This window comes from Bradyrhizobium sp. 1200_D9_N1_1, assembly GCF_052075915.1.
In the GTDB taxonomy this organism is placed as follows: domain Bacteria; phylum Pseudomonadota; class Alphaproteobacteria; order Rhizobiales; family Xanthobacteraceae; genus Bradyrhizobium; species Bradyrhizobium diazoefficiens.
In genome coordinates this window covers 5,801,587-5,856,775 of the sequence record NZ_CP197226.1, presented here as the reverse complement: position 1 = coordinate 5,856,775, position 55,189 = coordinate 5,801,587, and the positions used below count along the sequence as shown (strand labels likewise).

General features: G+C 64.5%; 58 protein-coding genes (2 of these 58 running past the window's edge). 32 read left to right on the top strand and 26 right to left on the bottom strand.

Annotated features, from left to right (window positions below; translation table 11 throughout):
* The 3 genes from AB5K84_RS28460 to AB5K84_RS28450 all read left to right on the top strand — a co-directional run.
* Positions 1–213, top strand: the 3' end of a protein-coding gene (locus tag AB5K84_RS28460) for a hypothetical protein (RefSeq protein WP_236842232.1). 543 nt of this gene lie to the left of the window's left edge; the window shows 213 of its 756 coding nt (coding positions 544–756); the start codon falls outside the window, past its left edge; it ends in the stop codon at positions 211–213.
* Between the two features lie 299 nt (positions 214–512).
* Positions 513–1,601, top strand: coding sequence for a TRAP transporter substrate-binding protein (locus AB5K84_RS28455; protein WP_028170831.1), 1,089 nt, complete (start codon positions 513–515; stop codon positions 1,599–1,601).
* 207 nt (positions 1,602–1,808) lie between these two features.
* On the top strand, positions 1,809–1,955 hold the full coding sequence (locus AB5K84_RS28450) for a hypothetical protein (RefSeq protein ID WP_157839399.1): 147 nt from the start codon (positions 1,809–1,811) through the stop codon (positions 1,953–1,955).
* Positions 1,956–1,991: 36 nt separating this feature from the next.
* Here the strand turns inward: AB5K84_RS28450 and AB5K84_RS28445 are convergent, their stop codons facing one another.
* Entirely contained in the window at positions 1,992–2,228 is a 237-nt protein-coding gene (locus AB5K84_RS28445; protein WP_038966237.1) for a hypothetical protein, read from the bottom strand.
* 380 nt (positions 2,229–2,608) lie between these two features.
* On the opposite strand from AB5K84_RS28445, the gene AB5K84_RS28440 reads away from it, so the two are divergent.
* Both AB5K84_RS28440 and AB5K84_RS28435 read left to right on the top strand, forming a co-directional pair.
* Positions 2,609–3,283 carry a response regulator transcription factor gene (locus AB5K84_RS28440; protein WP_011086528.1) on the top strand — a complete coding sequence of 225 codons (675 nt, stop codon included), beginning with the start codon at positions 2,609–2,611 and terminating at the stop codon, positions 3,281–3,283.
* A gap of 1 nt (position 3,284) precedes the next feature.
* Entirely contained in the window at positions 3,285–4,721 is a 1,437-nt protein-coding gene (locus tag AB5K84_RS28435) for a sensor histidine kinase (RefSeq protein ID WP_011086529.1), read from the top strand.
* Between the two features lie 39 nt (positions 4,722–4,760).
* Here the strand turns inward: AB5K84_RS28435 and AB5K84_RS28430 are convergent, their stop codons facing one another.
* From AB5K84_RS28430 to AB5K84_RS28405, 6 genes are all read right to left on the bottom strand, one after another.
* A complete protein-coding gene (locus AB5K84_RS28430; protein WP_038966226.1) occupies positions 4,761–6,047 on the bottom strand; it encodes a M20/M25/M40 family metallo-hydrolase in 1,287 nt (428 codons plus the stop codon).
* Between the two features lie 121 nt (positions 6,048–6,168).
* Complete coding sequence (locus tag AB5K84_RS28425; RefSeq protein ID WP_011086531.1) at positions 6,169–7,770, bottom strand: TRAP transporter large permease; 1,602 nt, start codon at positions 7,768–7,770, stop codon at positions 6,169–6,171.
* Positions 7,767–8,306: a TRAP transporter small permease subunit gene (locus tag AB5K84_RS28420; RefSeq protein WP_011086532.1), complete on the bottom strand. Its 540-nt coding sequence runs from the start codon at positions 8,304–8,306 to the stop codon at positions 7,767–7,769. The genes AB5K84_RS28425 and AB5K84_RS28420 overlap by 4 nt, the downstream gene beginning before the upstream one ends.
* Positions 8,307–8,599: 293 nt before the next feature.
* The gene (gene moaA, locus AB5K84_RS28415) at positions 8,600–9,634 is read right to left on the bottom strand and encodes a GTP 3',8-cyclase MoaA (RefSeq protein ID WP_011086533.1); all 1,035 of its coding nucleotides are present in this window, start codon (positions 9,632–9,634) and stop codon (positions 8,600–8,602) included.
* Between the two features lie 120 nt (positions 9,635–9,754).
* Positions 9,755–10,240 carry a hypothetical protein gene (locus tag AB5K84_RS28410; protein ID WP_038966227.1) on the bottom strand — a complete coding sequence of 162 codons (486 nt, stop codon included), beginning with the start codon at positions 10,238–10,240 and terminating at the stop codon, positions 9,755–9,757.
* A gap of 137 nt (positions 10,241–10,377) precedes the next feature.
* Positions 10,378–11,070: an HAD family hydrolase gene (locus AB5K84_RS28405; protein ID WP_011086535.1), complete on the bottom strand. Its 693-nt coding sequence runs from the start codon at positions 11,068–11,070 to the stop codon at positions 10,378–10,380.
* 151 nt (positions 11,071–11,221) lie between these two features.
* Between AB5K84_RS28405 and rpiA the strand changes: the two genes are divergently transcribed.
* Genes rpiA through gor form a run of 3 tightly spaced genes read left to right on the top strand, consistent with a single transcriptional unit; the run spans position 11,222 to position 13,936 of the window.
* Positions 11,222–11,947, top strand: a complete 726-nt coding sequence (rpiA, locus tag AB5K84_RS28400) for a ribose-5-phosphate isomerase RpiA (protein ID WP_011086536.1) — start codon at positions 11,222–11,224, stop codon at positions 11,945–11,947.
* 2 nt (positions 11,948–11,949) lie between these two features.
* A complete protein-coding gene (locus tag AB5K84_RS28395; RefSeq protein WP_011086537.1) occupies positions 11,950–12,501 on the top strand; it encodes a DUF2059 domain-containing protein in 552 nt (183 codons plus the stop codon).
* A gap of 46 nt (positions 12,502–12,547) precedes the next feature.
* Complete coding sequence (gor, locus tag AB5K84_RS28390; RefSeq protein WP_011086538.1) at positions 12,548–13,936, top strand: glutathione-disulfide reductase; 1,389 nt, start codon at positions 12,548–12,550, stop codon at positions 13,934–13,936.
* 59 nt (positions 13,937–13,995) lie between these two features.
* Here gor and AB5K84_RS28385 read toward each other — a convergent pair whose 3' ends face one another.
* Complete coding sequence (locus tag AB5K84_RS28385) at positions 13,996–15,291, bottom strand: DUF892 family protein (RefSeq protein ID WP_011086539.1); 1,296 nt, start codon at positions 15,289–15,291, stop codon at positions 13,996–13,998.
* 109 nt (positions 15,292–15,400) lie between these two features.
* The gene (locus AB5K84_RS28380; RefSeq protein ID WP_011086540.1) at positions 15,401–16,408 is read right to left on the bottom strand and encodes an alpha/beta fold hydrolase; all 1,008 of its coding nucleotides are present in this window, start codon (positions 16,406–16,408) and stop codon (positions 15,401–15,403) included.
* 402 nt (positions 16,409–16,810) lie between these two features.
* Here AB5K84_RS28380 and AB5K84_RS28375 point away from each other — a divergent pair, with 402 nt between their 5' ends.
* From AB5K84_RS28375 to AB5K84_RS28360, 4 genes are all read left to right on the top strand, one after another.
* A complete protein-coding gene (locus AB5K84_RS28375; protein ID WP_049832367.1) occupies positions 16,811–17,260 on the top strand; it encodes a hypothetical protein in 450 nt (149 codons plus the stop codon).
* A gap of 159 nt (positions 17,261–17,419) precedes the next feature.
* The gene (locus AB5K84_RS28370; RefSeq protein ID WP_053815111.1) at positions 17,420–17,572 is read left to right on the top strand and encodes a hypothetical protein; all 153 of its coding nucleotides are present in this window, start codon (positions 17,420–17,422) and stop codon (positions 17,570–17,572) included.
* 87 nt (positions 17,573–17,659) lie between these two features.
* Entirely contained in the window at positions 17,660–17,995 is a 336-nt protein-coding gene (locus tag AB5K84_RS28365) for a hypothetical protein (protein ID WP_011086542.1), read from the top strand.
* A gap of 20 nt (positions 17,996–18,015) precedes the next feature.
* Positions 18,016–18,636 carry a general stress protein gene (locus AB5K84_RS28360; RefSeq protein WP_011086543.1) on the top strand — a complete coding sequence of 207 codons (621 nt, stop codon included), beginning with the start codon at positions 18,016–18,018 and terminating at the stop codon, positions 18,634–18,636.
* 43 nt (positions 18,637–18,679) lie between these two features.
* Here AB5K84_RS28360 and AB5K84_RS28355 read toward each other — a convergent pair whose 3' ends face one another.
* Positions 18,680–19,819, bottom strand: a complete 1,140-nt coding sequence (locus AB5K84_RS28355; protein ID WP_011086544.1) for a hypothetical protein — start codon at positions 19,817–19,819, stop codon at positions 18,680–18,682.
* 402 nt (positions 19,820–20,221) lie between these two features.
* On the opposite strand from AB5K84_RS28355, the gene AB5K84_RS28350 reads away from it, so the two are divergent.
* Positions 20,222–20,425, top strand: coding sequence for a hypothetical protein (locus AB5K84_RS28350; protein ID WP_038966238.1), 204 nt, complete (start codon positions 20,222–20,224; stop codon positions 20,423–20,425).
* Here the strand turns inward: AB5K84_RS28350 and AB5K84_RS28345 are convergent.
* From AB5K84_RS28345 to AB5K84_RS28330, 4 genes are all read right to left on the bottom strand, one after another.
* Positions 20,410–20,595 (bottom strand): hypothetical protein, encoded by a 186-nt coding sequence (locus AB5K84_RS28345; protein ID WP_038966239.1) that lies wholly within the window; start codon positions 20,593–20,595, stop codon positions 20,410–20,412. The two genes, AB5K84_RS28350 and AB5K84_RS28345, sit on opposite strands and share 16 nt — an antisense overlap.
* The gene (locus AB5K84_RS28340; RefSeq protein WP_038966248.1) at positions 20,592–21,899 is read right to left on the bottom strand and encodes a carboxylate-amine ligase; all 1,308 of its coding nucleotides are present in this window, start codon (positions 21,897–21,899) and stop codon (positions 20,592–20,594) included. Before AB5K84_RS28340 ends, AB5K84_RS28345 begins: the two co-directional genes overlap by 4 nt.
* A 20-nt stretch (positions 21,900–21,919) precedes the next feature.
* Positions 21,920–22,747 (bottom strand): class II glutamine amidotransferase, encoded by an 828-nt coding sequence (locus AB5K84_RS28335; RefSeq protein WP_028170843.1) that lies wholly within the window; start codon positions 22,745–22,747, stop codon positions 21,920–21,922.
* 236 nt (positions 22,748–22,983) lie between these two features.
* Positions 22,984–24,744, bottom strand: coding sequence for an MOSC and FAD-binding oxidoreductase domain-containing protein (locus AB5K84_RS28330; protein WP_038966240.1), 1,761 nt, complete (start codon positions 24,742–24,744; stop codon positions 22,984–22,986).
* Between the two features lie 184 nt (positions 24,745–24,928).
* On the opposite strand from AB5K84_RS28330, the gene AB5K84_RS28325 reads away from it, so the two are divergent.
* The 5 genes from AB5K84_RS28325 (at position 24,929) to AB5K84_RS28305 (ending at position 27,765) form a co-directional block, all read left to right on the top strand.
* A complete protein-coding gene (locus AB5K84_RS28325; protein WP_011086548.1) occupies positions 24,929–25,309 on the top strand; it encodes a nuclear transport factor 2 family protein in 381 nt (126 codons plus the stop codon).
* A gap of 364 nt (positions 25,310–25,673) precedes the next feature.
* The gene (locus AB5K84_RS28320; RefSeq protein WP_038966241.1) at positions 25,674–26,135 is read left to right on the top strand and encodes a TerB family tellurite resistance protein; all 462 of its coding nucleotides are present in this window, start codon (positions 25,674–25,676) and stop codon (positions 26,133–26,135) included.
* Between the two features lie 2 nt (positions 26,136–26,137).
* Positions 26,138–26,500, top strand: a complete 363-nt coding sequence (locus AB5K84_RS28315) for a hypothetical protein (RefSeq protein WP_038966242.1) — start codon at positions 26,138–26,140, stop codon at positions 26,498–26,500.
* Complete coding sequence (locus tag AB5K84_RS28310; protein ID WP_011086551.1) at positions 26,497–27,135, top strand: TerC family protein; 639 nt, start codon at positions 26,497–26,499, stop codon at positions 27,133–27,135. Before AB5K84_RS28315 ends, AB5K84_RS28310 begins: the two co-directional genes overlap by 4 nt.
* 48 nt (positions 27,136–27,183) lie before the next feature.
* Positions 27,184–27,765, top strand: coding sequence for a TIGR00645 family protein (locus tag AB5K84_RS28305; RefSeq protein ID WP_011086552.1), 582 nt, complete (start codon positions 27,184–27,186; stop codon positions 27,763–27,765).
* A 99-nt stretch (positions 27,766–27,864) separates the two neighbouring features.
* Here AB5K84_RS28305 and AB5K84_RS28300 read toward each other — a convergent pair whose 3' ends face one another.
* Together AB5K84_RS28300 and AB5K84_RS28295 are read right to left on the bottom strand one after the other, a co-directional pair.
* Positions 27,865–28,833 carry an AraC family transcriptional regulator gene (locus AB5K84_RS28300; protein WP_038966243.1) on the bottom strand — a complete coding sequence of 323 codons (969 nt, stop codon included), beginning with the start codon at positions 28,831–28,833 and terminating at the stop codon, positions 27,865–27,867.
* A gap of 172 nt (positions 28,834–29,005) precedes the next feature.
* Entirely contained in the window at positions 29,006–29,944 is a 939-nt protein-coding gene (locus tag AB5K84_RS28295) for a LysR substrate-binding domain-containing protein (protein ID WP_011086554.1), read from the bottom strand.
* Positions 29,945–30,106: 162 nt separating this feature from the next.
* On the opposite strand from AB5K84_RS28295, the gene AB5K84_RS28290 reads away from it, so the two are divergent.
* Positions 30,107–30,685, top strand: a complete 579-nt coding sequence (locus AB5K84_RS28290; RefSeq protein WP_038966244.1) for a hypothetical protein — start codon at positions 30,107–30,109, stop codon at positions 30,683–30,685.
* A gap of 51 nt (positions 30,686–30,736) precedes the next feature.
* Here AB5K84_RS28290 and AB5K84_RS28285 read toward each other — a convergent pair whose 3' ends face one another.
* Positions 30,737–31,819 (bottom strand): substrate-binding domain-containing protein, encoded by a 1,083-nt coding sequence (locus AB5K84_RS28285; RefSeq protein ID WP_011086556.1) that lies wholly within the window; start codon positions 31,817–31,819, stop codon positions 30,737–30,739.
* Between the two features lie 114 nt (positions 31,820–31,933).
* On the opposite strand from AB5K84_RS28285, the gene AB5K84_RS28280 reads away from it, so the two are divergent.
* On the top strand, positions 31,934–33,418 hold the full coding sequence (locus AB5K84_RS28280; RefSeq protein WP_038966249.1) for an aldehyde dehydrogenase family protein: 1,485 nt from the start codon (positions 31,934–31,936) through the stop codon (positions 33,416–33,418).
* 201 nt (positions 33,419–33,619) lie between these two features.
* Positions 33,620–33,883, top strand: coding sequence for a hypothetical protein (locus AB5K84_RS28275; protein ID WP_038966250.1), 264 nt, complete (start codon positions 33,620–33,622; stop codon positions 33,881–33,883).
* Positions 33,884–33,887: 4 nt separating this feature from the next.
* On the opposite strand, the gene AB5K84_RS28270 is transcribed toward AB5K84_RS28275, so the two are convergent.
* Positions 33,888–34,784 (bottom strand): alpha/beta hydrolase family protein, encoded by an 897-nt coding sequence (locus AB5K84_RS28270; protein WP_011086558.1) that lies wholly within the window; start codon positions 34,782–34,784, stop codon positions 33,888–33,890.
* Positions 34,785–34,965: 181 nt separating this feature from the next.
* Between AB5K84_RS28270 and AB5K84_RS28265 the strand changes: the two genes are divergently transcribed.
* The 3 genes from AB5K84_RS28265 (at position 34,966) to AB5K84_RS28255 (ending at position 38,575) form a co-directional block, all read left to right on the top strand.
* Positions 34,966–36,354, top strand: a complete 1,389-nt coding sequence (locus AB5K84_RS28265; RefSeq protein WP_011086559.1) for a class II 3-deoxy-7-phosphoheptulonate synthase — start codon at positions 34,966–34,968, stop codon at positions 36,352–36,354.
* Positions 36,355–36,358: 4 nt separating this feature from the next.
* Positions 36,359–36,712: a diacylglycerol kinase gene (locus tag AB5K84_RS28260; RefSeq protein WP_027544511.1), complete on the top strand. Its 354-nt coding sequence runs from the start codon at positions 36,359–36,361 to the stop codon at positions 36,710–36,712.
* Positions 36,713–36,817: 105 nt separating this feature from the next.
* Positions 36,818–38,575, top strand: coding sequence for an NAD+ synthase (locus AB5K84_RS28255; RefSeq protein ID WP_011086561.1), 1,758 nt, complete (start codon positions 36,818–36,820; stop codon positions 38,573–38,575).
* 121 nt (positions 38,576–38,696) lie between these two features.
* On the opposite strand, the gene AB5K84_RS28250 is transcribed toward AB5K84_RS28255, so the two are convergent.
* The 5 genes from AB5K84_RS28250 to AB5K84_RS28230 form a co-directional block, all read right to left on the bottom strand.
* A complete protein-coding gene (locus AB5K84_RS28250) occupies positions 38,697–39,089 on the bottom strand; it encodes a cytochrome C oxidase subunit IV family protein (protein ID WP_038966245.1) in 393 nt (130 codons plus the stop codon).
* A 9-nt stretch (positions 39,090–39,098) separates the two neighbouring features.
* Positions 39,099–39,821 (bottom strand): heme-copper oxidase subunit III family protein, encoded by a 723-nt coding sequence (locus AB5K84_RS28245; protein ID WP_011086563.1) that lies wholly within the window; start codon positions 39,819–39,821, stop codon positions 39,099–39,101.
* 15 nt (positions 39,822–39,836) lie between these two features.
* Complete coding sequence (locus AB5K84_RS28240) at positions 39,837–40,544, bottom strand: cytochrome c oxidase subunit 3 (protein WP_011086564.1); 708 nt, start codon at positions 40,542–40,544, stop codon at positions 39,837–39,839.
* Positions 40,541–42,316, bottom strand: coding sequence for a cbb3-type cytochrome c oxidase subunit I (locus AB5K84_RS28235; protein WP_011086565.1), 1,776 nt, complete (start codon positions 42,314–42,316; stop codon positions 40,541–40,543). The genes AB5K84_RS28240 and AB5K84_RS28235 overlap by 4 nt, the downstream gene beginning before the upstream one ends.
* Positions 42,317–42,383: 67 nt before the next feature.
* Complete coding sequence (locus AB5K84_RS28230) at positions 42,384–43,217, bottom strand: cytochrome c oxidase subunit II (RefSeq protein ID WP_011086566.1); 834 nt, start codon at positions 43,215–43,217, stop codon at positions 42,384–42,386.
* Between the two features lie 554 nt (positions 43,218–43,771).
* On the opposite strand from AB5K84_RS28230, the gene AB5K84_RS28225 reads away from it, so the two are divergent.
* Positions 43,772–44,680, top strand: coding sequence for a DUF2189 domain-containing protein (locus AB5K84_RS28225; protein ID WP_028170858.1), 909 nt, complete (start codon positions 43,772–43,774; stop codon positions 44,678–44,680).
* 42 nt (positions 44,681–44,722) lie between these two features.
* On the opposite strand, the gene AB5K84_RS28220 is transcribed toward AB5K84_RS28225, so the two are convergent.
* Positions 44,723–45,922 (bottom strand): DUF2865 domain-containing protein, encoded by a 1,200-nt coding sequence (locus AB5K84_RS28220; RefSeq protein WP_011086569.1) that lies wholly within the window; start codon positions 45,920–45,922, stop codon positions 44,723–44,725.
* 143 nt (positions 45,923–46,065) lie between these two features.
* Positions 46,066–46,371 carry a hypothetical protein gene (locus AB5K84_RS28215; protein ID WP_028170860.1) on the bottom strand — a complete coding sequence of 102 codons (306 nt, stop codon included), beginning with the start codon at positions 46,369–46,371 and terminating at the stop codon, positions 46,066–46,068.
* A gap of 290 nt (positions 46,372–46,661) precedes the next feature.
* Here AB5K84_RS28215 and cysS point away from each other — a divergent pair, with 290 nt between their 5' ends.
* The 4 genes from cysS to AB5K84_RS28195 all read left to right on the top strand — a co-directional run bounded on the left by cysS (position 46,662) and on the right by AB5K84_RS28195 (position 50,951).
* Complete coding sequence (cysS, locus tag AB5K84_RS28210) at positions 46,662–48,044, top strand: cysteine--tRNA ligase (RefSeq protein ID WP_011086571.1); 1,383 nt, start codon at positions 46,662–46,664, stop codon at positions 48,042–48,044.
* 115 nt (positions 48,045–48,159) lie between these two features.
* Positions 48,160–48,651 (top strand): GNAT family N-acetyltransferase, encoded by a 492-nt coding sequence (locus tag AB5K84_RS28205; protein ID WP_038966251.1) that lies wholly within the window; start codon positions 48,160–48,162, stop codon positions 48,649–48,651.
* A 178-nt stretch (positions 48,652–48,829) separates the two neighbouring features.
* Positions 48,830–50,443 carry a citramalate synthase gene (gene cimA / locus AB5K84_RS28200; protein ID WP_011086573.1) on the top strand — a complete coding sequence of 538 codons (1,614 nt, stop codon included), beginning with the start codon at positions 48,830–48,832 and terminating at the stop codon, positions 50,441–50,443.
* 130 nt (positions 50,444–50,573) lie between these two features.
* The gene (locus AB5K84_RS28195; RefSeq protein ID WP_011086574.1) at positions 50,574–50,951 is read left to right on the top strand and encodes a VOC family protein; all 378 of its coding nucleotides are present in this window, start codon (positions 50,574–50,576) and stop codon (positions 50,949–50,951) included.
* A 181-nt stretch (positions 50,952–51,132) separates the two neighbouring features.
* On the opposite strand, the gene AB5K84_RS28190 is transcribed toward AB5K84_RS28195, so the two are convergent.
* Positions 51,133–51,738, bottom strand: coding sequence for a TIGR00730 family Rossman fold protein (locus AB5K84_RS28190; protein WP_028170865.1), 606 nt, complete (start codon positions 51,736–51,738; stop codon positions 51,133–51,135).
* 200 nt (positions 51,739–51,938) lie between these two features.
* On the opposite strand from AB5K84_RS28190, the gene AB5K84_RS28185 reads away from it, so the two are divergent.
* The 3 genes from AB5K84_RS28185 to AB5K84_RS28175 all read left to right on the top strand — a co-directional run.
* Positions 51,939–53,894, top strand: coding sequence for an ABCB family ABC transporter ATP-binding protein/permease (locus AB5K84_RS28185; RefSeq protein WP_011086576.1), 1,956 nt, complete (start codon positions 51,939–51,941; stop codon positions 53,892–53,894).
* Between the two features lie 77 nt (positions 53,895–53,971).
* Entirely contained in the window at positions 53,972–54,676 is a 705-nt protein-coding gene (locus AB5K84_RS28180) for a phosphatidylserine decarboxylase (RefSeq protein ID WP_257784524.1), read from the top strand.
* A gap of 87 nt (positions 54,677–54,763) precedes the next feature.
* Positions 54,764–55,189 carry the 5' end (the start) of a CDP-alcohol phosphatidyltransferase family protein gene (locus AB5K84_RS28175; RefSeq protein WP_011086578.1) on the top strand. Its footprint extends 456 nt past the window's final position, so the window shows 426 of its 882 coding nt (coding positions 1–426); its start codon is at positions 54,764–54,766; the stop codon falls past the right edge of the window.

Below are 55,189 nucleotides of genomic sequence, written 5' to 3'. Positions count from 1 at the left end.
CCCGAGTCGTTCCCGCCGAACACAACAATGTTCAACCAGCCGGACCTCGGCTATCCCGGGCTTGCCGAAGATAAATGGCGCGCGCTGGAAAATCGCGTCTTCGATCTTCTGGACTCCGGGCAGCCGCTGACGATCTCGGCCGAGGGCAAGAGTTACGTGCTGCCGCCGGTCGCGCTGCCGCGCTGGCGGCCGCGCTTCCAGAAAATCTGCTGACGCGCCCGCGACGTGCTTCAAGCTCCGAAACCGGAGCCTCGAATCACGCGCGACGAACTCTGCGATTGTGAATGGACTGCCCCGCCCCCGACATTTCCCTGATCCGCTCGCGCACCCGCGGCTGATGATCCAAGCGCTACGCCTTAAGTCGCACGCCGCAAGACTCGCGCCTCCGGAGGAGGCCAGGCTTTTTCTCTGCCGCAGTGCGATGACGATGGAATTCCGTTGGGCCTTGCGTCATGCTGGCCCCAAGCCTCGGCAAGAAGGCTTCACAATCATATCCATCAGGGCAGGAAATCATGAAGAGAAGAGACTTCATCAAGGTCACAGGACTTGGTGCGGCCGGCGCCGCCACGCTCGCCGCTCCCGCGATCGCGCAGTCGATGCCGGAAATCAAATGGCGCATGCCGACGAGCTGGCCGAAATCGCTCGACACGCTCTTTGGCGGCGCCGAGATGATGTGCAAGATGGTTGCGGAAGCCACCGACAACAAATTCCAGATCCAGATCTTCGCGGCCGGCGAGATCGTGCCGGGCCTCCAGGTACTCGACGCCGTGCAGAACGCCACCTGCGAGATTGGCCACACCGCCTCGTACTATTATTTCGGCAAGGACCCGACCTTCACCTTCGGCTCGGCGGTGCCGTTCGGGCCCAACATGCGCATCAACCAAGCCTGGTACATGCAGGGCGGGGGACGGGAGGTCCTCAACGAGTTCTACAAGAGCTACAACGTCGTCTCGCTGCTTGCGGGCAACACCGGCTGCCAGATGGGCGGCTGGTTCAGGAAAGAGGTCAACACGCCCGAGGATCTCAAGGGCATGAAATTCCGCATCGGCGGCTTTGCCGGCCGCGTGCTCCAGAAGCTCGGCGTGGTGCCGCAGCAGCTCGCCGGCGGCGACATCTATCCGGCGCTGGAGAAGGGCACCATCGACGCCGCCGAATGGGTCGGTCCCTATGACGACGAGAAGCTGGGCTTCTACAAGATCGCGCCGCACTACTACTATCCCGGCTGGTGGGAGGGCGGGCCGATGCTGCTGGCCTTCGTCAATCTCGACAAGTGGAATGCGCTGCCGAAGTACTATCAAAGCGTGCTAGAGCAGGCCGGCCATTACGCCAACAATTACATGATGGCACGCTACGACACAGCCAATCCGCTCGCATTGAAGAAGCTGCTCGCCAACGGCGCCAAGCTGCACGCCTTCTCGCCGCCGATCATGGAGGCCTGCTACAAGGCCGCCAAGGAGCTGCACGCCGAAGTCGGTGCGACCAACGCCAACTTCAAGAAGGTCCACGACTCTCTCGCCAAGTTCACCGGCGATGGCTACGCCTGGTTCCAGGTCGCGGAAGTCGGCTACGACATCTTCATGGCGCGGCGGTCGCAGAGCTGATCGCGACTTCTGTCGCATGCAGCGCCCCGGAGCGAAGGCTGCGGGGCGTTGCGGTCGCAGCTCTGGAGGTGACAGACTCAAAACATGAAAGACGGCCCATGCTCAATAGACGAGGGGACATGGCAAGAGGCTCCGTGGATGCTGCCAACAGCCTGATGCGTCGGGACAAATCAGCTGAAGCAGGCGATGGTCGCGGAGCCGGGGTCCGTGCCGCGTTTTGAGAGCCAGGTCAGGATCAGCCACGGGCAGTCGCACCGATGGATGGCGCTGCCGTTCTTTGAAACGGCAGTTCCGCTGCTTGTCGTGATGGGATTCGCAGCTGGTCTGACGCTGGTGATCGAGCGCGCGTTCTGAAGTCGCTACGCGCATGTTCGAAGCGTCGAGGTCGGTCTAATCCCCGATGTCATACTGCTTGCTGAGGTGATCGCCGATCTGGACCAGCATGGCGACACATTCGGGGTAGCCGGGTCGATCGGACGTGGCCTGATCCGCGTCGGCGCGAAACTCCCAGGAGGTGCCATCGCGAACGATGGAAATCGCCATTCCATCGGGGCAGTCGGCGTGGACCTTCAACTCGGCCCTCGCCATTGCGATCAGTTCGCCTTCAGTCTTGACCGGCCTGCTCATGAAGCTTGTCCCTCCGTCCTGGAACAGAAATTTGCCCATATCCGGCAAATTAGCAAACAAGTCCTGGATAGTAACTGATCCATATCATCGGGATCAGGCGCTCACCGGCGGTGGGCTCGGGTTTGGAATCCGATCCTACCCGGTGTGTGGTGGATGACCGTCGGAGGCCTGTAAGCGGCAATGCCGTCTCGTTGCGCTCCACCGGCCGGCATCGCGGCTTTATCAGGACACATCTGATCGGCTTACGTGAGCCTGACAGGAAGGCCCGCCGCGTGTTTTTTCGCTGGCCGAGGCGTCCGGAATGGTGGAAGAGAGCGATGATGCGGCCCTGGCCGTAACCTTGGCCGTGAGATGACACCGGAACATCCGGCGGGACTGAGATGCGCCTTCTGATCGTCGAAGACAATGCCGAGCTGTCGCGGCTGGTGGCCGCCGGGCTGTCGGCGGCCGGCTACGAGAGCGACATCGTGAGCAGCGCGGCCGAGGCGCGCGAGGCGGTCGGCAGCGTCAGCTATGCCGCGATGATCCTCGACCTCGGCCTTCCCGACGGCGACGGCCTGTCGGTGCTGCGCGAGCTGCGCCGGCAGATGGAGCCGCTGCCGGTGCTGGTGCTGACCGCGCGCGGCGGCTTGCAGGATCGCGTCAACGGCCTGCGCAGCGGCGCCGACGACTATCTCGCAAAGCCGTTCGCGATGGAGGAACTGGTGGCGCGGCTGGAGGCGATCCTGCGCCGGCCGGGCCAGCTGCTCGGCCGCTCGCTGCGATTGGCCAACCTCGTCTACGACACCGAGAGCCGCCAGATCTTCATCGACGACCAGCCGCGGATCATCTCCGCGCGCGAGGCCTCGGTGCTCGAGATCCTGCTGCGCCGGCAGGGGCGGGTGGTGCCGAAGAAGAACGTCGAGGATCACATCTTCGGCCTCGAAGGCGAGGTCGCCTCCAACGCCGTCGAGGTCTACGTCTCGCGGCTGCGCAAGCAGCTCACCGAACACGGCGCCAAGGTCGTGATCCACACCATCCGCGGCGTCGGCTATCTCATGGCCGAGGAGAAATAGCGTGTCCGCCGCCCGGTCATTCACCAGGCCGACGTTCAAATCGCTGATCTCGCGCATCGTGTTCCTCCACATCGTGGCGGTCGCGGTGGTCGCGATCTTCCTGCCGCTGGTGCTGTTCTGGCTGCTCAACTCGGAGGTCGACCAGCTGCATCGCGATGCCATGCGCGCCCAGGCCGAGGTGCTCGCCGAGCGCATCGTCCCGCAGGCGGACGGCACGTTGACCTTCAATCTGCCCGACAGTCTGAAGGGCCTCTATTCGGAAGCCTATGGCCGCTACCAGTACGACATTCGCGATTCCGAGGGACGCGTGCTGTTCTCGTCGCGGCGAAAGACCGGCGATACCGCCCCGCCGCGCTTGTCCGAGACGATTTCCGGTGCCGGCGTGAGCCGCGTGATCGAGGGCAGGACGGTGCGCATCCGCGTCGCCGAGGATCTTTCGCACCGCGACGTCATCATCGACGACATCATCTCGAACTTCTTCCGGCGGGTCGGGTGGATCACCATCCCGATCCTGCTGATCCTGCTCGCGACCGACATCATCATCTTCCGCCGTGCGGTCGCGCCGCTGTGGAAGGCCTCGGAGGAGGCCAGCAATATCGGCCCGGCGCGCACCGACATCCGCTTGCCGACGGAGCAGATCCCGCGCGAGATCATGCCGCTCGTCACCGCCGTGAACCAGGCGCTCGATCGCCTCGAGGACGGCTTTCGCGTGCAACGCCAGTTCACCGCGGATGCCGCGCATCAATTGCGCACGCCGCTTGCGATCCTGCGCACGCGGATCGAGACGCTCGGCGACCGCGAGGCAAGGCAGGCGCTGCATGCCGACATCGAGGGCATGAGCCGCATCGTCGCCCAGCTGCTGGAGATCGCCGAGCTCGACACGCTGGTGCTCGATCCCGGCGAGACCGCCGACCTGCGCGCCGTCTGCACCGAGGTGGTCGGCGCGATCGCGCCGTTCGCGCTCGCCCAGCACAAGGACATCGCACTCAGGGGCACCGACGCGCCGGTGATGGTCCACGGCAATTCCGAGATGCTTCAGCGCGCGATCTTCAACCTCGCCGAAAACGCCATCAAGTTCACCGCAAAGGATACGTCCGTCGATGTCGAGGTCGGTGACGACGGTGTAGTGCGCGTGCGCGATTGCGGTCCCGGCATCGCGGACGCCGAGCGCGAGCTGATCTTCCAGCGCTTCTGGCGAGCCGACCGCCAGCGCAGCGACGGCGCCGGTCTGGGGCTCTCGATCGTGCGCGGCGTGGCGGAGGACCATGACGCGACGGTGGCGGTGGAGAACCTTCCCGGTGGCGGCGCGGAGTTCACGCTGCGGTTTCGGCTGGCGGAGAGGGCAGGCGGCCCCTCTCCCCTCATATCCGCCGAAGCCTTGGCGAAGGCGGATGTGGGAGAGGGTGGCATAGGCGGCCTTCGGCCGCCGTCCTCATAACGCCGATGCTTTGCATCGGCGTCCACTTTAGGGCGGCCGCTATTTCAGCTTACCCGTGGACAGGTCCATGATCATGCGCGTGGCCAGATAAAGCCGCGGCACGATGCTGTTGATCTGCACATATTCGGCATCGTTGGAGTGCGCGCCGAAGCCCGACAGGCCCATGCCTTCCACCACGGCTCCGCTGGTCTTGAGCGCGGCAAACGCGGCGTCGGTGCCGCCGCCGGTCGCCTTCTCGTCGACCTTGAGGGACAGTCCGATCTCCCCATAGATCGTCTTGCCGTAGGCCGCGACGCGGCGCGAGGCGTCGTTGGCTTCCAACGGCGGACGACGCACCTCGAATTTCAGCTCGACCCTGGAGTCGGGCAGCAGGCGATTCTTGATCTTCTCCTGCAGCGCCTTCTGCAACTCGTCGAAATCGGCGACCTTGAGCGCACGCGCATCGGCCTGGGCCGTGGCGTCGGCTGGGATGACGTTGCGGTTGGTGCCGGCCTTGGAGACCGTCCAGTTCAGCTTCAGGCCCTGCTCTGGCTTGGACAGGTCCTTCATCTGCAGCACCTGGTGCGAGAGCTCGTACAGCGCGTTGACGCCGCCCTCGGGCCGCGCGCCCGCGTGCGAGGACTTGCCCTGCACCGTGAGATAGGCCGAGCCGATGCCACTGGTGGCGAGGCGCAGCGTGCCGTCGGTGCCGCCGCCTTCGAACGAGAACACCACGTCCTGATCCGCGGCGAATTTGGCGATGGTGCTGCGCCAGCCGGGCGAGGAGATCTCCTCGTCCCCATTGGTGAGCACCGTGAGCGTGCCGTAATCCTTGAAGTTGAGTTTCTGGAGCATCGCCACGGTATGGAGAATGAGCGCGACGCCCTGCTTGTCGTCGGCAATGCCGAGGCCGTAGGCCTTGTCACCGTCGACGCGGAACGGTTGGTCCTTCAGCATGCCCTTCAGGTACACCGTGTCCATGTGGGCGATCAGCATGATCTTCTTGCTGCCGGTGCCCTTGAACACGGCGTGCACGGCCGGGCCGATTGTCTCGGGCGTGTCGTCGAGGCGATAGATGTCGGTGGGGTGCAAAATCTCCACTGTGCCGCCGAGCTGCTTGAGCTGGCCGGCAACGCGCTCGGCAATCTTTTCCAGGCCGTCGACGTCCTTGCTGCCCGATTCGATGCCGACGAGATCGCGCAGCGTGTCGAGCAGCGGCTGCTGCTCCTTTTGCGCCAATGCATGGACATCGGTCATCGGTTCCGCATGCGCAAACGTTGCGGCACATGCCAGCCAGAGCGATGCGATCAAGGGAGTGAACGACGGAGCAGGGTGCGATCGGGACATGCGCGGCGGTCCATCAGTTGGAGGATGGCCCGGTATGCCCGTGTTTGCGGCGCGTGTCACGTGCGCGGACGCGCGCGTCATGAACCGCCGAGGCGGAACATGACGGCGATGGTCATGGCCGCTACTTCTGCGGCGGTCCGAGATCCAGCGGCGGCAGCTCGATCTGCGGCACCTCGATCTTGACCTTGTCGAGATCGACGTTGAGAGGCTTGTCGAGCAGGCCCGTCACGGTGATCGGGAAGATGATCACGAGCATCACCATGATCAGCTGGAGGCCGATCCAGGGCATCGCGCCCCAGTAGATGTCGGAGCTCTTCACTTCCTTCGGCGCCACGCCGCGCAGGTAGAACAGCGCAAAGCCGAACGGCGGATGCAGGAACGAGGTCTGCATGTTCACGCAGAGCATCACGCCGAACCAGATCAGCGCCGCGTCCGGTCCCACCACGGGGGCGAGGATCTTCTGCGCGATCGGCGCGATCATCGGCAGGATGATGAAGGCGATCTCGAAGAAGTCGAGGAAGAAGGCCAGGAAGAAGATGAAGAGGTTGATGAAGATCAGGAAGCCCCAGACGCCGCCGGGCAGCGAGGTCAGGAGGTGCTCGAGCCAGACGCCGCCGGAGACGCCGAGGAACACCACGGAGAAGCAGGTCGAGCCGATCAGGATGAAGGTGACCATGCAGGTGAGGCGCATGGTGGACTGGTAGCCCTGCGTGATCAGGTCGCGCAGGTCGGGGATGCGCGCGGCCCGGATGCAGATCCACGCCACCGCCAGATAGGTAAGGGCGAAGGCGAGCTTGAAGATCAGGTTCTCGCTCATCATCATCGCGACGATGGTGCCGACGCCGGCGGCGATCACGCCTGTTATCAGGATCTTGCGGTCGGTCGAGGTGAAGTCCTTGTGGTGGATCGCGGCGAGCACGATGGCGCCGACGGCACCCATCGCGCCGGCTTCGGTCGGCGTGGCAAGGCCCATCATCATGGTGCCGAGCACGACGAAGATCAGCACGGCCGAGGGGATGATCCCCATCAGGCACTTCTTCCACAGCGGCCAGCCGGTCAGCGTGCGCGCCTCCTTCGGCACCGGCGGCACGTGGCCCGGCTTGATCAGGCCGAGGATGAACGTGTAGCCGGCGAACAGCATGATCTGGAACACCGAGGGGCCCCAGGCGCCGAGATACATGTCACCGACCGACTTGCCGAGCTGGTCGGCGAGCACGATCAGCACCAGCGATGGCGGCACCAGCTGCGTGATCGTGCCGGAGGCGGCGAGCACGCCGGTGATGTAGCGCATGTTGTAGCCGTAGCGGATCATCACCGGCATCGAGATCAGCGCCATGGCGATCACCTGCGCGGCCACCGTGCCGGTGATGGCGCCGAGGATGAAGCCGACGATGATGACCGAATAGCCGAGGCCGCCGCGGATCGGGCCGAACAGCTGGCCCATCGAATCCAGCATGTCCTCGGCCAGCCCGCATCTCTCCAATATGGCGCCCATGAAGGTGAAGAACGGGATCGCGAGCAGCAGCTCGTTGGAGAGCACGCTGCCGAACACGCGCCCGGGAATCGCCTGAAGGAAGTTGAGATCGAAGAAGCCGAGATGGATGGCGAGGAAGCCGAAGGAAAGGCCGACGGCCGCCAGCGTGAAGGCGACGGGGAAGCCGATCAGCATCGCCAGAACCAGGCCGCCGAACATCAACGGCGGCATCATCTCCAGCGTAATCATTGGGTCGGCCTCTCGTACTTGGCGTCGATCGTCACATAGCCCTGGAGAGCCGCGATACGCTTGATGACCTCGGAAACACCCTGGAGCGCCAGCATCACGAAGCCGGCGGGGATCACGAACTTGATCGGCCAGCGGATCAGGCCGCCGGCATTGGCAGACGTCTCGCCGACGCTATAGGCCTGCATGAAGAACGGCCAGGACAGATAGGCGAGCAGGAGACAGGAGGGGATCAGGAAGAACAGCGTGCCGATCATGTCGAGCCAGAGCTGGCCCCGCTCGGACAGGGTCAGGTAGAAGATCTCGACCCGCACATGCTCATTGCGCTTGAAGGTGTAGGCCGAGCCGAACATCACGAGGATGGCGAACATGTACCATTGCAGCTCGAGCCAGCCGTTCGACGAGTCGTTGAAGGCGTAGCGGATCATGGCGTTGGCCGCGCTGACCAGGCACGCCAGGAGCACGAGCAGGTTACAGACGTACCCAATCTTTTCGTTGAGGGCGTCGATGGCGTTGCTCAGCGCCAGCAATGGACGCATCTTACTTTCTCTCCGTCGCGGCCTTACACTTCACGGAAGGCTTCAGCACGCATCGCTCGGCTCGCGTGCAAGATGCACACGACCGCACGGATTGTATCCCGGAGCGATTGCGGCGTCAGTCCTCCCCTCGCGCCTTGCTGTCTTGACCGCGACCGCCAACGGGCGGGCCGGCTTATTGTTGCCGGGCAAGCAAAGGCGGTCGCACCAAATCAGTGGCGTCACGTGCCGTCAATTGGAAAATGGACAAATTGACGCGCCGTCAAAAGCTTAGGTTAGCGGAGCGGGGCCGATCCTCAGCCGCCGGTGACGCTCATGTGCCTGGAGACGCTGGGGCGGTTGTGGCGGCGGTCGATGATGAAATCGTGGCCCTTGGGCTTCAGCCCGATGGCGCGGTCGATCGCATCCGCAAGCAGCATGTCGTCGTCCGATGCACGCAGAGGTTTGCGCAAATCGGAGGCATCCTCGTGGCCGAGGCAGGTGTGCAGCGTACCGGTGCAGGTGATGCGCACCCGGTTGCAGGATTCGCAGAAATTATGGGTCATCGGCGTGATGAAGCCGAGCTTGCCGCCGGTTTCGGCGACGCTGACATAGCGCGCCGGCCCGCCGGTGCTCTCGGCCAGGTCCATCAGCGTGAATTGCTGGGCGAGGCGCGCGCGCACCAGCGACAGCGGCAGATACTGGTCGATCCGGCCTGCGCCGATCTCGCCCATCGGCATGACCTCGATCAGCGTCAGGCCCATGTTCTTGCCGTGGGCCCAGCGCATCAGTGAAGGCAGCTCGTCCTCGTTGAGGTTCTTCAGCGCCACCGCGTTGATCTTCACGGCGAGCCCCGCGGCACGCGCAGCCTCGATGCCTTCCAGTACCTTGTCGATCTCGCCCCAGCGGGTGATCTCGCGAAACTTCTTGGGATCGAGCGTGTCGAGCGAGACGTTGATGCGGCGGACGCCGCAATCGGCGAGCTCCCTGGCATACTTTGCCAGTTGCGTGCCGTTGGTGGTCAGCGTCAGCTCGCTCAGGGCGCCGCTCGACAGATGGCGCGACAGCGAGCGCACCAGCGTCATCACGTTGCGGCGGACCAGCGGCTCGCCGCCGGTGAGTCGCAGCTTCTTCACGCCCTTGGCGATGAAGGCCGAGCAGAGCCGGTCGAGCTCCTCCAGCGTCAACAGGTCCGCCTTGGGCAGGAACGTCATGTCTTCCGACATGCAGTAGAAACAGCGCAGGTCGCAGCGATCCGTGACGGAAACGCGCAAATAGCTGATGGTCCGCCCGAACGGATCGGTCATGGCGCTGGACAGCGCTGCGCGGGGGTTCGCGGAAGATCCGTTCATACCAAATGCCTTGTCACTTACGGCGACGGGCGCACCTTTGCTTCAACGGTGCTCTGAATGCAATCTAAGCATCGGACGCGGCTAGGACAATCGGGTGGTATACGTAACTCAGCCCTTGGATCAGCGCTTGCCCGCGTTCGGATCGGGAAATGGCGAGCCGGCGGCGGCCGGTTCGGCGGCCGCGGGCGCGGCTGCGACCGGTTTCGGCTTCTTCGGCCGGTGCGCTTTCCTCACCGGCTTGGGCGGCACCGCCGGCTGGAGTTCCGCAAACACCGGATTCGGATCGGTGGTGACCGAGGCGGGCGTGGTGAGATCGCCGGGGTTCTTGATGATGTTCACCGGGACGCTCGCCGGCTGGTACTTGGGCAGCGCGAAGGCGACCGTGAACGGCGCGTCCGGGGCGGGAACCGAGACCGAGCAGGGGGTCTTGCAGCCCGGACCGAGCGAGGTCGAGGCATCAGCCCCCGGGGGATTGGATTCGAGCCGGACCTGAACGGTCGGGGGCGCCGATTTGAACATGTCCCAGGACATCGAGGAGCAGCCACCAAGACTTGTTGCCCCCAGGAGGCTCGCTCCCGCTAGCGCAATCGCGATCACACGACGCATCAACCACCCACTTCTACTGCGACGAACCGCCACATCCCGGGCGGACCTTAGGGACGTCGCTGAGGGCAGGCAACCGGCGCGCCGCGCATAGTTAATAGTTGGTTAACGCGGGGGTATCTTCGCTTTTTGCTGAGATTTCAGGACCTTGCCGAACCCAGCGGCGTCATCAGGCTGGTGGCTGCGGCCGGCAGGTCACGCATGTGATGGATCAGCCGGTCCGGCTTCAGCTCGGCGATCGGCACGTCCGTGTAGCCGAAGCTGACCCCGATCACGGGCACCCCGGCGCGCCGGGCTACCCCGACATCGGTTCCGGCGTCGCCGACCATGATGCTGGCTTTGACCTCGCCGCCGGCGCGGGCCACCGTTTCCCGGAAAATGGCCGGATCGGGCTTCTGGACGCCAAAGGTGTCGGCGCCGCAGATCGCCGCGAAGCGGCGGCTGAGGTCGAGCTGGTCCAGCAGGCGCTTGGACAGCCATTCCAGCTTGTTGGTGCAGACCGCCAGGCGATGGCCCTGCGCCGCAAAATGGTCGAGCGCGGTCTCGAGCCCTTCGAAAGGCCGGGATTCGACCGCGATATGCTCGGCGTAATAGGCGATGAAATCCGCCGTCATCCGGTCCATGTCCGAAGGCGTGACGATGCGGCCCTCGGCCTCCAGGCCCCGCTCGATCAGCTTGCGGGCGCCGGCGCCGATCATGTTGCGGGCTGACTGCATCGGCACGGGCGGCAGGCCTTCGCGGTCGAGCACGTAGTTCAACGCGGTGATCAGGTCGGGCGCCGTATCCACGAGCGTGCCGTCGAGATCGAAGACGATGGTGTGAGGGGAGGTCATGGTCCAAGCGCTATCGGTCCGGCCGTGCCGGCGCAAGGGGCGATGCCATAAGATCAGCTTATAGGCCTGTTCCCGCGCGGAAAACGAGGCTACATAGGCCGCCGCAAGCAACCTATCGGCGGCACACTCTCAATTCAGGGGCGGGCGCATCGTGAACATGGACCAGTTGAAGCGGCAGGCTGCGGCGCGCGCCCTCGAGGAGGTGCGTGACGGCATGCAACTCGGGCTCGGCACCGGCTCGACCGCCAAGCATTTCGTCGAGCTGCTCGGCGAGCGCGTCGCGGCCGGACTCAAGGTGATCGGCGTGCCGACCTCCGAGGCGACGCGCCTCGATGCGACGCGCTGCGGCGTGCCGCTGACCACGCTCGACGAGATCGATCATCTCGACATCACCGTTGACGGCGCCGACGAGATCGATCCCGAGCTCAACCTGATCAAGGGCGGTGGCGGCGCGCTGCTGCGCGAGAAGATCGTGGCGGCCGCATCGGATCGCATGATCGTGATTGCCGACGACACCAAATGGGTGCCGACGCTCGGCCGCTTTCCGCTGCCGATCGAGGTCATCCCGTTCGGGCTCGGGGCGACGCGCCGGGCGATCGAGACGGCATTTGCGCAGTGCGGCGTTTCCGGGCAAATGGCGGTCCGCAAGGCCAAGGGTGGGGACAAGGATGGCCACGTTTTCGTCACCGATGGCGGCCACTGGATCCTCGATGCCCAGCTCGGACGGATCGTGGATCCGCCCAGCCTCGCCAAGGCGTTGAGCGCCATCCCCGGCGTGGTCGAGCATGGGTTGTTCATCGGCTTGGCCAGCTCGGCTGTTCTGGCGGGTGGCGAGGGAATTCGCGTGATTGAACGGCGAAAGCCGAAAGGAGACTAGGAATGAAGAGCGTTTTGAAATTCTTGCCGGCCGCGACCCTCGCTGCGGGACTGGCCCTCTCGGCTGCCCCGGCCATGGCGCAGCAGCCGGCGCCGGCCCAGCCCAAGGCCGCCGCGGCGCCGGCTCAGCCGAAAGCCTCGCCGGCGGCGGTTGCGGCGGCCAAGGAAATTCTGCAAATCAAGAACGCGACGGCGATGTATCAAGGCGCCGTGCCCGGCCTGGTCGAGAAGACCAAGATCGCGCTGATCCAGCAGAACCTGAACTATCAGAAGGATCTCAACGAGGTGGCAGGGGTCGTCGCCCAGCAGCTCAACGGCCGCCAGAACGAGATCGGCGAAGGCATGGCGCAGATCTATGCCAGCGAGTTCACCGAGCAGGAGCTGAAGGACCTCGTCACCTTCTACAAGTCGCCGCTGGGCAAGAAGCTGATCGACGCCGAGCCGCGCGCCATCGGCCTCAGCATGGCCTTCATGAACTCCTGGGCCCAGAACTTCTCCGAGACCGTGATGGGCGCCTTCCGCGCCGAGATGCGCAAGCGTGGCAAGGAAATCTGACAGTACCTATCTCATAGGGAGTTCCTGAAAGAGGTCGGAGTGGACAATGGCTGAATTCGACGTCGACCTCTTTGTCATCGGTGGTGGTTCGGGCGGCGTGCGTGCCGCCCGCATCGCGGCTGGCCACGGCGCCCGCGTCATGATCGCGGAAGAGTACCGCATGGGCGGCACCTGCGTGATCCGCGGCTGCGTGCCGAAGAAGCTGTTCGTGATCGGCTCGCATGTCCGTCACGAGATCGAGGACGCCGCCGGATTCGGCTGGACCATCCCGTCCATGAGCTTCGACTGGGCGACGCTGATCGCCAACAAGGACAAGGAGATCGCGCGGCTGGAGGCGGCCTACACGACGAATGTCGAGAAGTCGGGCGCGCAGATCGTCAAGAGCCGTGCGGTGATCGAGGACAAGCACACCGTCCGCCTGCTCGAGAACGACAGGAAGATTACAGCAAGATACATTTTGATCGCCACCGGCGGCGCGCCCAACCATGGCGCCTCGATCCCCGGCATCGAGCACGTGATCTCCTCCAACGAGGCGTTTCACCTCAAGACGCTGCCGAAGCGGATCGTGATCCAGGGCGGCGGCTACATCGCGCTGGAATTCGCCGGCATCTTCGCGGGCTACGGCTCCGACGTCACCGTGATCTATCGCGGCGACAACATTTTGCGCGGCTTTGACGAAGACGTTCGCACTCACGTTCGCAGCGAGATGGAGAAGCAGGGCATCACCATTCTCACCGGTTGCACGGTGGCGAAGGTCGATCGCCATGGCGAGGAATTCACCACCCATCTGTCGAACGGCTCGAGCGTGGCTTCCGACCAGGTGATGTTCGCGATCGGCCGTCATCCTTCCGTCGCCAATCTCGGCCTGGAGAAGGCCTGCGTCGCCATCAATCCGAAGAACGGCGGCATCGCGGTCGACCATTTCTCGAAGAGCTCGGTCGACAGCATCTATGCGATCGGCGACGTCACCCATCGCCACAACCTGACGCCGGTCGCGATCCGCGAGGGTCATGCGTTCGCCGACACCGTGTTCGGCAAGCGCGAGGTGAGGGTGGATCATGCCTATATCCCGACTGCAGTGTTCTCGCAGCCGGAGGTTGGCACCGTCGGTCTGACCGAGACCGAAGCGCGCGCGCAGTTCAGTCACGTCGACATCTACAAGACGACCTTCCGCCCCATCAAGGCGACGATGTCAGGCCGCGATACCCGCGTGCTCATGAAGCTCGTCGTCGATGGCACGTCCGACCGCGTGCTCGGCTGCCACATCGTCGGTGACGCCGCCGCCGAGATCACCCAGGCGGTCGCGATCGCGGTGAAGATGAAGGCGACCAAGGCCGATTTCGACGCGACCATCGCGCTGCATCCGACCGCGGCCGAAGAGCTCGTCACCATGCGCACCCCGACCGCGCGCCACGTGCGTCAGGCGGCCGAATAGCGGCGTTGGGCGGCCCTGGGCGGGGGCCGCCTTGACGTTGTCGATGCTGCGACGCCGGTCTAGCCTGCGGTGCTCGCATCGTCGGCGAAGCTCTGCTCGATGGCGGCGGGCATTTTCGCAACCGACATCAACGAACGCGCGACCTGGTTGAGCAACTGATCCGCGTTTTCCTCCTCGGCGAGATTCTTCGATAGAAGCGCGACGACGGCGCTGTGACGCAACTGCTGCGCCAGGTTGCGGGCAGTCGTGTAGCCGGCAATTTCGTAATGCTCGACACGCTGTGCGGCGCCGATCAGGGCGAGATCCGCGGCGGCATCGTCCTTCCTGGCGCCCTCCTTGATCACTTCGTCGCCTTCCTCGACAAGTCCCTGCATACCCTTGCAGGCCTTGGCGCGCGGCTTCTTGCCGAGCAGCTCGAAGCACTCGTCGAGACGTTCGATCTGCGCTTCGGTTTCGGCCAAATGAACGGTGAACAGCTCGCCGAGCTGATCGTAGCGTGCAGCCTCGATCATCTGGGGCAGCGCCTTGGTCAGTTGCTTCTCAGCATGGAGAAGGTCCCGCAGCTGGTCGATCAGCAGGTCGTCAAGGCCGATGACCGGCTCAGACGGCGAACTCTCGGCTATGATCGAAGGCGCCGTGCCGGGCTCGCCGCTCTGGAGCGCCGGGGATTCCATGAACTCCCAGTCTTCGCCCTCATTCCAGGGACCGCGCGTGTCGATTTCACCGTTGTCGCCGGATCCCGTCGAATCGTTGAAGAACTGGTCCACGAGGCCGGGCGTCGGCGCGATGCGGCCGATGCTGAACGCGGGCTTGTTCATGCTTTCCAGCGCGCGCGAGAACGCCTTCATGTGGGTGATCTCCCGCGTCATCAGGAACTGCAAGGCGTCCTTGGTGCCCGCGTCGTCGCAGAAATTGATCAGCCGTTCGTAGACTATCTTGGCGCGGGCCTCCGCAGCGATGTTGCTGCGCAGGTCGACGTCGAGTTCGCCGGTGATTTTGAGGTAGTCGGCGGTCCAGGCGTTGCCCTGCGAGTTGAACAGGCCGACGCCACCGCCTCCGGCGATCGCGATCAGGGGATCGGCTTCCGCCGCTTCGCGATCGAATTTCAGCGGCTTCAAGTGCAGGCGCGCAAGCGATCCGACGACTTCGAGGTGGCTCAATTCCTCGGTTCCGATATCCATCAGGAGATCCTTGCGGTCCGGATCTTCGCAATTGAGACCTTGAATGGAGTATTGCATGGCGGCGGCGAGCTCGCCGTTAGCGCCGCCGAACTGTTCCAGCAGCATGTTGCCGAACCGGGAATCGGGCTCGTCGACGCGAACTGTGAACATGAGCTTCTTGACGTGGTGGTACATGGAAAGACCTTTGCTTCGCAGGAGAAGTCGGGGCCAACCGGGCGCAACAGTGGACGTTCCTAATTCGGAATCGTACCGCGACCAGAGCCCCTCGATGCGATGTGAGTGCTCAGTGCAACGTTCCGGCCGCGGCTTCCTCGACCGCGGCCATCAGATCGGCCGTGTTCGACTGCTGGATCATGTGACCCGCGTCGGGGACGCGATGCATCTTGCTGTGCTTGATCTCGTCATGCAGACGGCCCGACTGCTCGTCGATGTCGATGAGGCGATCGTCTTCGCCGGCCAGGATGGTGACCGGCATGGCCAGTTCGCCGTAGGTCTTCGCCGACAGCATTGCCGCAGGGATCATCAGCGCCGCCTCGGCGGCGCCGGCACGAAGCTGCGAGGGACGCACGGCCAGTGATTTAGGGAAGCCGTCGAATTTTTGCGGGACGGATTTCGGTCCGAACAGCTGTCGCAGCATCGCCGGCCACATCAGGCGGCTGAGGATTGGCGAAATCGTGTGACTGAGGATATCGCCGAATCCCGGTATCGCCGGCCCGGCTATCGCCATCATGGCATCGGTGCGGGCGGTCGGGAAATAATAGCCCGATGCCAGTATCAAGGCCTCGACCGTCGAGGGATGTCTGCTCGCCAGGGCGATCGCAACCGACGCTCCCCAGGAATGTCCGAGCACGATCGCCTTTTCGACGCCGATATGCGCAAGCGCGTCCTTGAAGAGATCGGCTTGCGCCGCAGGCGTCCACACCACATTGCGGGGCCGCAGGCTGTGGCCGAAGCCGGGACGGTCGAACACGATGACGCGATAGTCCTTCGCGGCGAGGTCGATCAAGCCGCTCGACTCGAAATCCTGGATCATGCTGCCGTTGCCATGGAGCAGGACCAAAGGGCGTCCGGATCCGCGCTCGACATAGTGCAGGCGAACGCCGTCGATGTCGATGAACCGTCCTTGTGGCGGGTTGTCGCGTTGTGCCTTGTCGGCAAGCCGCCGATTGACGACCGCGGCGGCCGCCATCAGGCCGGCTGCTGCGATGAGCGCGGAGGCGAACGGATATTCCGCAAGAGCATGAAGGGTCGTCGCCGCCAAAGACGGCGAACGCTTTTTCAGTATGCGCATGTGACACTTTCGCTGACCGCGGCCAGCTGTTGGAGAATAGGAAGGGACGCTTCCGGATTAACGTCCTGGTCTCATCGCGATCTTGATGATGCGCTCCTGGGATCCGGAACCGTATCGACCTGGACGTTGCCTATGCCGTGCCAACGGAGGGCACCATGGCCAGATTCCATGCGGCATGCGCATTCACGGGTCATGTCGTGGAGATGCAACAGGAGGCGTGGAGATATGTTCCTAACCCCAATCGATGCGGCAAGCAGGCCGCCGCCAAGAGCGGTTTCTCAGGATCGCGCTCTGGTGAATGTCGTGTGAGACACCATATCCAGCATATCGCTGGCACAGACACGACAGGCGCCAGTGACCGAGAGACGCTGCCGCGCTCCCGCCACAAACCGGAGGCGCGCGATGAACGTCTTGCTTTATCCTCTGCATCTTTGCCGTAAGCTCGAACGTCGCTGGAGCACGAAGGTGATTCAGGACAGCGGCCAATTGCCGCCGTCGCAAGGGACGAACGGCTGTACCGCTTGCGGGCGGCTCGTGGTGACTCCCGTGCACTCGACCTATTTGCCCACCGGGAAGCTCGTCAATCAGTGGCGGTGCCCGGTGTGCCGGAACGCCTGGCAGACCTCTGCGGATCCCGCGAGCAGCACGGATCTCCAATCGAACCGGTCCGAGCATCTTCGGGAGAACGCCGGACACTGCCTGGCCCTGGAAGGCACCGCTCCCGACGACATGGCGCGCAATCAGTTCAGGCGCATGGGCGATGCTTGGCTCGCTCTCGCGGACACGCCGGATTGGCTCGACGGCGAGACGCCACCGGTCTCGCGACCTCCGCCGCAAAGCGCGCAGGCCTGATCTCGTCCACTCTCCCGACGCACGGCAACGACTTTCATGACTGAGAAGCGCGACCGCGCCGCTTGAATCCGGTGACGCGGGATTTCGGCAAAGGCAAAGCGCGTCATGCCAGCGCAGCAAACGGTCAAGCCGATCCCTTCAAATGCAGGACCAAATGACATGGACAAGGACAAGAGCGGACGCATCGTCGAGACTGCGCTCGAAGCGCGCCAGGGCGAGCTCGGTCCGAGCGTGCTGATGCTGCTGGGCGTGAGTATGGGACTTGCCATTCTCATCATGGCGGTCACGGGGATGATGTTCTTCAGCGCTTGATCTCGAAGCCGACGTCCCCGGGCGAAGAGCTTAGGAACCAAAGCACCCATGGGGGTTTGGCTCACTCCTTAGACACTGGAGACAATCATGAGACGCCCATCACTCTACATTTGCATTTCTTTATTCACAGCGGCCGCGGCATTGGCGGCGACGTCGGCTTCGGCGCAGACTCCGCCGGCGCAGTCCGGACCTAACAACGGCGCGGTCAACACTGCCGGCCAAAACAACTCCGACGCTCCTGTCGCGGGGCGCAACAGCTTCACCGAAGGACAGGCCAAATCGAAGATCGAGGATGCCGGCTACGCCAACGTCACCGAATTGAAGAAGGACGACAAGGGCGTGTGGCGCGGACAGGCCAGCAAGGGTGGATCAGCCACCGCGGTCAGCGTCGATTTTCAAGGTAACGTCAATTCGGCCAAGTAAGCAAGCAAGAAGGACTCAAGATGACCGTTACAATTTCTCGTCTTTACGACAACTATAACACCGCGCAGCAGGCGGTTCAGCGTCTCGAAGCTGCCGGCGTGCCGCACTCGGACATCAGCATCGTCGCCAACAATTCGGACAGCTGGTTTAACACCGACAAGAAGGTAGATCGCGACCGGGATGGTGTCGATGATCGTGCCGAGGGAGCCGGTACGGGTGCCGGCATCGGTGCGGGCGTCGGTGGTACCGCTGGCCTTCTTGCCGGCCTTGGCTTGCTGGCAATTCCCGGCCTCGGACCTGTGGTCGCAGCTGGCTGGCTGGCCGCGACCGCGGTTGGTGCCGCCGCCGGAGCAGCTACCGGCGGGATCGTCGGGGCGCTCACGGAGGCCGGCATTTCGCGTGAGGATGCGGACACCTACGCCGAGGGCGTCCGTCGCGGAGGCACGCTCGTGTCGGCGCGGGTGGCGGACGCGGATCGGTCCCGCTTTGACTCAATCCTGAACGAGTCTTCCGTCAATTTACGTGACCGCAGTGCCAGCTGGCAAAAGGCCGGATGGAAATCGTTCGATCCTGCCAGCAAGCCTTACGGCGCCGAAGAGGTTCGCAAGGAGCGAAAGCTCTACGGGGGATCATTGCGCTAAATGAGATCTCGACGGCCCGCTCCGGCGGGCCGTTTTTTTGGCACTACGCGTACAGATACCCGACCGGCTTGCCTTCGGTGCGCAGGGGACGGATGTCCTTGTGCGTGATGATCTGACCGGCCAGGCCGTCGATCTCGTCGCGCTGCGTCGCCGTCCAGCTGCGAAGGTCGTTCATGCCCTTGAGCAGGCCGAGCCGGAGGACCTGGGTGTTCTCACCGACGCCAATGAGGTTGATCGAGCTCTTGCCGGCCGTCACCACGTCGCCGGCAGAGAGCTCAAAGGTCTCGCCGGACTTGTTCTTGAATTCGGCCGTGCCGCGGATGACGCGATAGATCACGACCTCGCCCTTGGCAAACGAGGTGCCGTCCGCTGTTGCCGACGTGCTCTTCGGCAGCAGCGACTGACCGGGCGGGTCGGTTGCGATGATGTGGCCGGTGACGAGATGCCCACTCGGCACCTCGATGCCGATATCACGCACATGGACCGGCATGGCCGATTTGACCGAGCCATCGGTGAGCGGCTTGAACAGCGCATCCAGCGCCAACGGGTCCTGAAGCCAGAAGCCTGCATCGGCGGGACGATCATGCAGAGGATGGCTCCAGGCCACACGCGGCGTCTCGGCCTCGTTGATCTGGCTCGGACCGACGATGGTCGGGTTCGGAAAGGTGGTGGGATCGGTGATGAAGGCTTCGAGGAATTTGCCCGAATAGCCCATCGAGATCGGATCGGGCACCACCGTCTGCGGCGTCTTCAAGTTCTCTTCGGTCGACAGGCCCGACCAGGTGTAGAAGAGCTGGCGGTGCACGATCGCGCTTTGCAGCATCACAGCGCCCGGGCCGACACTGTAGAAGCGTCCGTCGTAGTCGAAGGTGAATGCGCCCGAGGTGACCAGCACGAGCTGAAAGCCGCCCGGCGGAAGATGAAGATGGAAATCGGTGGGGCCGGTGTCCGGGCGGTAGATCGGCAGATTGGTCGCGACCTCGTGCAGGAGGAAGGTTTCGTTGTTGGCGTGAAAGCCCTCGTTGGCGCGATTGTAGAGGGCTTGCGGCCGGTAGGTCGCCTCAAACTTCGCATTCCTGTCGCGGTCGATCGCGACGAAGTCCTGATCGTTCAGACGAAGGGGCGTGCCATTCGGACGGGTGAGGCCGGTGAATTTGAGATCGCCCGCAGCATGCACGTTCATGGCATTCTCCGATCTGATCCGCTCGTCCCGGCTGCCCTGGTGGCGAGGGCGGGGACTTGGGGCCTGATGCGGCTTTGCGAATTTTGGGCCAGTTCGGTTGCAGGGCAGCAAATGGCCACCGCGGGTCGGGATGGCGAGACCGGACAGCAGAAAATCCAGTGGTTCCGCCGAAGGTTAGACCGCGCGTTGAGCGGGATTGCCCGACCGTCCTGCCGAACCTCGCGATCTCGCGAACGTGACGCAAACTGTCTAATTTGTCGGCAAGCCCTGACGGGCAGCGTGCAGGGCATGGCTGCTCCCGGGCGCAACCGCGGAACGCATTCGGCTCGGCGGGATTAGGCGTCCTAGGTTGCCTTTCGACCGAGGCAGCAGGTCTCGTCCGGCTCTAACCCGGGAGTTTCCATGCAAGACGGCTACGCAAGGCCGCAGGAGGCCGCCCGCTACATTGCGGAGATCTGTACCGAGCTGCGCGAGATCGCGCACACGGCCGGACTTTCATTCCTGGCTCACCTGCTCAGCATGGTGATCCTGCAAGCCGGAAGGCATTGCAGCACCGAGGGACAGGAATTCCGTAAGACGTCCGAAGCCGCTCATTCGAACGACTGAAGCGCGGCGCGCTCGGGCTTGCCGGAGGGGCTGTCCGCCCACTTCGCCATGTCCATCGTTCGGGCATCGACACCTTCGCACCAGAAGCAGCTCGATTCCGTCGCGCCCTTCTCGGACAGGATGGGCACCAGGCCGTGGCCGCAGCCGGCGCAACAGGTGATGTCGGTCATGCTTTTCTCCAAGACACTGCACGAGACACGGCAAATTCCGGAATGCCGTTATCGTTCCCAAAGCTTGCGCGGGCGCTATGTCGGCGCAGACGCGGTGCGTCCGACCGGAGCGCTCGTCCTGATATCGTCGATGCAGCGATCCAGCGTGACACGGCTGCGATGTCGTTGCCGTTTTCACGGTAGGCGCGAAGCTGGAATTCCGCCGAGCTGCCACGTTCCACGATGGTACGGCAATGCTCGACCTCGGCCGCGCAATTCAGCGCATCCGCGTCCTCGACGATGTCGTCGATCAGGCGGGAGAGCAGCTCCGAGATGGTGATTGGCCCGTCCTTCGAGGCAAAGATGCAATCGGTGCCGTAGCGCTGGGCGCGCCATTTGTTCTCGACGGCGATCGCGCGCTCGACGACCGTGACGGTTTTCGACAGATGAGGCCGCCGATACAGATGTCGCGTCAGGCAGCGATAGAGCGAGGCGATGGCAACGGCGTCGTCGACGAAGGTGCAGGTGTCGGGCGCGCGAAGCTCGAGGGTCGGATGCTTCATGGAAGGGCGCATCGCCCACCAGATGTGACTCTCGTCAGGGATCACGCCGGAGCGCTGCAATGCGCCGACATACTCGTCGTAATCATGCCTGCTCTCGAACAGTTCGGGCAGGCCGGTGCGCGGCAGCTCGGAATAGGCCGCCAGGCGGTAGCCCTTCAGGCCCGTCTTGTGCGAGTTCCAGAACGGGGAGGACGCCGACAGCGCGATAAACAGCGGCAGGTGCGGCAGCATCGCCCGCATCACCGCCATGCGCTTCTCGGGATCGGGCAGCTGGACGTGCACATGCATGCCGCACATCATGTTGCGGTGGCCGATGCTGCGCAGATCCTCGATCATCTCCTCGTAGCGCGGCTTCGGGCTCGGTTGCGACATGCGCCAGACGGCGGTCGGATGGGTGCCGCAGGCCATGATCACGAAGCCGTACTGGGCGGCAACGTTCGCGACTTCGCGGCGGAGAAAGCGCAGCTCTTCACGCGCGTCGTTGACGTCGACGTGAACGTTGGTGGCGACCTCGAGCTGGGATTGCAGCATCTCTCGCATGGCCTGGCCGCCGGTCGACCAGTTCGCCGACTCGAACAGCTCGTTGGGCGTCTGGATCGCGACGTCCAGGCTGCGCCGATCGGCGAGGAAGTATTCCTCCTCGATGCCGAATGAATATTCAGCCGCCTTGCCACGGCCGCCGGCCGAGCGAATGACGAGGTGCTGCTTGTCGTCGGAGGAATCGAGACGCAGCAATTTCAAGACGTCCGAAGCAAATGTCATCGTGCCACCCGGCGAAGGCATTACCTGCGGGAAATAATCCTCCTGACGGGGGCGGGTTCCGCGTCAGCCCCACTGGAAATTGCAAGGTCGAACGGAACAATTTTCGCGCTTTCGGACGCGCGCGCGATCAGGGCGTGATTCGGCGGCACTTCCGTCCAGTCCGATTCCTTGTCGAACGGCTCGGACACGACGACGACCTGGCCGCCGGCCTCGCGGAAATAGAGCGTGTTGGCGGCATCGTTGACCGCGACGCGAAACGCATAGAGATCCCTCCCGTTGGCGATCGCGCTGGTGAAGCGCAGCCGCTCGCGAAGCTGGCCTTCGTTGACGAGACCGACGAGCGATTGCAACACGGCCTGCGTTGCTCGAAGCGGATCGTTGTCGAGGCCGGCGCCCATGATGGCGAGGAAAACGGCTTCGGAGTCGGTCGTCCCCAATCGCGACGGATAATACGCATCCGGGATCAGCGCCTCGACCTTGCGCCGCAGCCGGTTCCAGCTGCCGACGAATCCGTTGTGCATGAACATCCATTGGCCGCAGGCGAAGGGATGGCAATTCTGCCGCGTCACCGCCGTGCCGGTGGCGGCGCGGACATGAGCGAAGAAGAGATGCGAGCGCAGATGGCGGCAGAGATAGCGCAGGTTTTCATCCGACCAGGCCGGGCGCGTCTCACGGTAGAGGCCGGGCTCCGGATGCTCGCCGTACCAGCCGAGCCCGAAGCCGTCGCCATTCGAACCCGCGGTGGACTGGAGCGAGCGGATGCTCTGCGCGATCAGCGAATGCTCGGGCTCGGTGACGTAAGGTTCGAACGAGGTGGTCTCGCCCCGGTATGCGATCCAGCGGCACATGCAGGTTCCAGTCGAGGGGTTATTCTTGAGGTGCACCAACAAACCCGACGGCGTTTGTGTTCCCGACAGAGGCCGCGGCGACCGCGCGACACCCGCCTGTGTCTAATCCTGCTCGTCGAGTACCTTGGACGGAGCCTTGCCATACGGATAGAAATGCTCCTTGCGGCCCTGATCCCAGAGCGCCTTGAGCCGCATTTGAATCGCTCCATGGTTTGGCGAGGGTGTGTCGAAGCCGGTCAAAGATCGATCACGACATCTGCCTTCGGTTGCGAGCAGCAGATCAGGACATTGCCGTCCGCGGGCGGGTCGAGCGGATCGGGCGCGTAGCTGACTTCTCCGGCCACGAGCCCGCTCTCGCAGTTGTGGCAAACCCCGGTCCGGCACGACCAGCGCACCGGGACGTCGCACGCTTCGGCCAGCTCGAGCAGGCTGGCATAGGATGGTCCCCAGCGGACATTGAGGCCGCTGCGCGCGAATGACACCATCGGGCCCGGGCCGGGTGCTCCGACCGGCGCATGCGCGGGTGTCCGCGGCGAAGCCGCGATGCCGGGCGTCAGCGATGGCCTCGCGCCGAACAGCTCGGTGTGGATGCGATCGGGCGCGACGCCCAATGCGGCCAGGCCGGCCGTGAGATCGCTCATGAAAGCGGCCGGCCCGCAGAGATAGAAATCGCCGTCGCGCGGCATGTTGAGCCGTTCGATCAGGTGCTGATCCAGATGTCCGGCGCTGTCGAAATCCGCTCCCGGACGATCGGCCGGATCGGGTGCGCTGAAGCAGACGTGGCTGTGATAGTGAGCGAGTCCGGCCAACAGCCCGCGCGTCTCGGCGGCGAACGCATGCTCGCGGCCGTTGCGCGCGCCGTGCAGCCACCAGACGTCTCGCGTCGACCCTTCCGCGACGAGCGCGTGGAGCATGGCGAGCACCGGCGTCACGCCGATGCCCGCGCTGAGCAAGACGACGGGCCGCGCATCCTGCCGGAGCGTGAAGCTGCCGCGTGGCGCACCGACTTCGACGACGTCGCCAACTCGGAGACTGTCGGCGATATAGAGGGAGGCCGCGCCGTGCGCTTCCCGCTTGATGCTGATGCGGTAGGGCGGGGCATCGGAGCGGCTCGACAGCGAGTAGCTGCGCGTCATCGCCTGTGCCTCAGAGGGCCCGAGCCGCACGACGACAAATTGACCGGGCAGGGCGGGGGCCGCGCGATGCCCGTCCGTGGGTTCGAGGATCAGTGACGTCACGGTGCCGCTTTCGGCGATCTTGCGCGAGACGCGAAACGGACGAAAACCGCGCCAGGCAGGAGGTGGGCTCGCCGCCGGGCCGAGCCCGGCGTTTCCTGCGGCAATCTTGCTTGTGCGCTGCTGCTCGAGCAGCGATGCGAAGGAACGATTCCAGCCGCGGCTCAGCGCCGGAATCCGCAGCGCGCGCTCTAGGCGGTCGCGCGGGTGAGGGGGCAGGTAAAGCAGCGCGTTGATCTCGAACACGCTCATGCTTTCGGGACCGTTGGCGAGAAGCGTGATCTCGTCACCGGCCTCCACGTCGCCTTCCTCGATCACGCGAAAATAGAAGCCGGGCCGGCCGTGCCTAACGAGCAGTGCGGGCATGTCCGGCTCGTCCATGCGAATGCCCAGCCGGTAGCAGGTGACGCGCGGCTGCGTCACCTCGAACAGGGCGGAGCCGATCCTGTAGCGGTCTCCAATGCACACGTTGGTGTCGGCAAGGCCTTCGACGGTGAAGTTCTCGCCGAATTGACCATGAACGAGATCCGGTCGTCCCAGATGTTCCTGCCAGTACCGATAGGACTCGTCCTGGTAGACGAAGACGGCGCGCTGTTCGCCGCCATGGCCGGCCGTATCGCCCTGGCCGTCGCCGTCGATGTTGAGCCTGCGCACCCTGCGCGGCCCTTCGACGGGGGCCTTCCAGATGCCGGTATGGACGGTCTTGCCTTGCCAGGCGACGTCGCGCGGCAGGCCGACATTGACGGAAAGCAGACGTGCCATCACGGTTTCCCGACCCTGAGGTGCGACCCGATCCGACGGGTCGCCTGCACGCTAATCTGCATCCAATTCGAACTGTTAGCTCGTTAGCCGTTGTTAGACGTTGCAAGGGAACCCTTGCCGCCGGAGTTCTGCGTCATCAGATCAAGGCGGCGGGAGGCGGTTTCATTCGGGATCGGAGGTCGAGATGGACGATCGAGCCAGATTGGCGGCGCTCCAGCGCCATTGGGACGCTTCGGACGCGAACGATTTCGAGGCCGAGCACGCCATCTATCGCGACGACGCGGTGCTCGACTATCCCCAATCGAGCGAGCGCATCCACGGCCGGAGGAACATTCAGGAGAGCCGCCTCGTGCAGCCGAACAAGAAGCGCTTCTCGGTTCGGCGGATCATCGGCGGCGGCGATCTCTGGGTGAGCGAGTTCGTGCTGACTTATGACGGCGTGCCGTCCTACGTCGTGAGCATCATGGAATTCCGCGACGGACTGGTGGCGCACGAAACGCAATATTTCGGCGACCGGTTCGATCCATCACCCTCGCGTGCGCATTTGGTTGAGGTCGTGAGGTAGGAGCGGTGCCCGTGCCCACACTCCGTCATTGCGAGCGCAGCGAAGCAATGACGGTGGGGATGCAGCGCGTCCTGGACATGCGCACCACTGCTTAACCAAACATGGCAACACGGAACCGATGCGGCGGCTGGTCGCAGTCTCATCGCCTTGATTCCGACAGACCCATCTTTATGTCTGAGGCGAACAAGAATCCGGGCCCCTCTGGCGAGGCCGCCGACGAATGTCGGCAAACCTCGTGATGTCGGATGACCTGTCCCGCGCGAATGCGATGGATCGGCCGATCGTCGGGTCTTCTCTGTTCCCTCCGACCCAATCGTCCCCATCGCAGCTCCGCGCGGCCATTTCGCAACGTTGAGGAGCATCGATGTCTGACGCCAAATACTCAAACCCGATCGAACTCGAGATTGCCGAACCGTCCAGCCTCAACGAGCAGGCAGCGGCGGCGCTGATCATCGCCGGTGCGCTTGTCGCGGTGGCCGACCGGCGCGTCTCGCCGGTCGAGCGCGACGAGGTGATCCGTTTCATCAGGGATCGCGGACTGGCGCCGCATATCGGCGACGACCGATTGTTCGCGATGTTCGACGAGCTGGCGGAACGGCTCGAGGAGCCCGACTTTGCCAATGTGGTGATCGACACGCTGCGCCCGGTCTCGAACATGTCGCTCTCGTCCCATCTGATGGAGCTGTCGGAGCGCGTTGCGGCCGCGGACGAGGACGTGCATCCCCATGAGGTGCAGGCGATCAAGCTGCTGCGGCTGCTGACGCTGGTGTTGCCGCGCGCCAAGCAGGTCGGACCGGGTGCGGCAGGCCCCATCCCAAAGGAGTGAGCATGAGCGCGGCATCGGACGAGCATACGACCCGAACCAAGGGCACCACGGGCCAGATGGCCGGCGGTGACCCGCGCCTCGACAGGCTCGTCCATCGCCTGCCGCCGCGCGTGGGCGACACCGTCACCTATCTGCTCAAGCCGTCCAGCCGCTGGGTGAGAATCCCCTCGGGCGCGCTGCTCGTCGTCGGCGGCGTGCTCTCCATCCTGCCGGTGCTCGGCATCTGGATGCTACCGCTCGGCCTCGCGCTGCTTGCCGAGGACGTGCCGGCGCTGCGCTCGTCCCGGTCGAAGGTGTTCGACTGGATCGAACGCCGCAAGCCGCAATGGCTCGAACCGTCCGCATCGAAGAATGATCAATCATGATTGAATTCATCACCGCCGACGCGCTGACCGCGCTGCTTCAGGTCGTCCTGATCGACCTCGTGCTCGCCGGCGACAACGCCGTCGTCATCGGCCTTGCCGCTGCCGGGCTGCCGGCCGAGCAGCGCCGGCGCGCCATCGTCGTCGGTATTGTCGCGGCGACTGCGCTCCGGATCGCCTTTGCCGGCGTCGCGACCCAGATCTTGCAGGTGATCGGCCTCCTGCTCGCCGGCGGCGTGCTGCTGCTCTGGGTGTGCTGGAAGATGTGGCGCGAACTGCGCGAGCAGGCCGCGCATGGAAGCGGGCTTGCGTTCAGCCATGGCGGCGGCGGAAGCGCGGCATCGGCACCGCGCAAGACCTTCGGCCAGGCCGCCCTGCAGATCGTCGCGGCCGACGTCTCGATGTCGCTCGACAACGTGCTCGCGGTCGCGGGCGCGGCGCGCGAGCATCCCTACATCCTGGCCTTCGGCCTGCTGCTGTCGGTCGCGATGATGGGTGTGGCCGCCGATCTGCTCGGCCGCGTGCTCCAGAAGCAGCGCTGGATCGCCTATGTCGGCCTCGCCATCATCGTTTACGTCGCCTTCGAGATGATCTATCGCGGCTCGCTCGAGCTCGCGCCGGTCATCGCGAGTCTCTGAGGCCGAATCTCTTGGGCGACATCTCTTGCCTGCACTCCGGAGTGATCAATGATTTCTGAACCCAAAGCACCTTCGGCCGCGCCTTCGCTGCCGCAAATCGGCCCGTTCGCCCAGCTGATCTTTGGCTCGCGCTGGCTGCAGGTGCCGCTCTATGTCGGCCTCATCATCGCACAGGGCGTCTACGTGCTGCTGTTCCTCAAGGAGCTCTGGCACCTGGTCGTGCACTCCTTTGACGCCAGCGAACAGCAGATCATGCTGGTCGTGCTCGGACTGATCGACGTCGTCATGATCTCGAACCTGCTGGTGATGGTTATCGTCGGCGGCTACGAGACCTTCGTCTCGCGGCTGAACCTGAGCGGCCATCCCGACGAACCGGAATGGCTCAGTCACGTCAACGCCAGCGTGCTCAAGATCAAGCTTGCGATGGCGATCATCGGCATCTCCTCGATCTCGCTGCTTCGGACCTTCATTGAGGCCGGAAATCTCGGAACCACGCGCAGCAATTTCACCGAGACCGGCGTGATGTGGCAGGTGCTGATCCACCTGACCTTCATCATCTCGGCGATCGGCATTGCCTGGGTCGATCGCCTGAGCGAGAGCGGACACCGCAAGCAAGCGGGTCACGGCTGAGCGCCTGGCTGGCGAGATCGAGGTCGGCGAGGGGCGGCGAGGCGGTTTCGCTTGCGCGGAGCGAGCTGCTCGCGATCGCGCGATTTGACCGGAGAAACCTCAGAGGTGCGGACTGTCGTCCGCAAAATCGCGGGCCTGCGCCAGCGTCCCGGACGGCATCTCGCCGAACGTCGTCCTGTAGAGTTTCGAGAATTCGCCCATGTGCCAGAAGCCGTTCGCGAGCGCCGCGGCCTTCACGGTCATTCCGTCACCTCCGGTCAGGAGCTGCGTGCGGGTCGACCACAGCCGCTTCAGCCTGAGATGGTGATGCAGGCTGACGCCATGCACCGCCTGTGTCGCGCTCTGGAGCGTGCGAACGGAGACGCCGAGCGCATTTGCGAGGTCGCCGCTGTAGAGCGGGATGCCGCCGGACAGCGTGGCCGCCTCGTCCAGCCGCGCGACCAGCTTGCGATGCTTGTCGAACGATCCGCGCCGGCGGTCTTGCGCGTCGACGGGGGCAAGGGCGGCATCGAGGCCTTCGAGAAGCCTTTCCTGGATCGGCCGGTCGATGGCTTCGAATTGCCTGGGATCATTGCAGCGTGAGGCCAGGCAGAACATGTCGAGGATCGCGGCGCGCAGGCCCGCCATCGTGTCGTCGTCGAGACGCGTGAATTCGAGCCCGGTCTCGTAGTCCGCCCAGCCGCGATGGCGCATGTCGGAGTTGAAGCGCAGCATCAGATAGGTGTTGGCGTGATGCTCGACCGCCTCGGTGGGGACCTTGCCGCGCACGATTCCGATCATCGAATTGTCGATCTCGCGGCCGTTGGCGGTGAAATGACAGGCGAGCGGGATGACGAGGCCGACGCCGTGATCGGTGCCGATGTTGGCCTGAAGGCGCCGGGCGAAGGTCCGCTGGAGCACGAACAGACCATCCTGGAGCGGCAGGATGGCGCGGTGCAGCGAGAACTCGCGCGGCTCGAGCGGTGTGCTGATGCCGCCGCCCAGCACCTCGCTCGGACGAAAGGACTCGAAGTCGCTGTAGCGCTCGATGCCCAGGACTCGCGACGGCTTGAGCCAACGTACCGGCATCTCGGGTCCCAGTGATCTCAGGCGTTCGGCGTGTGCCGGCGCGTCCTCGACCTCGCGCGCGCGACATCGGCCGGAAATGTTGCCGGAGCAACCGTGCTTCAGGCAAGTCCGCAAGACCACGGGGCGTGCGGTCGCCTCCAAGCTGCTCCGGCTTGCCGGCGGCGCGGAGATGTCACGCCGTCTGCGGATAGGCCGCGTTCTCGCGCCGCTCGCGCTCGCCCAGTTCGCGCACCAGTTCCTGGAGAAAGGACTCGGTGTAGGCGGGCAGGGTGCGCTCGGCGCGAACATAGATGCCGAGGTCGGACCAGACCGGGCTGCCGGCATTGTCGAGCGGCAGGAAGACGAGCTGGCTCTCGCGCGACAGCCGGCCGATGCCAAGCTGGGTCTGGAAGGCGACGCCGACGCCGCGTGCGGCAAGCTCGCGCATCAGGTCGATCGAATTGGCCTGGATCGCCGGCTCCGGCGTCTCGGAGAGCTGTGCGATCAGCGGCTGGAGCAGATGATAGATCGACAGCTCCGGCAGCGCATTGATGACGGGGAAGGCGAGGCATTGCTCCAGCGTCACTGTCTTGCGGCGCGCCAGCGGATGCTCGCGCGATACCACTGCGCCGAGGCGGAACCGCTTCAAGGCGACCTGGCGCAGGTCCGGCGGATGGCGGAGCGCCATGGCGATGCCGATGTCGGCCTCGCCGCGGCTCAGGGCCTCGAGCACGTCCGACGATCCCTTCACCTCGGTGGTGAAGCTGACGCGGCGGGCGCGGCCGCGGTGCGAGGCGATCAGGTCCGGCAGCACCGATTCCGTCAGCGACTCGATGCAGGCGATGCTGACGGTGCCGCGCCAGTTGCCGGACAGGGACGCGACGTCCGAGCGGAAGCGGTCGAGGTCCTGGAGCACGTTCATGACATGCCGGGCCAGCATCTCGCCGACCGTCGTCAGCGTCAGGCCGCGCGCAGTGCGCTCGAACAGGGGGGATCCAACCTCTTGCTCGAGCTTGAGAATCTGGCGGCTGACCGCCGAGGAGGCAACGTTCAGGACGCGCGCCGCGGCCCGGATCGAGCCGGTGCGGCGGACGGCGTGGAAGTACTGGATGGCCGGTGAGTGAAATCGCATGGGTCCCCCGGCACGAACTATAGCCGTTGCCGAAACGGCATCAACATGTACGAAATTCTCTGCTTTTCGAGAGCGCTGGTCCCCCCTAGGTTCGCCGCCGGTTCGGCCGGGTCCCAAAGAGGGCCGCCGGGCCTGCGCAACGACGCGCAAGGGGATTTCGGGGTGAACGAGAACATCGCTTGCGAGCTGGAGCACGAGCCGGACACCCGTCTGGTCGATCGCCGTCGGGCGGCCGCCTATGTCGGCGTGACCGCCGGCCGTTTCGAGCAATTGGTGCGCGACAGCGTCGTGCCGCCGCCGGTCATGGTGGACAATAAGCGGCGCTGGCCGATCGCATTGCTCGATGTCGCCAAGGATGCGGTCGTCGGCAGCATGCCGTGCCTTCCGCCGGTCATGGCCGATGTCGCGACGGAGGCGCGCCCCTGCGAGCGCGACCCGGCGCCGGCCTCGCACGAACTGCCCGACGAGGCGTGGTTCGAGCAGCGCGCGCGGTTCGTGCAGCGCGTCCGCCGCTCGCTGCTCTCGGGCAACGAGATCCGTCTCCTGCGCGAGTTCAAGCTGCTCAAGCAGAACCAGATCAGCATGTTCGGCTACTACGGCAGTTTCGAAGCGCTGATGGTGCGCGGCTACATCGTCGAGATCGACCGCAAGCCGCCGTCGAGCCGTCCGCTTGTGACCTATCGCCTGACCGACCGCGGCGAGCAGGTGGTGTCGGCGCTCAAGGACGAGCCGGTCGTTTGACCGGGCGCGTAGCGGCAGTCCGCCAGGGTAAGGGCGAGCCTCGGCCGTTCATCAGCGCACGGCGTGCATCTCCAGAAACGCCTTCACGCCGGTGACCGCACCGGTGTCGGACGGGACGTAACCGGGCAGGCTGGCGACGGCGGCACGAAAATCGGCGCTGCGCATGATATCGAGGATGCGCTGCATCGGCTCGGTGTCGAGGAAGGCGCGTTTGCAGACGAAGAAGTAATCCTCGGTCACGATGCGAATGAAATCGAGGCCGAAGTGGCGAGCGGCCGCCTCGACGCCGAAACTCGCATCCGCCATGCCGCTCGCGACATAGGCGGCGACCGCGGCGTGGGTGAACTCGATCTGCTGCGCGCCGTTGATGCGGCTTTCGTCGATGCTGTGTGCGGCGAGCAACTGGTCGAACAGAAGGCGCGTGCCGGAATCATGGTCGCGGTTGACGAAGCGGACCTTTGGCCTGGTCAGGTCCTCGATCGTTTCGATGCCAAGCGGATTGCCGCGCGCGACCATCAGCCCCATCTCGCGCGTGACGAAGCTGATGACGCGGTCCTCGCGCGGATCGAGCCACTCGCGCGCCGCCTTGATGCCTTGCGCCCGCAATGCGCCGTGCGGCAGATGCAGGCCGGAGAGATCGCAGGCGCCCTGCGCCAGCGAGACCAGCGAATGCTGGTTGCTGACATAGCGCAGGTCGACGCCGATGCCGGGCTCGCGGTCGAGGAATTCGCGCAGCTTCGCCACCGCAAAGCCGTGGCTGGCGTGCACGCGGATCACCGAGGGGCGCTGCTCGAGGAACGGCTTGATCTCGCTTGCCAGCTCCTGTGCCAGGTTTTCCAGCTGCGGCCCGAGCCGGGCCTGCATGCGTTCGCCCGCCCATACCAGCCGCTCGCCGAACGGCGTGAGCCTGGAGCCCTTGCCGCGCTGGGTCTCGACCAGCGGCGTGCCGAAGAACTCCGACCATTGCTCGATCAGATTCCAGACATGCCGGTAGGAGAGGTGCGCGTCGGCGGCCGCGCTCGTGATCTTACCGGTCTTCCGGATTTCGTTGAGAACGCCGAGCATGACCACCGCCGTGCGCGGACTGCCCTCCTGGCGAAACCGCCAAACTGCCTCGATCTCGATCTGGAGCATGAAACAACCTTATGAAGTGAAGTTCATATGGTGAGTGAGCCATAGGCACACGATATCATATTTACTGCGGCAATCTCCGTCCTAATCTGGCATACCAGAATAGGAGGAAATATGATGTCAGTTGCATATGACTTTGCGCATTCGCCAGCCAGCGAGTTCATGGCCCGGCCGCAGCATCTGCTCATCGACGGCCGCCGCGTCCCCGCGAGCTCCGGCCGCACCTTCAAATCGCTCAATCCGGCGACCGGGCAGGTCATCGCCACGGTCGCCGAAGGCAACGAGGCCGATGTCGACCATGCGGTAGCGGCCGCGCGCCGGGCGTTCGAGGGCCCGTGGCGCACGATGCGCGCCTCCGAGCGCGGCCAGATCCTGCTGCGCTGGGCCGAGCTGCTCAAGGCAAACGCCGAAGAAATCATCGAGCTCGAGTCGATCGATGCCGGCAAGCCGATCTCCGCGACGCTGCGCCAGGACTTCCCGGCTGCCGTCGACACGCTGATCTACTACGCCGGCTGGGCCGACAAGATCAGCGGCGACGTCGTGCCGGTGCGTGACGATGCCCTGACCTACACCGTGCGCGAGCCGGTCGGCGTGGTCGCGGCCATCGTGCCGTGGAATTTCCCGCTGATGATCGGGATGTGGAAGCTGGCGCCGGCGCTGGCCTGCGGCTGCACGATCGTGATGAAGCCGGCCGAGCTGACCTCGCTGTCGGCGCTGCGCATCGCCGAACTCGCGCTTCAGGCCGGCCTGCCGGCAGGCGTCTTCAACGTCGTCACGGGCCCCGGCCGCGTCGTCGGCGACGCGCTGGTCAATCACCCTGACGTCGACAAGGTCACCTTCACCGGTTCGCCGGGCGTGGGTCGTGGAATCATGAAAGGCGCGGCCGGCAATTTCAAGCGCGTCTCGCTCGAGCTCGGCGGCAAATCGGCCAATGTCATCTTCGACGATGCCGATCTCGAAGCAGCCTCGAAAGCCGCGGCCTCCGGCATCTTCTTCAACGCCGGCCAGGTGTGCTCGGCCGGCTCCCGCGTGCTAGTGCAGGAGAAGGCCTATGACGAAGTCGTCGAGCGTCTCGCTGCACGCGCAAAATCGCTGAAGATCGGCGATCCGCTCGACCGCAAGACCGCGCTCGGGCCTGTCATCTCCGAGAAGCAGATGAAGTCGATCCTCGACTATGTCGATATCGGCCAGAAGGAGGGGGCGAGCCTTGTCACCGGCGGGACGCGGGTCGGCGAGCGCGGCTACTTCATCAGCCCCGCGGTGTTCGCGAATGTCGAACACGAGATGCGGATCTCGCAGGAGGAAATCTTCGGTCCCGTCGTCAGCATCATCAAGTTCAGGGATGAGGCCGATGCCTTGCGGATCGCCAACGGCACCGCCTACAGCCTCGCCGCCGGCGTCTGGAGCCGCGACATCGGCAAGCTCCAGCGTTTTGCCAAGCGGGCGCGCGCAGGCACGGTCTGGATGAACACCTATGGCTATACCGACGTGCGCCTGCCCTGGGGCGGCGAACGCGACTCCGGCCTCGGTCGCGAGCACGGTACCGCCGCGCTCGACAATTTCACCGAGCCGAAGGCGGTGTGGATGAACTTAGCCGTCTGATTTGGCCGTCTGATACCTCCCGAGCGGCCAAGCCTGGAGCCCGCCTGATCGTTCGGTCAGGCGGGCTCTCTTTTTCGAGATCGATAAAATTGTCTGCATCCCGCTCAGCGGCGGCAAACCCTGCGAACAAGAAGCACGGCGCCTTAAACCTGAGCTTTGGAACCAATGCGCATCCTGTCCGCAAAAGGGCAGGGCATCAGCATGTCAATTCTCAAGGAGATCGTCGCTGCGGTCGCGGGAGTCTACGCGCTCCTGTTCGTCTGCGACGCAGTGTTCGGGGTCGGCGAGGCGCGCTTCGACGACGCCTATTACAGCGCCAGCTTCTACGCGCCGCGGCCAAAGGAATTCCGCTTCGCCGGCGATACGCCGCCGGCCGTCCGCGTCAGCGATGCCTTCGCGCAGTTCGCGCCGGGTGAAGCCAGGCCGAACAGGCGCTACTCGTCGCTGACGACGATCATTCGGTAACGGCTCACTCGCCCTGGATCCATTCCGCCACGCCGCGCCACAGCGTGTCGCGGTGTTCGGGGCGGAAGAAGCCGAAATGGCCTATTCCCTTGGCCCCGATGTCGGACGGCTTCACCGTCAACACCTCCGGCTTGATCGCCGTGAATCCGCCTGTGAGCAACTCGACCGCGGGCCGCGTCGCCCAGGGATCGTCGGAGAAGCACAGCGCGCGCAACTCGCCCTTGAATTTTGCGAAGTTCTCCAGCGCGGGCAGTTTTGAATCGAAGAGATAGCGCGGGCTCGAGACCCAGTTGGCCCATTGCAGGAACACGCCCTTGGGCAAATCCTCGCCAATGCCGGCCCAGCCCGGCGCGTAGCCGAACGCGTGGGCGAGCGGCACGCCAATGAGGTTCATGAAGGCGAAGACGCGGTATTTCTCCGGCGAGGTCATCAGCCGCCAGGTCGCCGCCTGCGAGGCGACGAACGCGGCGCGCGAGATGTCGGTGTTGTTCGCGATCAGCCCGAGCGCCTGGCCGCCGAAGGAGTGGCCGATATAGGCGAGCGGCAGCGTGTTGTAGCGCTCGCGCATCCAGCTCACCGCGGCGGTGACGTCGAGCGCCGCCCAGTCCGACATCGAGGCCTTGAAGCCGACAAGTGATTTCGGCTGGTTGTAGCCGACCATTGCCGGCAGCCGGGAGCCGCCGATGCCGCGATAGTCGTAGGTCAGCACCGCGCAGCCGCGATGGGCGAGGTAGGAGGCAAAGCCGCGATAGATTTTTCGCGGGACGGCGGTGGCCGAATTGATCAGGACGGCATGGCGCTTGGCGGCGCGCGGCAGGAACAGGGTGCCGCTCAGCGCATACCCGTCGGTCGCCGGGAAGCTGATCTCGTCGATGAAAACGTCGTCGCGCGCCGCGTCCATGGGCCGCCGGTGTCCTGCCAGTTTCCTTAGCCTTCCCAAGCAAATGCGAATTTGGCTTTCCCTGCAAGGGTTTGCAGTGCGGAATGGATTTACAACTGGCGGCCGGGAGCCAGCCTGTGTATAAGGCGGCCCTCGCAACCCACAGATCAGGTTGTGCTTTTTGCTTCACGGAGAGATTGCGATGTCCGAGCGGTGGACGCCCGAGTCCTGGCGCAGCAAGCCGGTGCTACAGGTGCCCGATTATCCCGACGCCAAGGCTTTGGCCGACGTCGAGGCGCAGCTTGCGACTTTTCCGCCGCTGGTGTTCGCGGGCGAGGCGCGCAATCTGAAGAAGGCCTTGGGCCGCGTTGCGGCGGGCGAGGCCTTCCTGCTCCAGGGCGGCGACTGCGCCGAGAGCTTTGCCGAGCACGGCGCCAACAACATCCGCGACTTCTTCCGCGTGCTGCTCCAGATGGCGGTGGTGCTGACCTATGCCGGCGCAGTGCCCGTGGTGAAGGTCGGCCGCATCGCTGGCCAGTTCGCCAAGCCGCGCTCCTCGCCGACCGAAAAGGTGGGCGGCGTCGAGTTGCCGAGCTATCGTGGCGACATCGTCAACGACATCGCTTTCACCAAGGAAGCGCGTGTGCCGGATCCGCAGCGCCAACTGATGGCCTATCGCCAGTCGGCGGCGACGCTGAACCTGCTTCGCGCCTTCGCTACCGGTGGCTACGCCAATCTCGGCAGCGTGCATGAGTGGATGCTCGGCTTCCTCAAGGACTCGCCGCAGTCCCGCCGCTACAAGGAGCTGGCCGACCGCATCTCGGACGCGCTCAACTTCATGCGCGCCTGCGGCCTCGATCTGGAGAGCCATCCGGAGCTGCGCGCGACCGATTTCTACACCAGCCACGAAGCGCTGCTGCTCGGCTACGAGCAGGCCATGACCCGCATCGATTCCACCACCGGCGACTGGTACGCGACATCGGGCCACATGATCTGGATCGGCGATCGCACCCGCCAGCTCGACCACGGCCATATCGAATATTTCCGCGGCATCAAGAATCCGATCGGGCTGAAGTGCGGCCCGTCGCTCAAGCCCGACGAATTGCTGAAGCTGATCGACGTGCTCAACCCCGACAACGAGCCGGGCCGGCTGACGCTGATCGGCCGCTTCGGCTCCGACAAGGTCGGCGAGCACCTGCCGAACATGATCCGCGCCGTGAAGCGCGAGGGCAGGGTGGTGGTCTGGTCGTGCGATCCCATGCACGGCAACACCATCACCTCGACGTCGGGCTACAAGACGCGGCCGTTCGACCGCATCCTGTCCGAGGTGAAGTCGTTCTTCGCGATCCACGCCGCCGAAGGCACCCATGCCGGCGGCGTGCATCTGGAGATGACCGGCCAGGACGTCACCGAATGCCTCGGCGGCGCCCGCGCGATCACGGACGAGGATCTCAACGACCGCTATCACACGGTCTGCGACCCGCGCCTCAATGCCGAGCAGTCCATCGACATGGCTTTCCTGGTCGCCGAACTGCTCAAGCAGGAACGCGCCGGCAAGGCCAGGCCGATGCCGGTCGCCGCGGGGCTCTAAGACCTTGCTGCGGATCTGGAAGGCCACGATCAATTCGCGCAACGGTCTGGCCTTTGCACTTCGATCTGAGCAGGCGGTTCGCGAGGAGATCTTTGCGCTCCTGCTGTCGCTGCCGCTGGCCTGGTTCATCGGCGCGACCGCGATGCGCGCGGTCGAGCTGGTCTGTGCTGTGGCGTTCGTGCTGGTGGTCGAGCTGCTCAACACCGCGGTGGAAAAGCTCGCCGATCGCCTGACCCTGGATCACGACAAGCAGATCGGGCAGGTCAAGGACATGGGCTCGGCGGCCGTCGGCGTCGCGCTGCTGATGGCCGGAGCGTTCTGGATCTTTGCCATCGTCGAGCGGTTGGGTTTCGTCTGAAGCGCTCATCGCGCTTCAGGTTGTTGTTTGAGCATGATCTCTTCGGAAAACCGTTCCACACTTTTCCGGATCACGCTCTAGCCATTGGATCGGACGGGGGCGGCCATGACCGAACGTCTCAACGCATTCGCGGTCACGCTCGCTCAGCTCAATCCGACCGTGGGCGACGTCGAGGGCAATGCCGCCAGGGCGCGGGCCGCGCGCGTGCGGGCGGCCGCCGATGGCGCCGATCTCGTGCTGTTTCCGGAATTGTTCATCGCCGGCTATCCGCCGGAGGACCTGGTGCAGAAGCCGGCCTTCCAGGCCGCCTGCCGGGCCGCGATCGAAGGCCTCGCGCGCGAGACAGCCGATGGCGGGCCGGCGATGCTCGTCGGCACGCCCTGGGTCGAGGACGGCAAGCTCTACAATGCCTGCGCGCTGCTCGACGGCGGCCGCATCGCTGGCTTGCGCTTCAAATGCAATCTGCCGAATTACGGCGTGTTCGATGAGAAGCGGCTGTTCGCGCGCGGGCCTGCCGCGGGGCCGGTCACGGTACGCGGCGTGCGCATCGGCGTGCCGATCTGCGAGGACATCTGGCTGGATGAGTCTGAGGACTACGAGAACGTGGTCGAGACGCTGGCCGAGACCGGCGCGGAGATCATTCTGGTGCCGAACGGCTCGCCTTACGCCCGCGACAAGAACGACGTGCGCCTGTCGGTCGCGGTCGCGCGCGTCACCGAGAGCGGCCTGCCGCTGGTCTATCTCAACCAGGTCTGCGGCCAGGACGAGCTGGTGTTCGACGGCGCCTCGTTCGCGCTCAACGGCGATCTCTCGCTCGCGGCGCAATTGCCGGCGTTCGCGGAAAGCATCACCACGCTGCGCTTCACGCGTAACGGCGAGGATTGGCGCTGCGCCGGGCCGATCGCCGCGCAGCCGGAAGGCGACCACGCCGACTACGCGGCCTGCGTGCTGGGCCTGCGCGACTACGTCGCCAAGAACGGCTTTCCCGGCGTGCTGCTCGGCATTTCCGGCGGCATCGATTCCGCGCTCTGCGCAGCGATCGCGGTCGACGCGCTCGGCGCCGACCAGGTGCATGGGGTGATGCTGCCCTATCGCTACACGGCGGCAAGCTCGATCGCGGACGCCGGCGAGCTCGCGGGCCATCTCGGCATTCGCTACGAGGTCCTGCCGATCGCAGAAGCCGTGACCGGCTTCGAGACTATCCTGTCCGGCATCTTCAAGAATCTGCCGCCTGATATCACCGAGGAAAACCTTCAGGCCCGCACCCGCGGCACCCTCTTGATGGCGATCTCCAACAAGACCGGCCTGATGGTGGTGACGACAGGCAACAAGTCGGAAATGTCGGTCGGCTACGCCACGCTCTATGGCGACATGAACGGCGGCTTCAACCCGATCAAGGACATCTACAAGACGCAGGTGTTCCGGTTGGCCGCCTTACGCAACAGCTGGAGGCCTGAAGGCGGGCTCGGGCCCGCGGGTGAGGTCATTCCGCCTGATATCATCACCCGTCCGCCGACGGCGGAATTGCGCGAGAACCAGACCGATCAGGACTCGCTGCCGACCTACGACGTGCTCGATGCCATCCTCGAGCGCCTCGTCGAACGCGAGGAGCCGCTGGACCAGATCATCGCCGCCGGCTTCGACCGCGAGACGGTCACCCGCATCGACCATCTCCTCAACGTCGCCGAATACAAGCGCCGCCAGGCCGCGCCCGGCGTGAAGGTCACGCCCAGGAATTTCGGCCGCGACCGCCGCTATCCCATCACCAACCGTTTTCGCGACAAGGGCGAGCCGCTGCCCGCGCCGGACGACACGTTGGTCTCGCGCGACAACGGCAGATCTGCGGACGCGTTTGAGGGGTAGTGGAAGCCGACTCCTGCCGCGGAATACTGGATGCCCCGCTGGAGCCTGTCATTGGGCTCGCCGGAGGCGAGACCCGGTGGCGGGGCATGACAGTGGAGCGAGGTGCGAACTCACATGAGCGCTACGACGGTGTTGCGAAGAACAGCACCCGAAGCAAGTGCGTGTATTCGGACTCGAGCACCATGATCGCCACGAATACCAGCACCAGAACCGGCGGCAGCAGGATGGCATAGGCCAAGGCCAGCCGCTCCCAGGCCATGTGCATGAAGACGGCGACGATGAGGCCAGCCTTCAACACCATGAACAGCAGGATCAGCGACCATCTGAGACTGCCGTGCAGCCCAAAATAATCGACGAGGTAGGAGCAGGTGCTGAGAACGAACAGCCATGCCCAGACCACGAGATAGAGCTTGATCGGGTGCTGCTGGCCCTTGGCGTGAGCCGCCGCTGGTGCGACTGCGGCGTGCACATGAGGCTGGATCTGTCCTTCCATGTGTACCGTGGCGTTTGTCATGTGCCGACCTCACCAAAGGTAGAAAAAGGCAAAGATGAACACCCATACGAGGTCGACGAAGTGCCAGTACAGGCCGGTGATCTCGACGATCTCGTAGTAACCCTTCCGGCTCGTGAAGAAGCCGCGTCTTTCGACATCAAAGTCTCCCCGCCAGACCTTGCGCGCGATCGCGATCAAGAAGATCACGCCGATCGTCACATGGGTCCCGTGGAAGCCGGTGATCATGAAGAAGCTCGAACCGAACTGTGCCGCGCCCCACGGATTGCCCCAGGGACGGACGCCCTCCATGATCAGTTTGGTCCATTCGAAGGCCTGCATGCTGACGAAGGTTGCGCCGAAAGCCGCCGTGGCCAGCATCAGGATCGCGGTCCTGACGCGATCCCTGCGGTAGCCGAAATTGACGGCCATCGCCATCGTCCCGCTGCTGCTGATCAGGATGAAGGTCATGATGGCGATCAGGATGAGGGGGATGTGCTTGCCCCCGATATTGAGGGCAAAGACTTCGCTGGGATTGGGCCACGGCACGGTCGTCGACATCCGTGCGGTCATGTAGGACAGCAGGAAGCAACTGAAGATGAAGGTGTCGCTGAGGAGGAAGATCCACATCATGGCCTTGCCCCAGGACACGTTCTTGAAGGCGCGCTGATCCGACGCCCAGTCGGCGGAGATACCTTGCCAGCCTTCAAGCCGGGCAGGCACTTGTCCGGTGTCTCTCAGCGCGGTCTCGGCCATCTCGTCTCGTCCTTCCTAGCTCAGCAATTGGCGACAGATGTCGACGAAATCGTCCGTCCAGCCCGTGAGGAGACCGAGCAGGACCAGCCAGACCAGCAGCAGGAAATGCCAGTAGATGGTGCACAGCTCCACACTCAGGCGCATCTCGGCCGTCCCGGTGTCGTGCCGCCATACCCCCGCTGTGGTTCGGCCGAGCGCAACCAGGCCGCCGGTCAGATGCAGCCCGTGCACCGCGGTGATCACGTAGAAGAAGGCATTGGCCGGATTGGACGCCATGAAATAGCCGGCGTCGCTCAGTTGATGCCATGCCAGCAGCTGCCCGGCGAGAAACGCGATCGCCGACGCTCCGCCCGCGAGCAGGCCGACGACGACGCCGTCGATGTCGTTGCGGCGCGCGGCCATGAGGGCCCATTGCAGCGCGACGCTGCTCAGGACCAGCACGCCCGTGTTGAACCACAGCACCTTTGGCACCGGCATTGTCCGCCAGTCCACCATGTTCATCCGCATGGAGTAGGCGCTGATGAACAGCGTGAACAACGAACCGGCAACAGCGAGAAACACGCCAAGTCCGACCTTCGCGGCCGGCCAGGTCATGGCGTCCGTGCCGGGGAAATCATCGATCGGACCTGCCTCCAGCCACGGTTTCGCAGTCAGCCGTTGCTGCGAGAGCCACCATCCGACGATGACGGCGATCACGGCCAGGAACAGGATAACGGCGCTCACGGAGCAACTCCCTGAACGGCCCCCGTCGGGGGCGGCTGGTTCTGCGGAATGAAGTCCTGCGCCGCGCCCGGCACGCTGTAATCATAGGCCCAGCGATAGACGATCGGGAGCTGCTTGCCCCAGTTGCCGTGCCCTGGCGGCGTCTCCGGCGTTTGCCACTCCAGCGTCGTCGCTCGCCACGGATTGCCGCCCGAAGGCTCGCCCTCGAACAGGCTCCAGACGAGATTGAACAGGAACACCATCTGGGCGAAACCCACCGTCAGCGCCACCACGGTGATAAAGGCGTTCAGCGAGTGGGCCGACGGCGGGATGAACGCCGCGTCGCCGAGTTCGAAGTATCGGCGCGGAACGCCGAGCAGCCCGAGATAATGCATGGGAAAGAAGATCAGGTAGGCGCCGAGGAACGTAACCCAGAAGTGGAACTTGCCCAGCACGTCGTTCAGCATTCGCCCCGTGACCTTCGGGTACCAGTGGTAGATCGCCCCGAGCACGACCATGATTGGCGCGACGCCCATCACCATGTGGAAATGCGCGACGACGAACATGGTATCCGACAGGGGCACGTCCACGACGACGTTGCCGAGGAACAGTCCGGTAAGCCCGCCATTCACAAAAGTGATGATGAAGCCGAGGGCGAACAGCATCGGCACCGTGAGATGGATGTCGCCATGCCACAGGGTCAGCACCCAGTTGTAGACCTTGATGGCGGTCGGGATGGCGATGATCAGCGTCGTCGTGGCGAAGAAGAACCCGAAATACGGGTACATGCCGCTTACATACATGTGGTGCGCCCACACGACGAAACTGAGCGCTCCAATCGCCACGATGGCCCAGACCATCATGCGATAACCGAAGATGTTCTTTCGCGCATGCGTGCTGATGAGGTCGGAGACGATGCCGAAGGCGGGCAGGGCGACGATGTAGACTTCGGGGTGACCGAAGAACCAGAACAGGTGCTGGAACAGGAGCGGGCTGCCGCCGCCATATTTGCTCAGCTGGCCCATCTCGACGAGGGTCGGCATGAAGAAGCTGGTCCCCAGCAGACGATCGAGCAGCAACATCACCGAGCCAACGAACAACGCGGGGAATGCCAGCAGCGCCATGACGGTGGCCGTGAAGATGCCCCACACCGTCAGCGGCAGGCGCATCAGCGTCATGCCGCGGGTGCGCGCCTGCAGCACGGTCACCACATAATTCAGCCCACCCATGGTGAAGCCGATGATGAACAGAATCAGGGAGGACAGCATGAGGACGATGCCCCAATCCTGTCCGGGCGTGCCCGACAGAATCGCCTGTGGCGGATACAGCGTCCAGCCGGCGCCGGTGGGGCCGCCGGGCACGAAGAAGGCCGAGGCCAGCACCAGGACTGCGAGCAGGTAGACCCAGTAGCTCAGCATGTTCACATAGGGAAAGACCATGTCCCGTGCGCCAACCATCAGCGGGATCAGGTAATTGCCGAAGCCTCCGAGAAACAACGCCGTGAGCAGGTAGATCACCATGATCATGCCGTGCATGGTGATGAACTGGAGGTACTGGTTGGCATCGATAAAGGAGAATGTGCCGGGAAATCCCAGTTGCAGTCGCATCAGCCACGACAGGACCAGGGCCACCAGTCCGATGGCGGAGGCTGTCAGCGAGTACTGTATGGCGATCACCTTGGCGTCTTGCGAAAAGACATACCGTGTCCACCAGCTCCTGGGATGGTAGAGCTCGACATCGGGCACTTCGGCAGGCGGAATGTCTGCAATCCTGTCATAGGGGACATCGACCATAGAGCACCTCCTCGGTCGTTTCCTTCGGGGCGATCAGCTCGTCTTCACGCGCCCGACCTGCATTCTCCTAGTCGTCGCCGGAATTGTACTTCGCCCTCACAACGGCATTTCGACCTGACAATCCGGCAAACGTCTTCTGCTGCTCCAGCCAGGCGTGATAGTCGCTCTCTGCCTCGACGATGACCTTGGCGCGCATCTGGTAGTGCGCCGCGCCACACAGCTCCGCGCAGAGAACATCAAAGGTTCCGGTTCGGATCGGCCTTATCCAGAAATAAGTGACCATGCCCGGCACCATATCCATCTTGGCCCGGAACTCAGGCACATAGAAATCGTGCAGGACGTCAACGGACCGGAGCAAAACCTTGACCGGCTTCCCGATCGGAAGATGCAGGTCGCCATTTTCGATCACGACGTCGTCCTGGCCGTGCGGATCGTCGCGATTGAGACCCATCGGGTTCTCAGGACTGATGTTGCGGACATCGGACGTGCCCAACCGGCCATCCTTCCCCGGCAAGCGGAAGCTCCACTGCCATTGCTGGCCCATGATCTCGACCTCGGTGGCATCTGCCGGAACGGTCACGAACTGGTGCCAGACGACCAGGCCGGGTGCGAGCATGGCAGCGACGCCGACGCCGGTCCCGACACTGAGCCACCATTCAAGCTTCTTGTTTTCGGGATTGTACGCGGCCTGTCTTCCCTCCTTATGGTGAAAGCGAAAGACGCAATAGGCCATGAACAGGATGACCGCGGTAAAGACGAACCCGGTGATCCAGAACGTGATGTTGATCGTGTCGTCGATATAGCCCCAGTTGGTGGCGATCGGCGTCCACCACCACGGGCTGAAGAGGTGAAACAGCACCGAACCGATCGCGATCAGAAGCAGTATCAGTGCGACAGCCATCCTGAACCATCCTTGCCAACAAAGGCTGCGGATACGAATCCAGGGCGGAGCTCGCGTCTGTCGCGATGGCTGACTTTCTCTATGCTGGTTCTATGCTGACATATGCGCCATCGCCGCGCCTCTTGCCTCGCCCCTTCAACCGGTCGCGATATCAAGAGAAGTTCGCGACCGCCAATCTCACCGGAGCTGGGGGCGTCTACATTTCTAAAATGATCCCCCGCGAACCCGGCGTCAATAGCATGTCAACGAGCTTAGGCGGCGTGGGCGATCCATGTTGCCGTGCAAGCTCGCCATCGTCAGTCGCATTCTCGATGTGATGCATCGCACAAAATATGCGACGCACAATTTCACCCAGCCGGGAGCGCTGGTCATTCCACATCGCACGCGCTAAGCTTGGAGCGCAGGTCGCGACGGGTTTCGTCCGGCTAAGCTCCTTCCTCGTTGAGCCTGGAACTGCCGTACTCGGCTCGATCGCGTCTCCCGCACTTAAGGGCGGACACGCGTGGCCGGAAAGCGCGCCGTTCTCCGCCGCGACTTCAGAGGAGGGTGTGTGCATGGCCACTCTTTATTCCGACAAGATCGTCAAGCGGCACCTGTTCGGTGAGGCGGTTTCTTATCCCATTCGCAAGATCGGCTTGCTCGACTTGAAAGAGGTGCTGCGCCTGGGCTGGGAAGATTTCCAGGCGATGCCGAGTCACGCGATCGTCGTCTGCGTGATCTATCCGGTTCTCGGTCTCGTCCTGTTCAGGATGGTCCTCGGCTATTCGGTCCTGCCGCTGCTGTTTCCGCTGGCCGCCGGGTTTGCCCTGATCGGTCCCTTTGCCGCGATCGGCCTCTACGAACTCAGCCGCCGCCGTGAGCGCGGCGAGGAGGTCGATGCATGGGATGCGGTCAAGGTGCTGCGCGCACCGTCCTTCGGCGCCATGCTCGAGCTCGGCGTGCTCTTGCTTGTCCTGTTCGGGGTCTGGATCGGCGTCGCGAACGCGATCTATGTCACCATCTTCGGTCACGCGGCGGCTGCAAGCATTCCGGACTTTGCAACCCGCGTGCTGACCACGCCGGAAGGATGGTCGCTCATCATCGTCGGTTGCGGTGTCGGCTTCCTGTTTGCGGTCGCGGCGCTATGCGTCAGCGTCGTATCGTTTCCGTTGATGCTCGATCGGCATGCGACGGCGATCGATGCGATCCGTACATCGCTGCAGGCGGTGGCCGCCAATCCGGTCGCGATGGCGGGGTGGGGGCTGATCGTCGCGGCGCTGCTCGTGGTCGGCTCGCTGCCGTTCTTCGTCGGTCTCGCTGTCGTCCTCCCGGTGCTCGGTCATGCGACCTGGCACCTTTATCGGAGAGTGGTCGAGCCGAATCCGAATCCGCCGGACGAACCGCCGCCCCCGCCGAAGGGGAAGCGCTATGCCGCGGATTTCCCGGCCAATCTCTTCCCGTGGAGCCGCGAGGGCGAGCAGTAGCTGCGAGACCCGGTGGGCGGATGACGGTGCGGCAGGGCTGAGCTACTTCTGCTGCTGCGGCAGGAAGGTCGGTCCGACTGAGCGGATCGGCTTGTTCTCCGAGTTCGCCGGAGCCGTGCCGGTATCCGCTGGCGGCGTCGCGGCCGGCGCGGTGGCCGTCGTCGGCGCCGGAGCAGCTGTGCCCTTCTTGGCCGTCGTTGCAGGCGCGCCCTTGTTGAGCCGCTGCTGCTGCATCTTCTTGGCGCTCTCCTCGGTGACGATGATGTCGCCCTGCTGCTCGGCTGCGGCCTTGTCGTCGGCCGACTTCAACGCATCCGCCCAGGTCTGGCCCGCCGCCTTGCAGGAGCAGGACGGGTTGAACTCGCTGCGGAATTTGAATGCGGTCGGCAACGCCGTGTAGGGCTGGCCGCTGATCGAGACCGCGGAGTTCATGTCTTCGCCGGGATTGCGATGGGTATAGAGCACGGCTTCCGCGGCCGGGCACAGCGCCTTGCAGGTCTTCTCGTCGTCCGGGAAGCGCGCCGGCACGGTCGCAAACGAGACCGGGAAATAGGCGCCGTCGCAGGTGCGCACGCATACGGTGCGGTAGGTGCCGGATTGCGGGCCGAGATCGGAGGGCGGCACGCTTTGCGGATTGTTGGAGTTGTTGTTGCCGCCGAACAGATTGCTCAGGAAGTTGCCGCCGCCTTGCGCCTGCGCGGCGTTGGCATATTGCGGGCCGCAATTGTTCTGGGCGAGGGCCACCAGCACCGAGCGGCGCTGGCTGTCGCGTTCCGGGCTGAAGCCGCCGGGGCCGCCGCCGCGCAGGCGTTCGAGATTGCCGGTGATCTGGTCCAGATTGGCGCGCATCTGCTGGATCTGGGTGTTGACCGGGCCGCACTGCGCCGACTGGCCGTTGAACAGTGAGAAGAAGCCGGAGGAATCGCAGCCCATGCGCTTGGCCTGCATGGTGACGCGGTCGAGCTCGGCCTGCTGCTTGGCTTGGGAATCCTGATAGCGGCGGATCTGGTCTTCACGCGCGGGGTCACCGCCGCCGCCACGATCGAGCGCGGCGAGCTGGCCTTCCAGCCGCGCGCACATCGGATTGGGGCCTAGCCCGTTCTGGCCGGGCTGAGGCGGCGGTCCGGGCGGGCCGGCCTGCGCGAAAGCGGCGTTGGCAAGCATGACGGTGCTCAGGAGCACGGTGCAGGCAAGGATTGAGCGGGCACGGGAGAGAGTCAAAAATTCAGGCATATCCGCCATTCTAGCGAGGTCACGGCCCAGTGTGACTTTCCAACGTGGCTTGGGGGGCCGAAGCGCGCCCTCCCATAGCCGCTTCCTGCGGCATCGTCACGTCGTTTCAGGGGCCAAAGATTGGGCCTAAGGTCCGCCAGTGCCGAGCGAATTCAGCGCTGGCAGGTGATTGCGACATATTCGTCGCAATGGCCATGGGAGCAGTTTGCGCCGGTTTTGGGGACAGAGCCGGTAATTTCGTCGGGATCGACCCGGCGATAGCTTGAGGCCTGGGCAAAATCCCGTGACTGGCAATAGGTGCGCGCGACCTGCGCGCCGCATCTGTCGCCCTTGGCCAGGCACTGGTCGATGCCGTAGCCGTCCGCCTGGTTGGCGATGATGAAGACGCGGGTCTCGGCGAATGCGCCGGACGCTGCGATGATGGCGGCACAGGAGACGAGTGCAAACAGGGATCGCATGGGTGGCACCGGGGGCTGGGGGAACCGCCAGCTTCCGAATAAACTCAAAAGGTTAATGATGATGAACCATCATGGCGGGGCGGCCGCGCTTTGCGGAGATAAAACGGCATTTTCGCGGCTCTCTTGACGCGGGGGCGCCTGATAGCCCATATGTGGCCGCATGTACGGTCTCCTCGCCATTTGCGCCATTTGCCGCGAGATTACGAGCTAGCGATTCGCTGGCTGGAGCCGTCTTTTCTCAAAAACATTGAGAGCCTTGGACGCCCGGCCAACAGCCGACGGGTATCCATATGGAATTGCGCCTCTACGATACGCTGACCAAGGAAAAGCGCACCTTCGTGCCGCTCGATGCGAACAACGTCCGCATGTATGTCTGCGGACCGACGGTCTATGACTTCGCCCATATCGGCAATGCCCGGCCCGTGATCGTGTTCGACGTGCTGTTTCGGCTGCTGCGCCATCTCTATGGCGAGGCGCACGTCAAATACGTCCGCAACATCACCGACGTCGACGACAAGATCAACGACCGCGCCGCGCGTGATTTTCCAGGGCTGCCGCTGAACGAGGCGATCCGAGAGGTCACCGAGCAGACGGGCAAGCAGTTCCACGCCGACGTCGACGCGCTCGGCGCGCTCAGGCCGAGCGTCGAGCCGCGCGCGACCGAGCATATCGGCGAGATGCGCGAGATCATCGAGAGGCTTGTCGCCGGCGGCTTTGCCTATGTCGCCGAGGACCACGTGCTGTTCTCGCCGCAGGCGATGAACGCGGCCAATTCCACCCTGCCGCGCTACGGCGCGCTGTCCAATCGCTCGCTGGACGAGATGGTCGCCGGCGCCCGCGTCGATGTTGCGCCCTACAAGAAGGGCAGCACCGACTTCGTGCTGTGGAAGCCGTCCAAGCCCGGCGAGCCGTCGTGGCCGTCGCCGGCCGGCATCGCCGCGCAGGGGCGCCCGGGCTGGCACATCGAGTGCTCGGCCATGGCCTGGAAGCATCTCGGCGAGTACTTTGACATCCACGGCGGCGGCATCGATCTCGTGTTTCCGCATCACGAGAACGAGGTCGCCCAGACCTGCTGCGCCTTCCACCGAGAGCGCATGGCAAACTACTGGATGCACAACGGCTTCCTGCAGGTCGAGAGCGAGAAGATGTCGAAGAGCCTCGGCAACTTCATCACCATCCATGAGCTGCTGGCGGATTGGCCGGGCGAGGTGCTGCGCCTGAACATGCTCAAGACGCATTATCGTTCGCCGATCGACTGGACCATGAAGTCGCTGGAGGAGAGCGCCAAGACGCTCGACGACTGGTATCGCGTCGCGGCCGACGTCGATCCCGGCCGTCCCGCCGCGTCCGTGGTCGAGCCGCTGCTCGACGACCTCAACACCTCCCTGGCGATCGCGGCGCTGCATGGCCTGCGCAACAGCGACGTGAGCGCATTGGCAGGATCGCTGCGGCTGCTCGGCTTTCTCTCCGAGAGCGCCGCGCAGTGGGAAGATCGCAAGCAGAAGGCGAGCGGGGTCGATGCCGGAGAGGTCGAGCGCCTGATCTCGGAACGGACCGCAGCCCGTGGACGGAAAGACTTCAAAGAGTCCGACCGCATCCGCGATCAGCTCGCCGCGATGGGCGTTGCGATCAAGGACTCCAAGGAAGGGACGACCTGGGAGTTTTCGCGATGAAGCGGCCCGACACGCCTTTTCCGCGGCACTGGCTCTACTACATCGCGCTGAAGGTCCTGCTGCTCGCCGCCGCGGTGGCGCTGGCGCTCAAGCTCTATGGGATGTGGTGAAGACGATGGGACAGACTTTGCCAAGGCCGGGCTTGCGGCCCTTCCTGCCTGATGACGTTCCGGTGCTTGCGGCGATCTTCGTCGCGAGCATCGAGGAGCTGACCGGCGAAGACTATACCGAGGCGCAGCAGCAGGCCTGGATGGAGGCGGCGGAAAGCGAAGAGTTCGGCAAGCGGCTCGCCGCCGACCTGACGCTGATCGCGACGCTGGAGGGCTCGCCCGTCGGCTTCGCCTCGCTGCAAGGGGCCGATTACATCCGCATGCTCTATGTGCATCCGGCAGTCGGCGGGCAGGGCATCGCGACCATGCTGGTCGATGCGCTGGAGAAGCTTGCCGGCGGCCGCGGCGCGAAAAGCCTCTCGGTCGATGCCAGCGACAACGCGCAGGGCTTTTTCGCCAAGCGCGGCTACGTCGCCATGCAGCGCAACAGCATCACCGTGAACGACGAGTGGCTGGCCAATACCACCATGAAGAAGACGCTCGGAGCACCGCAATGAGCAAGGAGCGTGGTCACCAAGCGCGATCCTCTCTCCGCTCCCTCCCCCCTTGTGGGGGAGGGTTGGGGAGGGGGGTAGCCCCGCACTCCGACCACCCGTGTGGCACCCCCCTCCCGACGATGCTGTGCATCGTCGACCTCCCCCACAAGGGGGGAGGTAACAAGAACGGACGCTCGCGATGAGCTCGGCACAAGCAAAGAAAGAGCGCCTCTATCTGTTCGACACCACGCTGCGCGACGGAGCGCAGACCAACGGTGTCGATTTCACGCTGACCGACAAGCAGATCATCGCCGCGATGCTGGACGAGCTCGGCATCGACTATGTCGAGGGCGGCTATCCCGGCGCCAATCCGACCGACACCGAGTTCTTCGGCAGCAAGCCGAAGCTCAATCACGCGCGCTTCACCGCCTTCGGCATGACGCGCCGGGCAGGGCGCTCGGTCTCGAACGATCCGGGCGTTGCCGGTCTGCTGGAAGCCAAGGCCGACGCGATCTGCTTCGTGGCAAAGTCTTCCGCCTATCAGGTGCGCGTCGCGCTGGAGACGACCAAGGAGGAAAACCTCGCTTCGATCCGCGACAGCGTCGCGGCCGCCAAGGCCGCCGGCCGCGAGGTGATGCTCGACTGCGAGCATTTCTTCGACGGCTACAAGGAGGATTCCAGCTTCGCGCTCGCCTGCGCGAAAGCCGCCTATGAGGCCGGCGCGCGCTGGGTGGTGCTGTGCGACACCAATGGCGGCACCATGCCGAACGAGGTCGAGGCCATCGTCACCGAGGTGACCAGGCACATCCCCGGCGCTCACGTCGGCATTCACGCTCATAACGACACCGAGCAGGCGGTGGCGAATTCGCTCGCCGCCGTGCGCGCCGGTGCGCGGCAGATCCAGGGCACGCTGAACGGTCTCGGCGAGCGCTGCGGCAACGCCAATCTCTGCTCGCTGATCCCGACCCTGAAGCTGAAGCAGGAGTTTGCCGACGCCTTCGAGATCGGTGTGACGCCGGAGAAGCTCGCGACTCTCGTCAAGGTGTCGCGCACGCTTGACGACATGCTCAACCGCGTGCCGAACCGGCATGCGGCCTATGTCGGCGAGAGCGCCTTCGTCACCAAGACCGGCATCCATGCCTCCGCCGTGCTGAAGGATCCGCAGACCTACGAGCATGTCTTGCCGGAACTGGTCGGCAATCACCGCAAGGTGCTGGTCTCAGACCAGGCCGGCCGCTCCAACGTGATCGCCGAGCTCGACCGCGCCGGCATCGCCTACGAGAAGAGCGATCCGAAGCTGACGCGCCTGGTCGAGGAGCTGAAGGAGCGCGAGGCGGCCGGCTACGCCTATGAATCCGCCAACGCCTCGTTCGATCTTTTGGCGCGCCGCACGCTCGGCAAGGTGCCGCATTATTTCGAGGTCGAGCAGTTCGACGTCAATGTCGAGCAGCGCTACAACGCGCTCGGCGAGCGCGTCACGGTGGCGCTTGCGGTGGTCAAGGTCGACGTTGCCGGCGAGCATCTGATCTCGGCGGCCGAAGGCAACGGTCCCGTCAACGCGCTCGACGTCGCCTTGCGCAAGGACCTCGGCAAGTACCAGAAATATATCGAGGGCCTGAAGCTGATCGACTACCGCGTCCGTATCCTCAATGGCGGCACCGGCGCGGTCACGCGCGTGCTGATCGAGAGCGAGGACGAGAACGGCGACAGCTGGACCACGGTCGGCGTGTCCCCGAACATCATCGACGCCTCGTTCCAGGCGCTGATGGATTCGGTGATCTACAAGCTCGTGAAATCGGGCGCGCCGGCGTAGTTTTGATGCTGTCATTCCGGGGCGGTCCGCAGGACCGAACTATGGTGCGCCATTGCGCACCTGAGAATCTCGAGATTCCGGGTTCACGCTTGCGCGTGCCCCGGAATGACTGTGGGAGGGGAGCGCACCAATGATCGATCACATCTCCGTCGGCGTCAGCGATCTCGATCGCTCCGCAACATTCTACGAGGCGACGCTCGCCGCCCTCGGCCTGACGCGTCTCGTCATGCGGCCGCGCACGGTCGGCTTCGGCAAGGCCTATCCGGAGTTCTGGATCAACTTGCGCGAGGGCATGCCGCCCGTAGCCCCGGAGAGCGGCGTGCACATCTGCCTGCGGGCGAAGACCACAGCCGAGGTCGATGCGTTTCATGCCGCCGCGCTGTCCGCCGGCGGCGCATCCGACGGCGCGCCGGGCATCCGCCCGCACGATCGCGTGCGCTACTACGCGGCCTTCGTCGTCGATCCCGACGGCAACCGGATCGAGGCGGTGACGTTTCCTGCGGAATAGAGCGTTATCGCCACGAAGGCGGTGCGCTCCCTCTCCCGCTTGCGGGGGAGGGTTGGGGTGGGGGTATCTCCACGGGCGAGAACCCCCAAGAGAAGAGAACCCTCACCCGCCGCTATGCGGCGACCTCTCCCGCAAGCGGGAGAGGTGACGGAGCCCGCGGTGAAATCGAGCCAACCAATCGTTACAGCTTGCGCGCGACTTCCGGAGCGAGCTCTTTTTCCGCCTCGGCGAGCTGTGCCACGGCGGCCTTCAGCTTCGGCAGGATCTCCTCGACCCGATCGGCCTTGAGGATGTCGACCGAGAGGCCGGCACGGATGAACTCGGTCTGGCGCATGTGCGACAGCAGCGAGAACAGCGGCTCCCAGAAATTGTCGATATTGGCGAGCAGCACGGGCTTGGCGTGACGGCCGAGTTGCTTCCAGGTCAACTGCTCGACCAGCTCCTCCAGCGTGCCGACGCCGCCCGGCAGCGCCACGAAGGCGTCGGAGCGCTCGAACATCAGCCGCTTGCGCTCATGCATGTCGGGGGTGACGATCATCTCCTGCACCCGCGTCAGCGCGTTCTCGCGCATCCGGAGGAATTCGGGAATGATGCCGGTGACGGTGCCGCCATTATCGAGGACGGAGGTTGCGACCGAGCCCATCAGGCCGAGCGAGCCGCCGCCATAGACCAGGCGGATGTTGTTCTCGGCGAGCGCCTTGCCGAACGCCTTGGCGCCTTCGGTGAAGCGGGGATTGGTTCCGGGGCCGGAGCCGCAATAGACACAGACGGTTTTGATCGTGCTCATTGGTGCCATGATGCATTGCAGCGAAGAGGCGTCAAGCCCAATCGGTGATTCGGACCTCCCGGAAATCTACCGGTAAATGGCGACAAACAATCAAAGATTCGCCATCTGGCGGGGTGCGCTCGCTCCCGGAAGCTTCTATATGACGAGCGAAAATCGTTAATCGCACCGCGCCCGCATCCGGCGGGCTTTCAGGCTTCTTGATGAACCAACCTCATTCGCCGCCCGGCGCCGACGTGCCAGATCCCGCCGGCGGGCCGCTCGAGCGGGCCACCCTGATGGGCACGCTGGCGCATCTGTGGCCCTATATCTGGCCGGGCGACCGCTTCGACCTGAAGATGCGCGTGGTCTGGTCGATGGTGCTGCTGCTCGCCGCCAAGCTGATCACGCTGACGGTGCCGTTCAGCTTCAAATGGGCGACGGACGCGCTGACCGGCGCGAACACCGCGCCGGTGCTGCCCGACAACTGGCACCTCTGGGTGATCGCTTCGCCACTGCTGCTGACGGCGAGTTACGGCGCGACGCGCATCCTGATGGCGGTGCTGACGCAGTGGCGCGACGGCCTCTTCGCGCGCGTCGCCATGCATGCGGTGCGCAAGCTCGCCACCATCACCTTCATCCACATGCACGAGCTGTCGCTGCGCTTCCACCTCGAGCGCAAGACCGGCGGCCTGACGCGCGTGCTCGAGCGCGGCCGCGAGGGCATCGAGGTCATCGTGCGCATGGTGATCCTTCAGCTGATCCCGACCATCGTCGAGGTTTCGCTGCTGCTCGCCGTGCTGCTCTGGCAGTTCGACTGGCGCTACGTGGTGGCGACGCTGATCACGGTCGCGGTCTACATGTACTACACCTACATCGCGACCGAGTGGCGGATCGGCATCCGCCGCAAGATGAACGATTCCGACACCGAGGCGAACACCAAGGCGATCGACTCGCTGCTCAACTACGAGACCGTGAAATATTTCGGCGCCGAGGCGCGCGAGGCGCAGCGCTACGACCGCTCGGTCGCGCGCTACGAGGAGTCGAGCGTCCAGGCCTATACGTCGCTCGCGGTGCTCAACACCGGCCAGGCCGTGATCTTCACGCTGGGGCTGACCGCGACCATGCTGATGTGCGCCATCGGCGTGCGCAACGGCACCAACACGGTCGGCGATTTCGTGCTGGTCAACGCCATGATGATCCAGCTCTACCAGCCGCTGAACTTCATGGGCATGGTCTATCGCGAGATCAAGCAGGCGATCATCGACATCGAGAAGATGTTTGGCGTGCTGGGACGCGAGGCCGAGATCAAGGACGGCCCCGACGCGCAGCCGCTGGTCATCTCCGCCGGCATCGTGCGTTTCGAGGACGTGCGCTTCGCCTATGAGCCGGCGCGTCCGATCCTGAAGGGCATCAGCTTCGAGGTGCCGGCCGGCAAGACGGTCGCGATCGTCGGGCCGTCGGGCGCCGGCAAGTCGACCATATCGCGGCTGCTGTTCCGCCTCTACGACATCTCCGGCGGCAGGATCCTGATCGACGGCCAGGATATTCGCGAGGTCACGCAGGCGAGCTTGCGCGCGTCCATCGGCATGGTGCCGCAGGACACCGTGCTGTTCAACGACACCATCCGCTACAACATCCGCTACGGACGCTGGGACGCCAGCGATGCCGAGGTCGAGGAGGCGGCACGCCTCGCGCAGATCGACAATTTCATCCGCATGGCGCCGAAGGGCTATGAGACCCAGGTCGGCGAGCGCGGCCTGAAACTGTCGGGCGGCGAGAAGCAGCGCGTCGCGATCGCGCGCACCGTCTTGAAGGCGCCGCCGATCCTGGTGCTGGACGAGGCGACCTCCGCGCTCGACACCCACACCGAGCACGAGATCCAGGGCGCCCTCGACCGCGTGGCGAAGAACCGCACCTCGCTGGTGATCGCGCACCGGCTTTCGACCATCGTCGGCGCCGACGAGATCATCGTGCTGGACCAGGGCCGGATCGCCGAGCGTGGCACTCACGCAAAGCTGCTCGCGCAGGGCGGCCTCTATGCCAGCATGTGGAACAGGCAGCGCGAGGCGGAGGCCGCGCGCGAGAAGCTGGCCAAGATGGCCGATACCAGCGAGGCGCCCAACCGGCAGCCACCGCCGGTCGAGGACGCCCTGACGACGCCTGCGGCTGCGGAGTGATCTTGTCTCCGGTCCCAACTCTGGCCTAAACAACTCCACCGCGCGGGACGCCCTGCGCCATCAACCCAGAGCGGCAGATAGCGATGTCCATTCTCGATTCGATCCAGCGTCAGATCCCGCCGATCCACAAGGAGGGCTATCCCTTCATCGGCGGCTTTGCGCTGGCAAGCCTGATCCTGTTCTGGCTGTGGTCGCCTTTGGGGTGGATCGGCACCATCCTCACCGTATGGTGCGCGCTGTTCTTCCGCGACCCCGTGCGGGTGACGCCGGTGCGCGAGGGGCTGGTGGTGTCGCCGGCCGACGGCCGCGTCTCGATGATCACCATGGCGCTGCCGCCGGCCGAGCTCGGGCTCGGCGACCGGCCGCTGCCGCGCATCTCGGTGTTCATGAGCGTGTTCAACTGCCATGTGAACCGCAGCCCGATCGCGGGCAGGGTGGACCGCATCGCCTACCGGCCCGGCCTCTTCATCAATGCCGAGCTCGACAAGGCGAGCGAGGACAACGAGCGCAACTCGCTGGTGATCACGACGCCCACGGCACGGATCGGCGTGGTCCAGATCGCAGGGCTGATCGCCAAGCGCATCGTCTGCTTCGTCAGGGAGGGCCAGGCGATCGGCGCCGGCGAGCGGTTCGGCCTGATCCGTTTCGGCTCGCGCCTCGACGTCTATCTGCCAGTCGGCACCAAGGCGCTGGTGTCGGAAGGGCAGACCGCGATCGCCGGCGAGACGATTTTGGCCGATCTTGCCGGCGACGACCCGAGCCGCGCCTACCGCGCCAATTAACCAATAAGTCGGTCCCTGGGGCCCTTCCGCCGCAATGGCGGAGGGGGACGCGGCTTGCTATATCTCGCCTCAAGGTGAGGACGAGCCATGACGCCCTATGACATCAAAGACCCTGACGTTCGCCGCCGGCGGTTCCGCCCGATTCCGGTGCGGATGCTGGTGCCCAACGTCATCACGCTGCTGGCGATCTGCGCCGGCCTGACGTCTATCCGGCTGTCGATCGAGGGGCGGATGTCGCTCGCCGTCTACGCCATCGTGTTCGCCGCCGCGCTGGACGGCATCGACGGCCGCATCGCGCGCATGATCAAGGGCCAGTCCAAGTTCGGGGCGGAGCTCGACAGCCTCGCCGACTTCGTCAATTTCGGCGTCGCGCCCGGGCTGATGCTGTATTTCTGGCAGTTGCACGAGCTCGGCAATGCCGGCTGGATCGCCGCGATGGTGTTCGCGATCTCCGGCGGCCTGCGTCTTGCGCGCTTCAACGCCACAATGGACGATCCCAACAAGCCGGCCTTC

Bases quoted from the DNA above. Each gene is read 5' to 3' on its own strand.
- AB5K84_RS28250 (WP_038966245.1), bottom strand. From the start codon at position 39,089: ATGACAAACGCCACGGTACACATGGAAGGACAGATCCAGCCTCATGTG.
- AB5K84_RS28360 (WP_011086543.1), top strand. From the start codon at position 18,016: ATGACCGTTACAATTTCTCGTCTTTACGACAACTATAACACCGCGCAG.
- AB5K84_RS28265 (WP_011086559.1), top strand. From the start codon at position 34,966: ATGTCCGAGCGGTGGACGCCCGAGTCCTGGCGCAGCAAGCCGGTGCTA.
- AB5K84_RS28335 (WP_028170843.1), bottom strand. From the start codon at position 22,747: ATGTGCCGCTGGATCGCATACCGGGGCGAGACCACCTCGTTCGAACCT.
- AB5K84_RS28370 (WP_053815111.1), top strand. From the start codon at position 17,420: ATGGACAAGGACAAGAGCGGACGCATCGTCGAGACTGCGCTCGAAGCG.
- AB5K84_RS28405 (WP_011086535.1), bottom strand. From the start codon at position 11,070: ATGACCTCCCCTCACACCATCGTCTTCGATCTCGACGGCACGCTCGTG.
- cimA (WP_011086573.1), top strand. From the start codon at position 48,830: ATGAGCTCGGCACAAGCAAAGAAAGAGCGCCTCTATCTGTTCGACACC.
- moaA (WP_011086533.1), bottom strand. From the start codon at position 9,634: ATGAACGGATCTTCCGCGAACCCCCGCGCAGCGCTGTCCAGCGCCATG.
- AB5K84_RS28340 (WP_038966248.1), bottom strand. From the start codon at position 21,899: ATGACATTTGCTTCGGACGTCTTGAAATTGCTGCGTCTCGATTCCTCC.
- AB5K84_RS28315 (WP_038966242.1), top strand. From the start codon at position 26,138: ATGAGCGCGGCATCGGACGAGCATACGACCCGAACCAAGGGCACCACG.
- AB5K84_RS28310 (WP_011086551.1), top strand. From the start codon at position 26,497: ATGATTGAATTCATCACCGCCGACGCGCTGACCGCGCTGCTTCAGGTC.
- AB5K84_RS28445 (WP_038966237.1), bottom strand. From the start codon at position 2,228: ATGAGCAGGCCGGTCAAGACTGAAGGCGAACTGATCGCAATGGCGAGG.
- AB5K84_RS28220 (WP_011086569.1), bottom strand. From the start codon at position 45,922: ATGGCGGATATGCCTGAATTTTTGACTCTCTCCCGTGCCCGCTCAATC.
- AB5K84_RS28280 (WP_038966249.1), top strand. From the start codon at position 31,934: ATGTCAGTTGCATATGACTTTGCGCATTCGCCAGCCAGCGAGTTCATG.
- AB5K84_RS28355 (WP_011086544.1), bottom strand. From the start codon at position 19,819: ATGAACGTGCATGCTGCGGGCGATCTCAAATTCACCGGCCTCACCCGT.
- AB5K84_RS28420 (WP_011086532.1), bottom strand. From the start codon at position 8,306: ATGCGTCCATTGCTGGCGCTGAGCAACGCCATCGACGCCCTCAACGAA.
- AB5K84_RS28225 (WP_028170858.1), top strand. From the start codon at position 43,772: ATGGCCACTCTTTATTCCGACAAGATCGTCAAGCGGCACCTGTTCGGT.
- AB5K84_RS28245 (WP_011086563.1), bottom strand. From the start codon at position 39,821: ATGGCCGAGACCGCGCTGAGAGACACCGGACAAGTGCCTGCCCGGCTT.
- AB5K84_RS28185 (WP_011086576.1), top strand. From the start codon at position 51,939: ATGAACCAACCTCATTCGCCGCCCGGCGCCGACGTGCCAGATCCCGCC.
- AB5K84_RS28330 (WP_038966240.1), bottom strand. From the start codon at position 24,744: ATGGCACGTCTGCTTTCCGTCAATGTCGGCCTGCCGCGCGACGTCGCC.
- AB5K84_RS28325 (WP_011086548.1), top strand. From the start codon at position 24,929: ATGGACGATCGAGCCAGATTGGCGGCGCTCCAGCGCCATTGGGACGCT.
- AB5K84_RS28455 (WP_028170831.1), top strand. From the start codon at position 513: ATGAAGAGAAGAGACTTCATCAAGGTCACAGGACTTGGTGCGGCCGGC.
- AB5K84_RS28345 (WP_038966239.1), bottom strand. From the start codon at position 20,595: ATGACCGACATCACCTGTTGCGCCGGCTGCGGCCACGGCCTGGTGCCC.
- AB5K84_RS28440 (WP_011086528.1), top strand. From the start codon at position 2,609: ATGCGCCTTCTGATCGTCGAAGACAATGCCGAGCTGTCGCGGCTGGTG.
- cysS (WP_011086571.1), top strand. From the start codon at position 46,662: ATGGAATTGCGCCTCTACGATACGCTGACCAAGGAAAAGCGCACCTTC.
- AB5K84_RS28285 (WP_011086556.1), bottom strand. From the start codon at position 31,819: ATGCTCCAGATCGAGATCGAGGCAGTTTGGCGGTTTCGCCAGGAGGGC.
- AB5K84_RS28380 (WP_011086540.1), bottom strand. From the start codon at position 16,408: ATGCGCATACTGAAAAAGCGTTCGCCGTCTTTGGCGGCGACGACCCTT.
- AB5K84_RS28275 (WP_038966250.1), top strand. From the start codon at position 33,620: ATGTCAATTCTCAAGGAGATCGTCGCTGCGGTCGCGGGAGTCTACGCG.
- gor (WP_011086538.1), top strand. From the start codon at position 12,548: ATGGCTGAATTCGACGTCGACCTCTTTGTCATCGGTGGTGGTTCGGGC.
- AB5K84_RS28195 (WP_011086574.1), top strand. From the start codon at position 50,574: ATGATCGATCACATCTCCGTCGGCGTCAGCGATCTCGATCGCTCCGCA.
- AB5K84_RS28375 (WP_049832367.1), top strand. From the start codon at position 16,811: ATGAACGTCTTGCTTTATCCTCTGCATCTTTGCCGTAAGCTCGAACGT.
- AB5K84_RS28215 (WP_028170860.1), bottom strand. From the start codon at position 46,371: ATGCGATCCCTGTTTGCACTCGTCTCCTGTGCCGCCATCATCGCAGCG.
- AB5K84_RS28300 (WP_038966243.1), bottom strand. From the start codon at position 28,833: ATGCCGGTACGTTGGCTCAAGCCGTCGCGAGTCCTGGGCATCGAGCGC.
- AB5K84_RS28365 (WP_011086542.1), top strand. From the start codon at position 17,660: ATGAGACGCCCATCACTCTACATTTGCATTTCTTTATTCACAGCGGCC.
- AB5K84_RS28385 (WP_011086539.1), bottom strand. From the start codon at position 15,291: ATGTACCACCACGTCAAGAAGCTCATGTTCACAGTTCGCGTCGACGAG.
- AB5K84_RS28305 (WP_011086552.1), top strand. From the start codon at position 27,184: ATGATTTCTGAACCCAAAGCACCTTCGGCCGCGCCTTCGCTGCCGCAA.
- AB5K84_RS28410 (WP_038966227.1), bottom strand. From the start codon at position 10,240: ATGCGTCGTGTGATCGCGATTGCGCTAGCGGGAGCGAGCCTCCTGGGG.
- AB5K84_RS28320 (WP_038966241.1), top strand. From the start codon at position 25,674: ATGTCTGACGCCAAATACTCAAACCCGATCGAACTCGAGATTGCCGAA.
- AB5K84_RS28190 (WP_028170865.1), bottom strand. From the start codon at position 51,738: ATGAGCACGATCAAAACCGTCTGTGTCTATTGCGGCTCCGGCCCCGGA.
- AB5K84_RS28235 (WP_011086565.1), bottom strand. From the start codon at position 42,316: ATGGTCGATGTCCCCTATGACAGGATTGCAGACATTCCGCCTGCCGAA.
- AB5K84_RS28270 (WP_011086558.1), bottom strand. From the start codon at position 34,784: ATGGACGCGGCGCGCGACGACGTTTTCATCGACGAGATCAGCTTCCCG.
- AB5K84_RS28255 (WP_011086561.1), top strand. From the start codon at position 36,818: ATGACCGAACGTCTCAACGCATTCGCGGTCACGCTCGCTCAGCTCAAT.
- AB5K84_RS28350 (WP_038966238.1), top strand. From the start codon at position 20,222: ATGCAAGACGGCTACGCAAGGCCGCAGGAGGCCGCCCGCTACATTGCG.
- AB5K84_RS28425 (WP_011086531.1), bottom strand. From the start codon at position 7,770: ATGATTACGCTGGAGATGATGCCGCCGTTGATGTTCGGCGGCCTGGTT.
- AB5K84_RS28430 (WP_038966226.1), bottom strand. From the start codon at position 6,047: ATGTCCCGATCGCACCCTGCTCCGTCGTTCACTCCCTTGATCGCATCG.
- AB5K84_RS28230 (WP_011086566.1), bottom strand. From the start codon at position 43,217: ATGGCTGTCGCACTGATACTGCTTCTGATCGCGATCGGTTCGGTGCTG.
- AB5K84_RS28205 (WP_038966251.1), top strand. From the start codon at position 48,160: ATGGGACAGACTTTGCCAAGGCCGGGCTTGCGGCCCTTCCTGCCTGAT.
- AB5K84_RS28395 (WP_011086537.1), top strand. From the start codon at position 11,950: ATGAAGAGCGTTTTGAAATTCTTGCCGGCCGCGACCCTCGCTGCGGGA.
- AB5K84_RS28295 (WP_011086554.1), bottom strand. From the start codon at position 29,944: ATGCGATTTCACTCACCGGCCATCCAGTACTTCCACGCCGTCCGCCGC.